At 68.1% G+C, this 55390-nt stretch carries 55 protein-coding genes, 1 tRNA gene, 1 pseudogene and 1 riboswitch (1 of these 58 cut by a window edge); of the genes and pseudogenes, 33 read left to right on the forward strand and 24 right to left on the reverse strand.

What is annotated here, in order from left to right; translation table 11 throughout:
• Positions 1 to 679: ankyrin repeat domain-containing protein (locus E1J61_RS01315; RefSeq protein ID WP_207951164.1), on the forward strand; the 679-nt coding region annotated here is incomplete at its 5' end.
• A gap of 65 nt (positions 680 to 744) precedes the next feature.
• Here E1J61_RS01315 and E1J61_RS01320 read toward each other — a convergent pair.
• Complete coding sequence (locus E1J61_RS01320; protein WP_133092391.1) at positions 745 to 2460, reverse strand: long-chain fatty acid--CoA ligase; 1716 nt, start codon at positions 2458 to 2460, stop codon at positions 745 to 747.
• Positions 2461 to 2659: 199 nt separating this feature from the next.
• Here E1J61_RS01320 and trxA point away from each other — a divergent pair, with 199 nt between their 5' ends.
• Positions 2660 to 3505 (forward strand): thioredoxin, encoded by an 846-nt coding sequence (trxA, locus tag E1J61_RS01325; protein WP_133092392.1) that lies wholly within the window; start codon positions 2660 to 2662, stop codon positions 3503 to 3505.
• Between the two features lie 16 nt (positions 3506 to 3521).
• Positions 3522 to 3899 carry a cupin domain-containing protein gene (locus tag E1J61_RS01330; protein ID WP_133092393.1) on the forward strand — a complete coding sequence of 126 codons (378 nt, stop codon included), beginning with the start codon at positions 3522 to 3524 and terminating at the stop codon, positions 3897 to 3899.
• Positions 3900 to 3925: 26 nt separating this feature from the next.
• On the opposite strand, the gene E1J61_RS01335 is transcribed toward E1J61_RS01330, so the two are convergent.
• Positions 3926 to 4366: a bacteriohemerythrin gene (locus E1J61_RS01335; protein ID WP_133092394.1), complete on the reverse strand. Its 441-nt coding sequence runs from the start codon at positions 4364 to 4366 to the stop codon at positions 3926 to 3928.
• A 136-nt stretch (positions 4367 to 4502) separates the two neighbouring features.
• Here E1J61_RS01335 and E1J61_RS01340 point away from each other — a divergent pair, with 136 nt between their 5' ends.
• Positions 4503 to 5081, forward strand: coding sequence for an ATP-binding protein (locus E1J61_RS01340; protein ID WP_133092395.1), 579 nt, complete (start codon positions 4503 to 4505; stop codon positions 5079 to 5081).
• Between the two features lie 30 nt (positions 5082 to 5111).
• On the opposite strand, the gene tcdA is transcribed toward E1J61_RS01340, so the two are convergent.
• Entirely contained in the window at positions 5112 to 6017 is a 906-nt protein-coding gene (tcdA, locus tag E1J61_RS01345) for a tRNA cyclic N6-threonylcarbamoyladenosine(37) synthase TcdA (protein ID WP_243736723.1), read from the reverse strand.
• Between the two features lie 236 nt (positions 6018 to 6253).
• Here tcdA and E1J61_RS01350 point away from each other — a divergent pair, with 236 nt between their 5' ends.
• From E1J61_RS01350 to E1J61_RS01370, 5 genes are all read left to right on the forward strand, one after another.
• Entirely contained in the window at positions 6254 to 8611 is a 2358-nt protein-coding gene (locus E1J61_RS01350) for an AsmA family protein (RefSeq protein WP_133092396.1), read from the forward strand.
• Between the two features lie 337 nt (positions 8612 to 8948).
• On the forward strand, positions 8949 to 10139 hold the full coding sequence (locus tag E1J61_RS01355) for an MFS transporter (protein WP_133092397.1): 1191 nt from the start codon (positions 8949 to 8951) through the stop codon (positions 10137 to 10139).
• A gap of 157 nt (positions 10140 to 10296) precedes the next feature.
• Positions 10297 to 10935, forward strand: a complete 639-nt coding sequence (pdxH, locus tag E1J61_RS01360; RefSeq protein WP_133092398.1) for a pyridoxamine 5'-phosphate oxidase — start codon at positions 10297 to 10299, stop codon at positions 10933 to 10935.
• A gap of 212 nt (positions 10936 to 11147) precedes the next feature.
• On the forward strand, positions 11148 to 12389 hold the full coding sequence (locus E1J61_RS01365) for a cyclopropane-fatty-acyl-phospholipid synthase family protein (RefSeq protein WP_133092399.1): 1242 nt from the start codon (positions 11148 to 11150) through the stop codon (positions 12387 to 12389).
• 27 nt (positions 12390 to 12416) lie between these two features.
• On the forward strand, positions 12417 to 13451 hold the full coding sequence (locus E1J61_RS01370) for a DUF72 domain-containing protein (protein WP_133092400.1): 1035 nt from the start codon (positions 12417 to 12419) through the stop codon (positions 13449 to 13451).
• A 7-nt stretch (positions 13452 to 13458) separates the two neighbouring features.
• Here E1J61_RS01370 and msrA read toward each other — a convergent pair whose 3' ends face one another.
• The 5 genes from msrA to E1J61_RS01395 all read right to left on the reverse strand — a co-directional run bounded on the left by msrA (position 13459) and on the right by E1J61_RS01395 (position 18892).
• Positions 13459 to 14001, reverse strand: coding sequence for a peptide-methionine (S)-S-oxide reductase MsrA (gene msrA, locus E1J61_RS01375; protein WP_133092401.1), 543 nt, complete (start codon positions 13999 to 14001; stop codon positions 13459 to 13461).
• A gap of 109 nt (positions 14002 to 14110) precedes the next feature.
• Positions 14111 to 15676, reverse strand: coding sequence for a class I adenylate-forming enzyme family protein (locus tag E1J61_RS01380; protein WP_133092402.1), 1566 nt, complete (start codon positions 15674 to 15676; stop codon positions 14111 to 14113).
• Positions 15673 to 16926, reverse strand: a complete 1254-nt coding sequence (locus E1J61_RS01385; RefSeq protein ID WP_133092403.1) for an acyl-CoA dehydrogenase family protein — start codon at positions 16924 to 16926, stop codon at positions 15673 to 15675. The genes E1J61_RS01380 and E1J61_RS01385 overlap by 4 nt, the downstream gene beginning before the upstream one ends.
• Positions 16927 to 17006: 80 nt before the next feature.
• Positions 17007 to 17825, reverse strand: a complete 819-nt coding sequence (locus E1J61_RS01390; RefSeq protein WP_133092404.1) for an alpha/beta fold hydrolase — start codon at positions 17823 to 17825, stop codon at positions 17007 to 17009.
• Positions 17822 to 18892 carry a peptidase M29 gene (locus E1J61_RS01395; RefSeq protein ID WP_133092405.1) on the reverse strand — a complete coding sequence of 357 codons (1071 nt, stop codon included), beginning with the start codon at positions 18890 to 18892 and terminating at the stop codon, positions 17822 to 17824. Before E1J61_RS01395 ends, E1J61_RS01390 begins: the two co-directional genes overlap by 4 nt.
• Positions 18893 to 19046: 154 nt before the next feature.
• Between E1J61_RS01395 and E1J61_RS01400 the strand changes: the two genes are divergently transcribed.
• Both E1J61_RS01400 and E1J61_RS01405 read left to right on the forward strand, forming a co-directional pair.
• Complete coding sequence (locus E1J61_RS01400; protein WP_133092406.1) at positions 19047 to 19607, forward strand: flavin reductase family protein; 561 nt, start codon at positions 19047 to 19049, stop codon at positions 19605 to 19607.
• Positions 19608 to 19624: 17 nt separating this feature from the next.
• Positions 19625 to 20062 carry a MarR family winged helix-turn-helix transcriptional regulator gene (locus E1J61_RS01405; protein WP_133092407.1) on the forward strand — a complete coding sequence of 146 codons (438 nt, stop codon included), beginning with the start codon at positions 19625 to 19627 and terminating at the stop codon, positions 20060 to 20062.
• Here the strand turns inward: E1J61_RS01405 and E1J61_RS01410 are convergent.
• Complete coding sequence (locus tag E1J61_RS01410; protein WP_133092408.1) at positions 20059 to 20544, reverse strand: Lrp/AsnC family transcriptional regulator; 486 nt, start codon at positions 20542 to 20544, stop codon at positions 20059 to 20061. The two genes, E1J61_RS01405 and E1J61_RS01410, sit on opposite strands and share 4 nt — an antisense overlap.
• A gap of 147 nt (positions 20545 to 20691) precedes the next feature.
• Between E1J61_RS01410 and kynB the strand changes: the two genes are divergently transcribed.
• Genes kynB through kynA form a run of 3 tightly spaced genes read left to right on the forward strand, consistent with a single transcriptional unit; the run spans position 20692 to position 23534 of the window.
• Positions 20692 to 21342, forward strand: coding sequence for an arylformamidase (gene kynB, locus E1J61_RS01415; RefSeq protein WP_133092409.1), 651 nt, complete (start codon positions 20692 to 20694; stop codon positions 21340 to 21342).
• A 36-nt stretch (positions 21343 to 21378) separates the two neighbouring features.
• Positions 21379 to 22635 (forward strand): kynureninase, encoded by a 1257-nt coding sequence (kynU, locus tag E1J61_RS01420; RefSeq protein WP_133092410.1) that lies wholly within the window; start codon positions 21379 to 21381, stop codon positions 22633 to 22635.
• A 14-nt stretch (positions 22636 to 22649) separates the two neighbouring features.
• On the forward strand, positions 22650 to 23534 hold the full coding sequence (kynA, locus tag E1J61_RS01425; protein ID WP_133092411.1) for a tryptophan 2,3-dioxygenase: 885 nt from the start codon (positions 22650 to 22652) through the stop codon (positions 23532 to 23534).
• An 85-nt stretch (positions 23535 to 23619) separates the two neighbouring features.
• Here kynA and E1J61_RS01430 read toward each other — a convergent pair whose 3' ends face one another.
• Positions 23620 to 24432, reverse strand: a complete 813-nt coding sequence (locus E1J61_RS01430; protein WP_133092412.1) for an IclR family transcriptional regulator — start codon at positions 24430 to 24432, stop codon at positions 23620 to 23622.
• 222 nt (positions 24433 to 24654) lie between these two features.
• Between E1J61_RS01430 and E1J61_RS01435 the strand changes: the two genes are divergently transcribed.
• Positions 24655 to 25848, forward strand: a complete 1194-nt coding sequence (locus tag E1J61_RS01435) for an acyl-CoA dehydrogenase (RefSeq protein WP_063240480.1) — start codon at positions 24655 to 24657, stop codon at positions 25846 to 25848.
• A gap of 163 nt (positions 25849 to 26011) precedes the next feature.
• On the opposite strand, the gene E1J61_RS01440 is transcribed toward E1J61_RS01435, so the two are convergent.
• Positions 26012 to 26653, reverse strand: coding sequence for a peroxiredoxin (locus tag E1J61_RS01440; RefSeq protein ID WP_133092413.1), 642 nt, complete (start codon positions 26651 to 26653; stop codon positions 26012 to 26014).
• A 251-nt stretch (positions 26654 to 26904) separates the two neighbouring features.
• On the opposite strand from E1J61_RS01440, the gene E1J61_RS01445 reads away from it, so the two are divergent.
• The 3 genes from E1J61_RS01445 to E1J61_RS01455 all read left to right on the forward strand — a co-directional run bounded on the left by E1J61_RS01445 (position 26905) and on the right by E1J61_RS01455 (position 28317).
• A complete protein-coding gene (locus E1J61_RS01445; RefSeq protein ID WP_010813729.1) occupies positions 26905 to 27231 on the forward strand; it encodes a YqjD family protein in 327 nt (108 codons plus the stop codon).
• Positions 27232 to 27403: 172 nt separating this feature from the next.
• On the forward strand, positions 27404 to 27784 hold the full coding sequence (locus E1J61_RS01450) for a phage holin family protein (protein ID WP_133092414.1): 381 nt from the start codon (positions 27404 to 27406) through the stop codon (positions 27782 to 27784).
• Positions 27781 to 28317: a DUF3318 domain-containing protein gene (locus tag E1J61_RS01455; protein ID WP_133092415.1), complete on the forward strand. Its 537-nt coding sequence runs from the start codon at positions 27781 to 27783 to the stop codon at positions 28315 to 28317. Before E1J61_RS01450 ends, E1J61_RS01455 begins: the two co-directional genes overlap by 4 nt.
• A gap of 15 nt (positions 28318 to 28332) precedes the next feature.
• Here the strand turns inward: E1J61_RS01455 and E1J61_RS01460 are convergent.
• The 11 genes and pseudogenes from E1J61_RS01460 to ybgC form a co-directional block, all read right to left on the reverse strand.
• Positions 28333 to 29455, reverse strand: a pseudogene (locus E1J61_RS01460) (EAL domain-containing protein); the annotation flags it as partial.
• Between the two features lie 243 nt (positions 29456 to 29698).
• Positions 29699 to 29774, reverse strand: a tRNA-Lys gene (locus tag E1J61_RS01465).
• A 58-nt stretch (positions 29775 to 29832) separates the two neighbouring features.
• Entirely contained in the window at positions 29833 to 30948 is a 1116-nt protein-coding gene (locus E1J61_RS01470) for a YeeE/YedE family protein (RefSeq protein WP_133092416.1), read from the reverse strand.
• A 45-nt stretch (positions 30949 to 30993) separates the two neighbouring features.
• Complete coding sequence (gene queC, locus E1J61_RS01475) at positions 30994 to 31677, reverse strand: 7-cyano-7-deazaguanine synthase QueC (RefSeq protein WP_133092417.1); 684 nt, start codon at positions 31675 to 31677, stop codon at positions 30994 to 30996.
• A 136-nt stretch (positions 31678 to 31813) separates the two neighbouring features.
• Entirely contained in the window at positions 31814 to 32572 is a 759-nt protein-coding gene (gene ybgF, locus E1J61_RS01480) for a tol-pal system protein YbgF (protein ID WP_133092418.1), read from the reverse strand.
• Positions 32573 to 32590: 18 nt separating this feature from the next.
• Positions 32591 to 33097, reverse strand: coding sequence for a peptidoglycan-associated lipoprotein Pal (gene pal, locus E1J61_RS01485; RefSeq protein ID WP_133092419.1), 507 nt, complete (start codon positions 33095 to 33097; stop codon positions 32591 to 32593).
• A 15-nt stretch (positions 33098 to 33112) separates the two neighbouring features.
• Positions 33113 to 34465 (reverse strand): Tol-Pal system beta propeller repeat protein TolB, encoded by a 1353-nt coding sequence (tolB, locus tag E1J61_RS01490; protein WP_133092420.1) that lies wholly within the window; start codon positions 34463 to 34465, stop codon positions 33113 to 33115.
• A gap of 206 nt (positions 34466 to 34671) precedes the next feature.
• Entirely contained in the window at positions 34672 to 35745 is a 1074-nt protein-coding gene (gene tolA, locus E1J61_RS01495) for a cell envelope integrity protein TolA (protein ID WP_133092421.1), read from the reverse strand.
• A gap of 81 nt (positions 35746 to 35826) precedes the next feature.
• Entirely contained in the window at positions 35827 to 36270 is a 444-nt protein-coding gene (gene tolR, locus E1J61_RS01500; protein WP_029045462.1) for a protein TolR, read from the reverse strand.
• 64 nt (positions 36271 to 36334) lie between these two features.
• The gene (gene tolQ, locus E1J61_RS01505) at positions 36335 to 37018 is read right to left on the reverse strand and encodes a protein TolQ (protein ID WP_195427295.1); all 684 of its coding nucleotides are present in this window, start codon (positions 37016 to 37018) and stop codon (positions 36335 to 36337) included.
• On the reverse strand, positions 37015 to 37419 hold the full coding sequence (ybgC, locus tag E1J61_RS01510; protein ID WP_029045460.1) for a tol-pal system-associated acyl-CoA thioesterase: 405 nt from the start codon (positions 37417 to 37419) through the stop codon (positions 37015 to 37017). The genes tolQ and ybgC overlap by 4 nt, the downstream gene beginning before the upstream one ends.
• A gap of 154 nt (positions 37420 to 37573) precedes the next feature.
• Positions 37574 to 37675, forward strand: a riboswitch (ZMP/ZTP riboswitch).
• 133 nt (positions 37676 to 37808) lie between these two features.
• Here ybgC and glyA point away from each other — a divergent pair.
• Both glyA and nrdR read left to right on the forward strand, forming a co-directional pair.
• Positions 37809 to 39056 (forward strand): serine hydroxymethyltransferase, encoded by a 1248-nt coding sequence (gene glyA / locus E1J61_RS01515; protein WP_133092422.1) that lies wholly within the window; start codon positions 37809 to 37811, stop codon positions 39054 to 39056.
• A gap of 153 nt (positions 39057 to 39209) precedes the next feature.
• Positions 39210 to 39674, forward strand: a complete 465-nt coding sequence (gene nrdR, locus E1J61_RS01520; protein WP_133092423.1) for a transcriptional regulator NrdR — start codon at positions 39210 to 39212, stop codon at positions 39672 to 39674.
• Between the two features lie 43 nt (positions 39675 to 39717).
• On the opposite strand, the gene E1J61_RS01525 is transcribed toward nrdR, so the two are convergent.
• The gene (locus E1J61_RS01525; RefSeq protein ID WP_165971401.1) at positions 39718 to 40011 is read right to left on the reverse strand and encodes a type IV pilin protein; all 294 of its coding nucleotides are present in this window, start codon (positions 40009 to 40011) and stop codon (positions 39718 to 39720) included.
• Positions 40012 to 40535: 524 nt separating this feature from the next.
• Here E1J61_RS01525 and E1J61_RS01530 point away from each other — a divergent pair.
• The 11 genes from E1J61_RS01530 to E1J61_RS01580 all read left to right on the forward strand — a co-directional run bounded on the left by E1J61_RS01530 (position 40536) and on the right by E1J61_RS01580 (position 50366).
• Positions 40536 to 41423 (forward strand): PilW family protein, encoded by an 888-nt coding sequence (locus tag E1J61_RS01530; RefSeq protein WP_133092425.1) that lies wholly within the window; start codon positions 40536 to 40538, stop codon positions 41421 to 41423.
• 11 nt (positions 41424 to 41434) lie between these two features.
• Complete coding sequence (locus E1J61_RS01535) at positions 41435 to 41977, forward strand: pilus assembly protein (RefSeq protein WP_133092426.1); 543 nt, start codon at positions 41435 to 41437, stop codon at positions 41975 to 41977.
• Positions 41974 to 43779, forward strand: a complete 1806-nt coding sequence (locus tag E1J61_RS01540) for a PilC/PilY family type IV pilus protein (protein WP_133092427.1) — start codon at positions 41974 to 41976, stop codon at positions 43777 to 43779. The genes E1J61_RS01535 and E1J61_RS01540 overlap by 4 nt, the downstream gene beginning before the upstream one ends.
• Positions 43776 to 44210, forward strand: coding sequence for a type IV pilin protein (locus E1J61_RS01545; RefSeq protein ID WP_133092428.1), 435 nt, complete (start codon positions 43776 to 43778; stop codon positions 44208 to 44210). The genes E1J61_RS01540 and E1J61_RS01545 overlap by 4 nt, the downstream gene beginning before the upstream one ends.
• Before the next feature lies 1 nt (position 44211).
• A complete protein-coding gene (locus tag E1J61_RS01550) occupies positions 44212 to 44748 on the forward strand; it encodes a GspH/FimT family pseudopilin (RefSeq protein ID WP_133092429.1) in 537 nt (178 codons plus the stop codon).
• Positions 44749 to 44811: 63 nt separating this feature from the next.
• Positions 44812 to 45927, forward strand: a complete 1116-nt coding sequence (gene ribD / locus E1J61_RS01555; protein WP_133092430.1) for a bifunctional diaminohydroxyphosphoribosylaminopyrimidine deaminase/5-amino-6-(5-phosphoribosylamino)uracil reductase RibD — start codon at positions 44812 to 44814, stop codon at positions 45925 to 45927.
• 61 nt (positions 45928 to 45988) lie between these two features.
• Positions 45989 to 46609 carry a riboflavin synthase gene (locus E1J61_RS01560; RefSeq protein ID WP_133092431.1) on the forward strand — a complete coding sequence of 207 codons (621 nt, stop codon included), beginning with the start codon at positions 45989 to 45991 and terminating at the stop codon, positions 46607 to 46609.
• Between the two features lie 222 nt (positions 46610 to 46831).
• Positions 46832 to 47941: a bifunctional 3,4-dihydroxy-2-butanone-4-phosphate synthase/GTP cyclohydrolase II gene (gene ribBA / locus E1J61_RS01565; RefSeq protein ID WP_133092432.1), complete on the forward strand. Its 1110-nt coding sequence runs from the start codon at positions 46832 to 46834 to the stop codon at positions 47939 to 47941.
• Positions 47942 to 48039: 98 nt separating this feature from the next.
• On the forward strand, positions 48040 to 48537 hold the full coding sequence (gene ribH, locus E1J61_RS01570) for a 6,7-dimethyl-8-ribityllumazine synthase (protein ID WP_029045447.1): 498 nt from the start codon (positions 48040 to 48042) through the stop codon (positions 48535 to 48537).
• A complete protein-coding gene (nusB, locus tag E1J61_RS01575) occupies positions 48530 to 49057 on the forward strand; it encodes a transcription antitermination factor NusB (protein ID WP_133092509.1) in 528 nt (175 codons plus the stop codon). The genes ribH and nusB overlap by 8 nt, the downstream gene beginning before the upstream one ends.
• Before the next feature lie 124 nt (positions 49058 to 49181).
• Positions 49182 to 50366, forward strand: a complete 1185-nt coding sequence (locus E1J61_RS01580) for a pyridoxal phosphate-dependent aminotransferase (RefSeq protein ID WP_133092433.1) — start codon at positions 49182 to 49184, stop codon at positions 50364 to 50366.
• A gap of 85 nt (positions 50367 to 50451) precedes the next feature.
• Here E1J61_RS01580 and E1J61_RS01585 read toward each other — a convergent pair whose 3' ends face one another.
• Entirely contained in the window at positions 50452 to 51522 is a 1071-nt protein-coding gene (locus E1J61_RS01585; RefSeq protein WP_133092434.1) for a lytic transglycosylase domain-containing protein, read from the reverse strand.
• 671 nt (positions 51523 to 52193) lie between these two features.
• Between E1J61_RS01585 and ubiD the strand changes: the two genes are divergently transcribed.
• A complete protein-coding gene (ubiD, locus tag E1J61_RS01590) occupies positions 52194 to 53723 on the forward strand; it encodes a 4-hydroxy-3-polyprenylbenzoate decarboxylase (protein WP_133092435.1) in 1530 nt (509 codons plus the stop codon).
• 121 nt (positions 53724 to 53844) lie between these two features.
• On the forward strand, positions 53845 to 55390 hold the 5' portion of the coding sequence (locus tag E1J61_RS01595; protein ID WP_133092436.1) for an acetoacetate--CoA ligase. 479 nt of this gene lie beyond the right edge of the window; only the first 1546 of its 2025 coding nucleotides appear in the window; it begins with the start codon at positions 53845 to 53847; the stop codon falls past the right edge of the window.

Here is a 55390-nt window from a genome sequence, read left to right on the forward strand (position 1 = left end):
GCCCGGGGCCGGCGGCGCCAGCCAGCCCGGCGCCGCGCAGCCGCGCGGCACGGCGCGCGCACCGCTGCGCAGCGACGGCCTGAGCGCACTCGACCGCAATTTGATCACCGCCGCCAGCATCGGCGACCAGGACATGGTGGCGCGCCTGCTGGCCGCGGGCGCCACCGCGCGCGCAGCCGACGAACGCGGGCGCAGCGCGCTGCTGGCCGCCGTGCAGAGCCGCCACGTCGAAGTCGCGCGGATGCTGATGCTGGCCGGCGCGGACGTGAACCACAAGGACGCCGACGCCAACAGCCCGTTCCTGCTGGCCGCCACCAGTGGCCAGGCCGAGATCGTCCGGCTGGCGCTGGCGCATGGCGCGGACCTGGCCAGCACCGACCGCTACGACGGCACCGCGCTGATCGGCGCGAGCCAGCAGGGCCATGTGGAAGTGGTCAAGCTGCTGCTGAAAGCGGGCATTGCCGTCGACCACGTCAACAACCTGGGCTGGACGGCTCTGCTTGAAGCGGTGGTGCTGGGCGATGGCAGCACGCGCTACGAGGAAACGGTGCAGCTGCTGCTGGATGCCGGCGCCGATGCCAACCTGGCCGACCGCGAAGGCGTGACGCCGACCCGCCATGCCCGCGAGCGGGGATACAAGACGATGGTGAAGATGCTGATGCGAGTGCGGGGGCATTGAGCCTCGCCCCGGGGCGGTTCGCCAGCAATGGGAACCCGCCCCCGGGCATAGGCTGGCGGCGCAGATCAGGCCGCCGCGGGCTTCTGCTCTGCCACGGCTCGCGCGTTCTCGCTCTCCTGCAGTTGCCGCCACATCACCTTGCCGGTCCCCGACTTGGGCAGCGCGTCCACGAACTCCACCACCCGCGGATACTTGTACGCGGCCATGTTCTCCTTGGCCCAATCGATGATCTCGTCCGGCGTGGTCTTGCCCTTGGCATGGGCGCGCAGCACCACCACCGCCTTGACGGTCTCGCCGCGGTACGGGTCGCGGGTGCCGATGATGCAGGCCTCCTGCACGTCGGGATGCTTGTACAGCAGGTTCTCCACCTCGGCCGGCCATACCTTGAAGCCCGACGCGTTGATCATGCGCTTGAGGCGGTCGGTGATGAAGTAGTAGCCCTCCTCGTCCATGCGCCCGAGGTCGCCGGTGCGGAAGAAGGTCTTGCCCTCGAACTCGATGAAGGACTCGCGCGTGGCGTCTTCCTTGCCCCAGTAGCCCTTGAACACCTGCGGGCCGCTGACGATGATCTCGCCGATCTCGTTGGGCGGCAGTTCCCTGAGCGTGACCGGGTCGATCACGCGGGCGTCGGTGTTGAAGGTCGGCACGCCCAGGCACTGCAGCTTGGGCCGGTCCGACGGGTTGCTGTGCGTCGGCGCCATGGTCTCGGACAGGCCGTAGCCTTCCAGGTAGTGCAGCCCGAACTGCTCGCGCAGGCGCTCGGCCACGGCCTGCGGCATGGCCGCGCCGCCGCCGCCGATATAGCGCAGGCTCGACAGGTCGAACTGCGCCAGGTTGGGGCTGGCCAGGAAGTCGATCACCATGGTCGGGATATTGGTCCAGTGCGTGACCTGGTAGCGCGAGATCAGGCGGCCGGCCACCTCGCGGTCCCAGCGCGGCAGCATCACCACGGTGGCGCCGCTGTAGATCGGGCCGTTCATGCCGTACTGCATGCCGGTGACGTGGAACAGCGGCAGCACCGACAGGATCACCGACTCGGCGCCCGAACCCGACCAGGTCGCGCCGCCGACAATGTTGTGCATGACCGAGCGGTGCGTATGGATGCAGCCCTTGGGAAAGCCGGTGGTGCCGGAGGTGTACGGCATCACCGCCATGTCGTCGGGCCCGGCGGTATGCGGCCCCGGCTGCAGGCCTGCGGCCAGCGCCTCGGCCCATGCGGTCGCGCCGGCGGGCAGCGGGTGCGGCGTGGTCAGCCACGCGGGCGGCGCGTCTTCGGGGTGCTCGTGCGTGGGCGGCAGCGCGTCGGCGTACTGCGTCACCAGCAGGTGCTGCAGGCGCTCGGCCGGCGCCAGTTCCGCCACGGCCTGGTCCACGCCTGCGGCCAGGTCGGCCGTGCAGATCGCCACGCGCGCCTGCGCATCGGTAACGTAATGCTTGAACTCCTCGGCCCGGTTCATCGGGTTGACCGGCACCACCACCGCGTCGGCGCGCAGGATCGCGTAGTAGCTGATGATGAACTGCGGGCAGTTCTGCATGTACAGCAGCACCCGCTCGCCCTTCTTCACGCCCGCCTTCTGCTGCAGCCATCCGGCCAGCGCGGTGGCCTGCGCTTCCAGTTCGCGGAAGGTGATGGCGTTGCCGAAATAGCGGATCGCCGCCTTGTCGGCATAGCGCAGCGCGGACACTTCCAGGTTGTACCAGAGCGACGTCTCGGGCAGCACGATGGCGGTCGGCAGGCGCCTTGGCCAGAACTGGAAATGCGGGCGAGCTGGGTTCTGCATGAAACGTCTCCTGTGCGTCGGTCTTCGGACCGGGTCTGTCGGTATGGTCAAGGACTATAACTGAACGATCGTTCTATTTTCAACCGGTGACTTTCCCGGACGCCGGCGAGCGGCTACGGCCGAACACAACGGGCAGCCGTTGTATTTGGCGCCTTCGCCCTCACAATAGAGGGATCTCCGCCTCTTTCCAGGATTGTTCATGAGCGACGTCAACCTGCAGAATTTCGAGACCGAAGTGATCGACGCCTCGCACCAGGCGCCGGTGCTGGTCGATTTCTGGGCGCCCTGGTGCGGCCCCTGCCGCACGCTGGGCCCGATGCTGGAACGGCTGGAGGCAGAAGCCGAAGGCAGCTGGAAACTGGTCAAGGTCAATGTCGACGAGAACCAGGAGCTGGCCGCGCATTTCGGCGTGCGCAGCATCCCCCATGTGGTGGCGATCGCCGACGGCCAGGCCGTGGACCAGTTCACCGGCGTGCTGCCGGAATCGGGGCTGCGCGAGTTCCTGGGCCGGCTGGCGCCGGGCCAGGCCAGGTCGCCGCTGGCCGAGGCGCAGGAACTGGCCGCCGCCGGCAACCGCGACGGCGCCGAGACCCTGTTCGCCGACGCGATTGCCGCGGACCCGGAATCCGACGCCCCGCGGCTGGCCTATATTGGCTTCCTGCTGGACGGCAACGCCGTCGACCGGGCCAGGGCGGAATTCGCGGCGCTCTCGCCGCGCGCCGAGCATGAAGATGGCTACGGCGCCCTGCGCACGCGCATCGAAGCCATGGAAAACGCCGCCGGCCTGCCCGATGAGGCCACCCTCACCGGCCGCATCGCCGCCGATCCGCGCGACCTGGCGGCCCGGCTGGACCTGGCGCGGCTGATGATCGCGCGCCAGCAATACGAGCCGGCGCTGGAGCAGCTGCTGGCGATCGTGCGCACCGACCGCGGCTTCGAGGACGATATCGGCCGCAAGACCATGCTGTCGGTATTCGAGATGCTGGCCGACCGGCCCGAAGTGGTGTCGCGCTGGCGCCGCCAGCTGAGCACGTCGCTGAACTGAGCGGGAGCCAAGCGCCATGTCCACGCCCCGGCTGATCGATTTCAGGACCGAACCCGCCCCGACCCACGACCGCCCGCGGCCCGACCGCCTGGTGTCGGGCAACCCCGACCGCACCACCTGGACGCACTACAGCGCCGAACACGGCGATTTCGATTGCGGTATCTGGGCCTGCGAGCCCGGCGCGTGGCGCATCGCCTTCCCGGCGGGCAAGGAAGAGTTCTTCCATGTGATCAGCGGCCGCATCCGCATCAGCGACGAGTCCGGCCAGGCCAGCGAGTTCGGCCCGGGCGACGCCTGTGTGATCCCGGCGGGCTTCACCGGCCTGTTCCAGGTGCTGGAGCCGGTGCGCAAGTATTTCGTGGTGATCGACCGCGACGCGGCGCGGCCTGCCTGACCTGGCTTCGGCCGGCTTCGGGGGATTCAGGCCGCCTCAGCCGGCCCTTCCACCAGCGTGAAGCCGTTCTCGCGCATATGCTCGACCATCATCGTGTCCATCGACTTGACGTGATGGTCGAACCAGCCTGACAGCTCGGACACCAGCCGGCGGCCCAGCCCGAATTCGCCGTCGGTCCGGACCTTGTCGCGCACGGCGACGGCCACGGCCAGCACCTGCTTGTGCTCGCCCGCGTGGCAATGGCGCGGGCCGAAACCCATCGCCTCCATCCACTGTTCTTCCTGCGCGAAATGGTGGCGCGTATGGTCGATCCACTCGTCCATCGCGGCCAGGAAGCCGGCATCGTCGGCACTGGCCACCGCGGCCAGCAATTGCACGAACTCGGCGTGGGTGGCATCGGTGACCGGTTCGCCGAGATGGAGGTCTTCGGGCAGGCCGGCGGAGGAAAGCTGGTCTTTGGCGTCCATGGGGAGCGGCGGCAATCGTGGGGAAATCGTGTGGGAAACGGCAAGGATACCGAATCGCCGCGGCCCGCATCTGATCTTGCGCAAGCCGGGCGGGTATGCTGTGGGGTATGCGCCCCGCCCGCCACCTTTATCGCACATGCCACGACTGATCTTCTTCTGCGGCCATGCCGGCACCGGCAAGACCAGCCTTGCCCACCGCCTGATCGGCCCGCTGATGCAGGCCACCGGCGAGCCCTTCTGCCTGCTCGACAAGGACACGCTGTACGGCCGCTACAGCGCCGCTGCCATGGCCGCGATCACCGGCGACCCCAACGACCGCGACAGCCCGGCCTACCTCGACAACCTGCGCGACCCCGAATACCAGGGCCTGCTCGATACCGCGCGGGAAAACCTGGCGCTGGGCATCAGCGTACTGGTGATCGGCCCGCTGTCGCGCGAGATTCGCGCCCACCTGCTGAACGATCCGGAATGGCTGCAGGTGCCGCAAGGAACCACCGTCCGCATCGTCTGGGTGCACCTGCCGGAAGACGAAGCGCACGCGCGCATCATCCGGCGCGGCAACCCTAACGATGCCTACAAGCTGGAGCACTGGGACGCGTACCGCACGCGGCGCTTCATGCCCACCGCGGACGAATATCCCGAACTGATCTTCTTCGACAACCTGGCGCCGGGCGAGGCCGAGGTCGACGGCCTGCTGCGCGCGTTGAGCGCCTGAACGTTGTGCGGCGGCTGACGCTGTGCGGCCTTAGCCGCGCACGATCGCGCCGATCGCCGCCGACGCCGCCACGAAGCCGAACACGGCCGTCACCGCCACCGAGGAGCCGAAGCCCGCGCAGGCCAGCCCCTGCGGCCCGCTCGCAACCGGATGGCCGGCGTGCCCATCGTGCGGCGGCGCCTCGTCGATCTCGCAGGCCTGCTGCTCAGGCTCCGGATACTGCAGCGGCTCGTCGGAATAGACCGCGGCAATGCCGAACTTCTTCTTGGGGTCGCGCGTGAAACCCCACTGCTTGCGCAGCCCCGCGCGCACCTTGGACAGCAGCGGGTCCTGGATCGTGCGCGCCAGGTCGTCGATGCGCACGCGCGTGGGATCGAGCTGGCCGCCGGCACCGCCGCAGGTGATCACCGGCACGCCCTGGCGCCGCGCCCAGCCGAGCATTTCAGTCTTGACGCGCACGGCGTCGATGGCGTCGATCACGTAGTCATAGCCGGCGCCGAGCAGCGCGGGCACGTTGTCGGTGGTGACGAAGTCGTCGACCTGCGTCACCCGGCAGCGCGGATTGATGGCGACGATGCGCTCGGCCATGGCCTCGACCTTGGCGCGCCCGTAGGCATCGCCCAGCGCGTGGACCTGCCGGTTGGTGTTGGACAGCGCGATATGGTCGAGGTCGATCAGCGTGATGCGGCCGACCGCGTTGCGCGCCAGCGCCTCGGCGGCCCAGCTGCCCACGCCGCCGATGCCGACCACGCACACATGGGCCGCCTCAAGCCGTGCCAGCCCGGCAGCGCCATACAGCCGCGCGACGCCGCCGAAGCGGCGGTGGTAGTCGTCGTCGGCCGGGCTTTCGTGGGTCAGCGGCTCGGGCAGGCCAGGCAGATGACCGGGGAGGTCTCCGGGAAGCTCGCCAGGCAAGGGGTGTGCGGCATCGTTCATGCTGAGGGCTCGGAGTGGGGACCAGGCGGCCGCGGCCGGGGCCGCGCCGGCAGAAAAAACCGGCATTATCCGGCGGCGATGTCAGCCAATCCCCGACAAAGACGGGAAGCGCGCAACTATACAATAGACCTGCAGTGGTCCGTTCGCCGCCCCACGCAAGGCCCGGCAAGCCCCCACCAGGCCTTTCGGGCCGGCCGGTACCAGCGGACCTGCCCCGCCATAGAGGAGCCCCCCTCATGCCCGTGCGCCGCAAGGTCGTCCTGTGGAGTGTGCTGACACCGATCGCGCTGATCGCGCTGCTGGTCATCCTGTTCCTGACCTTCGACTGGAACCGCGTCAAACCCTGGCTCAACGACAAGGTTTCCGAGGCCATCGGCCGTCCCTTTGCCATCAACGGCGACCTTACCGTGACCTGGCGCCGCGGCGAGGGCGAGACCGGCTGGCATACGCTGGTGCCGTGGCCGCGGTTGTCGGCTCGAGACATCACCATCGCCAATACCGACTGGGCCAGCCAGCCCCACCTCGCCACCGTGCGCGAACTGATCTTCGTACTGCGCCCGATCCCGCTGCTGGCGCACCAGATCGCCGTGCCCACCATCGTCGTCGACAGCCCCGCGGTCTGGCTGGAGCGGCTGGCCGATTCGCGCAACAACTGGACGCTCGAGTTCGGCCCCAAGAAAGGCCCGTCAAAATGGGAGCTGGATATTGGCGAAGTAGTGCTGGCGCGCGGCAACCTGGCGCTGGCCGACCAGTTCAAGAAGATCGAGTTGCAGGCCCAGCTCGACACCATCGGCGACAACCCGCTCTATGACAAGGCGCGCGACGGCGCGCTGGTCGGGCCGCAGGCTTCCGCCGTGCCGCCCGGGCCGCCCGCCAGCGGTGCGGCGGCATCCGCGCCGTCGGCAACGTCCCCGCCGTCCGCCTCGGCGCCGTCTGCATCGGGTCCGCCCGCCTCGGCCACCGCCGGCAACGACCGCTACGGCTTGCGCTGGAAAGCCACCGGCCGCTACAACGATGCCACCATCAATGCCAGCGGCAAGGCAGGCACCGTGCTGAGCCTGCGCAATACCGATGTGCCGTTCCCGTTCCTGGCCGATGTGCGCGTGGGCACCACGCGCGCGCTCATCGAAGGCACCGTGACCAATCCCGCCCACCTGGCCGCGGTCGACGTCCACCTGACGCTGGCCGGCGACAGCATGGCCAAGCTATATGCGCTCACCGGCGTGGTGCTGCCGTCGACCCCACCCTATGAAACGCGCGGCCGGCTGATGGCCACGCTGCGCAAGGAAGGCTCGATCTACGAGTACCAGAAGTTCACCGGCCGTGTCGGCGGCAGCGACCTGTCCGGCACGCTGACCTTCACCAAGCGCGAGCCGCGCCCGCTGCTGGCCGGCACCCTGCAGTCGAACCAGCTGCGCTTCGTCGACCTGGCGCCGCTGATCGGCGCCGACGCCAAGCCCGGGCAACCGGCCAAGGACAGCCCGGTGCGGCAGCCGCCCGACAAGGCCCTGCCGGTGGCGCCGTTCCGTACCGAGCGCTGGGACAAGATCGATGCCGACGTGCACTTCACTGGCAAGCGCATCATCCGCGACGCGGACCTGCCCATCACCAACCTGGTCACTCACCTGAAGCTGCAGGATGGCGTGCTGCTGCTCGATCCGCTCAACTTCGGCGTGGCCGGCGGCAACCTCGTGTCGAACGTGCGCCTGGACGGCAAGCGCGAGCCAATGGGCGCGATGGTCGACATGACCGCGCGCCACATGAAGCTCAAGCAGCTGTTTCCCACCATCGACCTGATGCGCGCCAGCATCGGCGAACTCAATGGCAGCGCCAGGCTGTCCGCCACCGGCAATTCGGTCGGGACACTGCTGGGAACATCCAACGGCGAGGCCAAGCTGCTGGTAGAGAACGGCACCGTCAGCAAGTTCATCCTGGAAGCGATCGGCCTGAACGTGGGCAGCCTGGTGATCAACAAGCTGTTCGGCGACCGGCCGGTGCAGATCAACTGCGGCGTCAGTGACTTTGCCTTTACCAATGGCATCGCACGCGCGCGCACCTTCGTGCTCGATACCGACGATGCCGTCATCGTGACCACCGGCGGCATCGACCTGCGCAGCGAGCGGCTGGCGCTGACGATCCATCCGGACTCCAAGGGCCTGCGCATCTTTTCCCTGCGCTCGCCGCTGTACGTGGGCGGAACCATGAAGAAGCCGACCGTCAGCCCCGACATCGGCGTGCTGGCGCTGCGCGCCGGCGGGGCGCTGTCGCTCGCCCTGGTGGCGCCGGTCGCCACCGCGGTACTGCCGCTGGTGGACCTGTCGCCCGGCGGCGACAGCAGCAAGTGCGCCACACTGCTGGCCGACCTGCGCAAGCGCCCGCTCGCGCCGCCTCCCGGCAAGACCTATAAGGATCCAAAGGCCGGCGGTACCGCGGGCATGACCGCAGGCAAGCCGATCCCGCCGGAAACGCCCGGCACCGCCGCACAGGCCGAGGCGCAGGCCGGCCGCCCTGCACACCCGTCGCCCCCGCCAGAGCGCGAAGCGCGCAAGCCATTGCGCCCGGACAACGACGCGGCGCTATACAAGGGCGGCTGAGCCAATGGACACCCCGGCGCCTTGCCGGGAATGTCGCCGCGTGGCGACATGTCTGCAGTTGTCTGAAGCGAAACAGCAACACTTCCGCCGGCTGCGACATCCCGTCGCAGATTGCCGTTGTAACTCGCCCACATGCGGCGCATAATTAAACGGCCATTTACAAGAAGTTTAAGCATGGCAAGCATCGGATGCGAGGCGGGTTCGCCCGTTCGCATTCTTCGGAAGGCGCGGCTGCGGCCGCCCTTTGTTTCCGGTTGTTTTCGTTTTTTGTTGTCCGCCTCGGCACGGCCGCCGGCCGCCCACGAGCGCGGCCCCACGACGCCACTCGCCCGCCCCCATGTCGCTGCCGCACACCGCCGTCCCGCCGATCACCTGGCTGATCGCGCTGACGGTGTGCAACCACGTGGCATTCAACGCCAGCCGCGTGGTGGTGTCGCTGTTCGCGATTTCCCTCAAGGCTTCCACAGTCACGCTCGGCGTGCTGATGTCGCTGTATGCGCTGCTGCCGATGCTGCTCGCGATCCGCGCCGGCAAGCGCATCGACGAGATCGGTCCGCGCAAGCCGATGACCGCCGGCTCGCTGATGGTGGTGGCCGGCACGCTGCTGCCGGCGCTGTGGCATGAACTGGATGCGCTGTACCTGTCGTGCGCGCTGATCGGCGTGGGCTTCATGCTGGTCCAGGTGGCAATGCAGCTGCTGATCGGCCAGGTCTCGACCAACGAGACGCGGCTGCGCAATTACACCTGGCACGCGCTCGGGCTGTCGGTGTCGGGCACGCTGGGGCCGGTGGCGATGGGCTACGTCATCGAGCATGCCGGATTCCGCCCCGCTTTTGCCGTGCTGGTCGGGGTGGCGCTGGTCGGCCAGGCCGGCCTGCAGTGGGTGCGCCCGCGGCTGCCGGCGCAGGGCGGCAATGCCGGCCGCATCGCCATCGAGGACGGCAGCCGCCGCTCCACGCTGGACCTGCTGCAGTATCCCGAGCTGCGCGCCGTCTTTGTCGCCAGCGCGGTGCTGTCGGCGGCCTGGGACCTGCATGCCTTCCTGATCCCGATCCAGGGCTCGCGCATCGGGCTGTCGCCGTCGTCGATCGGCTGGGTGCTGGGCGCCTTCGCCATTGCCACGCTGATTATCCGCGTGGCGATGCCGGTGGTGTCGCGCCGCCTGTCGGAGTGGAAGATCATCCGCACCGCGCTGCTGGTGGGCGCCCTGGCCTACCTGGCCTACCCCTTCGTCACGCATTTCTGGCTGATGTGCGGGCTGGCCTTCGTGCTCGGGCTGGCGCTGGGCAGCGCGCAGCCCAATGTCATGAACATCCTGCACACGGTGTCGCCGCACGGACGCGCGGGCGAGGCGCTGGGCCTGCGCTCCGCGGTGCTCAATACCAGCCAGGTGGTGTGGCCGCTGACCTTCGGCGTGGTCGGCACGGCGCTTGGCATGCTGCCAATCTTCCTGTCGATGGCCGGAGCCATGGGCGCGGCCGGTTACTACTCGCGGCGCCAGGGACGCCGGGCGCTGCCGCCGGCTTGAGCCCCGGCGCGCGCCCTGTCCGCTGTGACGCCGCCCGCACGCCTTGCCGGCGCGCAAATGCGGCCCGCGAAGCATTCGCTATACTCGAATCAGCCGGACCTGCGCCCTCGCCCCCGGGCCCGCCGCGCATCCCGACCGATTCTCCGATGATTGTGACATGACTCAACTCGCCGACCTCCGCCGTACCTATGTCCTGGGCTCGCTGTCCGAAACCGACGTGGCCCCCGACCCGATGAGCCAGTTCAAGCGCTGGTTCGACGAGGCGGTCACGGCCAAGCTGCCCGAACCCAATGCCATGACGCTGGCCACTGTCGGCGCCGATGGCCAGCCTTCCGCGCGCATCGTGCTGCTCAAGGGCATCGACGACCGCGGCTTCACCTTCTTCACCAACTACGAGAGCCGCAAGGGGCTGGACCTGGCGGCAAACCCGCGCGCCGCGCTGCTGTTCCACTGGGTACAGCTGGAGCGCCAGGTGCGCGTGGAAGGCATCGTCGAAAAAGTTGCCGACGACGAGAGCGACGCCTATTTCGCCTCGCGCCCCCTCGGCTCGCGCGTGGGCGCGTGGGCTTCCGAACAAAGCCGCGAAGTGCCCGGCCGCGACGTGCTGGAGCAGCGCGAGCTGGAATACCGCAGCAAGTTCGGCGACAACCCGCCGCGCCCGCCGCACTGGGGCGGCTACAGGCTGGTGCCGACCGCGATGGAATTCTGGCAGGGGCGCCCTTCGCGCCTGCATGACCGCATCGCCTATCGCGTCCAGCCGGGCGGTGCCTGGCAGATCGTGCGCCTTTCGCCCTGACGCGCTGGCCACGGAGGTCCGGACGGGTCTTTCCCGGGGGCTTCCCGAGGGTGCGCTGCACTGCCCGCGGAATTCGACTAAAGTGGGACTGGCGTCGCTTGGTGATTTTTACGCAAGCGCTCGCGACGGACTCGGGTCAAGGCTCGGGGCAGTACCTGCCTTGTCCGGAGGACCGGTCGAGCGCGTGCCGCAACCATCGGGAGGTAAAGCGCATGTTTTTCAAGCAAGCCCTGGAAAAGCAACTCGACAACTGGATCGCCGACCTGCGTGACAATGCCAACCTGCCGGTCTGCTTGCGCCTGTGGAATGGCACCGAATATGCCCTGGGCCATTTCGACAAGCCGCAGGTCACGCTGACCGTGCGCGAGGCCGCGGCACTGCCGCTGCTGCTGACGCCAAGCCTGGACAACCTGGGCGAGGCCTACGTGCAGGGCAAGATCGACTTTGACGGCCGGCTGGCCGACATCATCAAGGTCGGCTACGGCCTGTCGGCGGCCGCCACGCGGCGCGCCGGCGGCGCGCTGGCCAGGGTGGCGCAGCATTTCTCGCACACCAGGCAGAAAGACCGGGAATCGATCCAGTACCACTACGACGTTTCCAACGACTTCTACAAGCTCTGGCTCGATCCCAACATGGTGTATTCGTGCGCCTATTTCGAGAACGGCGACGAGGACCTGGCCACCGCGCAGCTGAAGAAGATCGACCATATCCTGACCAAGATCCGGCTGCAGCCCGGGCAGACGCTGCTGGACATCGGCTGCGGCTGGGGTGCGCTGGTGCTGCGCGCCGCGCAGAAGTACGGGGCGCGCTGCGTGGGCATCACGCTGTCGCAGAACCAGTTTGACCTGGCCGCCGAGCGCGTCAGGGCGGCAGGACTGTCCGACCGCATCGAGATCCGGCTGCAGGATTACCGCGACACCACCGGCACCTTCGACCGAATCACCAGCGTCGGCATGTTCGAGCACGTGGGCAAGGACAACCTGCCTGGATATTTCCGCCGCATGCGCGAACTGCTGGCCGATGACGGCTACGCGATGAACCACGGCATCACCTCGCCCGATCCCGACAACGGCCAGACGCCGATGGACGGCGCCGAGTTCATGGACCGCTACGTGTTCCCGCAAGGAGAACTGCCGCACATCGGGCTGGTGCTGAAGACGCTGGAGCAAGGCGGCCTGGAGGCGATCGACGTGGAACTGCTGCGCCGCCACTACGCGCAGACTTTGCGCCACTGGGCCGATAATTTCGAGGCGAAGGGCGAAACCATCCGCGATATGGTCGGCGAGAAGAAGTACCGCATCTGGCGCGTGTACCTGGCCGGCTGCTCGCATGCCTTCGAGACCGACAAGATGTCGATCTACCAGGTGGTCTGCCACAAGGCCGGGATGTCGTCGGGCACGGTGCCTTGGTCGCGCCGCTATATTTATGAGCAGCCCATCGGGCGCAACGACTGAACGATACCGAACCCGAAACCGAAGCGATTGACTGAAGACCTCTTTGGCGGGCTGCCCGTGCCCGCCCCGCAACAAGCTCCCGCCCCTCCCGCAAAGTCCGTCCGTGCCCAGGGCGTGCAACCCGCGCCGATGGACGAGGCACTGCGCGCGCTGTCGGCGCGCCTGCCCGCCAGCCTTTACTTCGGCACCTCGTCGTGGGCATACTCCGGCTGGAACCAGCTGGTCTACGACGGCGAGTACGGCGACAGCATGCTGTCGCGCAAGGGACTGGCCGCGTACTCGCGCCATCCGCTGCTGCGCGCGGCGGGGATCGATCGCGGCTTCTACGGGCCGATCCCGCTGGCCGACTACCTTTCCTACGCGGCGCAAGTGCCGGACGGCTTCCGCTTCGTGGTCAAGGCGCCAGCCAGCGTCTGCGACGCCTGGCTGCGCGGCTCGGACGGCGCCGGCCGGCTCGCCAACGCGGCGTTCCTGGACGCGGAGATCGCGGTGCGCGACTTCATCGCCCCGGCGAGCGCCGGCCTCGGCGGCAAATGCGGGCCGCTGCTGTTCCAGCTGTCGCCGATGGGCAGCCTGGCGGACAGCGGCGTATTCCTTGAGCGGCTCGACGCGTTCCTGGGCACGCTGCCGCCGCTGGACCCGTCCATCACGCCGCATGCCTGCTATGCCGTCGAGCTGCGCGACCCGGCGCTGCTGACGCCGCGCTATATCAAGCTGCTGCGCCGCCACGGCGCGCGCTTCTGCCTGTCGGCGCGCGACCGCCTGCCGGCGGTGCCGCGCCAGGCCGCAGCGCAGGCCTTGATGGATGAAGCCGGCCCCGGGCCGCTGCTGCTGCGCTGGATGCTGCATGCGGGCAGGCCCTACGCGTATGCCGAGAAGCTGTACGCGCCCTTCGACCGCATCGTCGACGACGATCCCGGCACGCGCGATGCCATCGCCGACGTCGTGGCGGGCACCCTGCGCGCCGGCCAGCCCGCCATCGTCATCGTCAGCAACAATGCCGAAGGCTGCGCGCCGCTGAGCATCGTGCGGCTGGCCGAGGCCATCGCCGCACGGCTGTAAGCGTCCGCTACACCCGCAGCTTGGCGGCGAACTGCTTGCGGAACTTGGCCAGCTTGGGCGAGATCACGAAGGCGCAGTAGCCCTGGCTCGGGTGGTCCTGGAAGTAGTTCTGGTGGCCCTCTTCCGCGCGCCAGTACGGCTGCTCGGGCTCGACCTGGGTGACGATCGGGGCATCGAAGACCTTGGCCGTGGCCAGTTCGCGCATTACGTACTCGGCGACGGCGCGCTGCGCTTCCGAGTGCGTGAAAATGACCGAGCGGTATTGCGGCCCGACGTCGTTGCCCTGCCGGTCCGGCGTGGTCGGGTCGTGGATGGCAAAGAAGATCTCGACGATCTCGCGGAAAGTGATCACGGACGGGTCGAAAGTGACGCGCACCACTTCGGCGTGGCCGGTATCGCCCTCGCACACCTGCTGGTAGGTCGGATGATCCACATGGCCGCCGGTATAGCCCGACTCCACCGCGACTACCCCCTTGACCTGCTGGTAGACCGCCTCCAGGCACCAGAAGCACCCGCCCCCCAGCGTGGCCGTATCAAATCGTTGTTCCATGTGCGCCGCTCCCTTGGCTGGTCTATGTCTATGGTTGTCCGGTTTCACGGACCTCAAGCATAAGCGCAGACGGGCGTGCGCGCATCGGCCATGCGGCTGGACTGCCGTGTCAGCCGGCGTGGTCGCCTTGGCGTTGCGATTCCAGCAGCGCCCGCAGCTGGGGCTTCATCACCTTGCCCAGCGCGCTGCGCGGCAGGTCGTCTAGCAGCACCACCTCGCGCGGCAGCTTGAAGCGGGCGATACGGGCGGCCAGCGCCTCGCGCACCGGCGCCGGGGCCAGCGGCGCGCGGTCGGCGCCCGGCGCCGGCACGATCACCGCCACCGGCACCTCGCCCCAGCGCGCGTCGGCCACCCCCACCACTGCGCACTCCTGCACGCCGGGCAGGCCGAGCAGCACATTCTCGATCTCGGCCGGATAGATGTTCTCGCCGCCGGAAATGATCATGTCCTTGCTGCGGCCGACCACCTCGATGCAGCCGTCGGCATCGCGGTGGGCCAGGTCGCCGGAGCGGAACCAGCCGCCGGGCAGGCCATCGGCGGGCTGGTTCCAATATCCGGCCATGACGTTGGCGCCGCGCACCCACAATTCGCCGACTTCGCCCTGCGCTACCTCGGCGCCGCAGGGACCATCCGCGCCAGCCAGCCGCACCGTCACCTCCGGCACCGGCCAGCCGGCATAGCCGGGTCGCGCCATCGCGTCTTCCAGCTTCAGCACCACCGACACCGGTCCGGTCTCGGTCGCGCCATAGACCTGGCCGAGCGGCACGCCGCGCGCGTGGAACGCGTCGATATACGACCGGGGGATGGTCGAGGAGCCGGCCATCACGCCGCGCAGCGGCGACAGGTCGGCGCGGTCCCAGCCGGGATGCTCCAGCACCGCGCGCAGCGTGGCCGGCACCATCAGCGCAAGGCTCGGGCGCGCTTGCGCGACCGACGCCAGCCACGCGCCGGGCGCGAAACGGTCATGCAGCGTCACCTGCGCACCGGCCAGCAGCGCCGGCAGCGTCTGGATGCACAGGCCGCCGACATGGAAGGTCGGCAGCACCGACAGCACGTGATCGTCCGGCGTCATGCCGTGCGCCCACCAGCTGGCGCGCGCATTGGCCAGCAGCCCGGCCTGCGTATGCACCGCGCCCTTGGGCTTGCCGGTAGTGCCCGAGGTGTAGGCCAGCAGCAGCGGCGCGTCGCCGGCAACGTGCGGGAAGCTGGCGACGGCCGGCGCCGGGTGATCGATGATGCGTTCCAGATGCGCCAGCCGGCACTGGCTGGCGCCGGCCTCCGGCGCCAGCGCGGCATGCGCGTCATCGTGGAACAGCAGCGCCAGCTGCGCATGGCCGGCGATGGCATGCAGCTCGGCCGCGGCGAGCCGGTAGTTCAGCGGCACGAACATCGCCCCGACCCGCGCGCAGGCGAACAGCAGCACCAGCTGCAATTCATGGTTCAGGCACAGCGTGCCGACCCGGTCGCCGGGGCGGATGGCCCATGTCGCCGCCAGGTGGGCGCTGGCGCGCTCCACGCGGCGCCACAGCTCGCCGTAGCTGAAGGTGCGGCCGAGGTAATGCAGTGCGGGCCGCTGCGGCGCCGCCTCGGCATGCGCCCACAGCATGGCCGGCAGCGCGCCGAGTCCGGCGGCACCGGGACGGGAGGGGCCAGGGCCAGGGCGGGCGCCGCTCATTCGTCGCGCTCGCCGGATTCGTACAGCGTTTCGCGGCCCATGCGGTCCAGGATCAGTTCGGCGGTCCAGGGCAGCATCAGCGCGCCGCAGCGCGAATCGCGGTACAGGCGCTCCAGCGGCAGGTCCTTGAGCATCGACTGCCCGCCGCAGGTTCGGATCGCCAGCCGTGCGATATCGTTGGCGCCTTCCATCACGGTGTAGTGCGCGGCGTAGAGGCGCAGGCGCTCGTCCTTGGAAGGGTTCGGCTTCGCTTCATGGATCACGCGCCAGAAGATCGAGCGCATGCTCTCCAGCTGGATGCGCATCTGCGCCACCGCGATCTGCTTGGTCGGGTACATGCGGCGCTTGACCGGCGGCTGGCCCGGCACCTCGCCACGCAGGTACTGCACGGTGAAGTCGTAGGCGGCCTGCGCCACGCCGAGGTAGGTCGGCGACAGCGTGAAGAACATGGCCGGCCAGGTCTGCGCGGCGCGGTAGTAGACTCCGCGCGGCATCAGCTGCTCCTGGTCTGGCACGAACACGTCCTTGAGCAGCAGCGTGCGCGAGACCGTGCCGCGCATGCCCATCGGATCCCATTCGCCGGTGACGGTGAGGCCGTCGGCCTTGCCCGGCACGGCGATATAGAGGGTATCGCGCATGTCGGGATGCTGGTCGCCGCGGTCCTCGGTGCAGAGAATGCCGTAGTAGTCGGCCGCGCCCGACAGCGAGGCGAAGATCTTGCGGCCATTCAGCACCCAGCCGCCTTCGACCTTGCGCGCGGTGGTGCCGAACGGCGCCTTGCCGGCGGCCGCCGCCGAGCCTTCGGAGAACGGCTGCGCGTAGACCGCGCCGTCGCGCACCACGCGTGCGAAATGCAGCGCGCGGCGGGCCTCGTGCTCGGCGCGCTGTCCGGGCGTCATCTCGATGCCATCGGACAGCGTGCCGGTCCACATGGTCGAGCAGATATGCATGTTGTACGTCAGCGCCGTGGCGCCGCAGAAGCGGCCGATCTCGGCGCCCACCATGCAATAGGTGGCAAAGTCCGCGCCCTCGCCGCCGAAGGCTTCCGGCACGCACAGCGCCAGCAGGCCGGCCTCGCGCAGGTCGTCGTAGTTGGCGAACGGAAAGCTGGCCTCGCGGTCCCAGGTGGCAGCGCGCGCGGCAAAGCGTTCGCGGCCCAGGCGGTTGGCCAGCGCCAGCAGGCGCGCCTGGCGCGGGGTGAAATCCGCCGTACCAACGGCAGGAATGAAGTCGAGCTGGCCGGAAGGCATGTCGCGGTCTCCTTGGCGCGGGCCGATATGGACCTGCGCCGTTGATCTGGTTTTCAGGGACTTCGGGACCGGCGCGCGTTTCAGCGCACCGGGAAATGCCGCTGGAGGAAAGCGAGTACGGGCGCGTTGAAGGCCGCCGGCCGCTCCATGCAGGCCAGGTGGCCGACATCGGGCAGGCAGAGGTACTCGGCACCGGGGATGCGCTGCGCCATGCGCTGCATCACCTCGGGCGAGGCATTGGTGTCGTGCTGGCCGGCCAGCGCCAGCACCGGCACGGCGATGTGCGGCAGCGCGTCGCGCTGGTTGAAGCGCACCAGCGCGCCCAGCGCGGCGCGGTAGGCGGGCGCGGGCACGGCGGCCATCACGCTCGTGGCGAAGGCCACCGCGGGCGCGTCGGCGTCCGGCGCCACCATCGTGCGCACCAGCCCCGCCGCCATCTCGGCCATGCTCTTGCCGGCGTCCAGCGGCGCGGTGCGCGCGGCGATGAACTCGCGCTGCCACGGCCCGTCGCCCTTGCCGAATGCGGGCGAGGTGCCGGACAGCACCATGCCGTCGACCAGCGCCGGCGTGGCGGCATACGCCTGCTGCGCCACCATGCCGCCCATGCTGTGGCCGAGCAGCACCACGCGCCGGCCGGCATCGCGCTCGCTCTGCAGCAGCGGCGCCAGCGCGCGGGCCAGGCCGTCGAAATCGTAGGGGTCAATCATGGCGCTGTCGCCATAGCCGGGCATGTCCCACGCCAGCGCGCGGTAGCCCGCCTGCGCCAGCGCCTCGCCTTGTGCCGGCCACGCGGCCTTGCCGCCGCCGATGCCATGCAGCATCACCACCGCCACCGGGCCGACGCCCCACTCCAGCGTGGCGATGCCGTTGGGATGTTTATGGAGGGTGGGCGCGCTCATGCCTGCATCTCCACGAGCTGGCCTGCCTCCACCTCATTGCGGCCGTCGAGCGAGACCGTGCAGTTGCGCAGCGGCAGGTCGAAATGGCCCAGCGTATGGCGGCCCGCCACCTCGTTGGCGCCCGTGGAGAACAGGAAGTTGCCGCCGAACGCGCGCAGTTCGGTGCCGTTACAGTCGCGCTTGTCGTAGAAGGCCAGCGCATCCCAGCGCGCCATCCGGTTCAGGCCCCAGCCGACGTGCGAGACCGCGTACGCGTCACGCGTGCCTTCGCGGTCGGCCCATGCCTGGTAATAGCCGCGCATCATGTCGGCGTCGACGCCCTGCCCTTCGACGGCGGCGATGTAGTCGTCCTCGATATGGCAGACCACGGCGTCGCGCAGGTAGGTCTTGAAGGTCAGGTTGACATCGCCCGGCGCCAGCACCAGCGTGCCGTTGACCTGGCGGCTGGCCGGAAACGCCAGGCACAGGCCGCCCGGCCAGTGCGAGACCTGCCCCGGCTTGTTGCAAAAGCCCCAGACGCCGCCCACGCGAGCGTCGGCCAGGCCGATGCGCAGCTCGGTGCCGGCGGCCGAATGCACGCGCATTTCTTTCGCGCCGCGCAGGCGCTTCATCGCGGCGCGCACCGTGCCTTCCAGCGCCGGGGCAGGCTGGCAGCGCTCCAGGATCTCGGGATGTTCGTTGCTGACCATCAGCATGCGCGGCACCACGCCGTCGGCGCCGCGCAGGATCAGCGGCAACTCGGGGGCATGCAACAGGCCTTCGACGGTGCAGTCGAGCACCAGGTGGCAGCGGGACAGTGCGGCCACGACCGGGGCGAGGTGTTGCAGGGCATCGCTGGCGCCGGTCGAGCGTACCGGCGCCGGCGCACTGAGCGCCGGTGTCGGCACCTGGATCCGGACGGGCGTGGCGCCCAGCGACTGCACCGCGAGCTCGGCCAAGGCCACGTTGACAGGGCGGGATTGCGACTCCGTTACAATTCCAACAACTTCCGCGCCCTGCAGGGCACAGAGTTCCAGGGTGCGCCGGAATGCCGCCAGCCAGCGGTGTTCGATCTGCTCGATGAGCATGTCTTGTCTCCTGCGTGTTTTCTTGGCGGCATGCGCCGCGCTGTTTTTTGTATCCTGGCCGGCACCCGCTGCAGGGCGGCGTGTCGGCGGACTTGGTTGAAGTCCCTGGCGCGAATAATATATATGAAATTTCATGAACTCCAGTGGAGCCCCAATGGGCATGCCTGAGGCCCAGCCACGGATCGCCAACGTCGCCGCCGCACCGGACTTCGATGCGCAGCATTTCCGCCGCACGCTGTCGCAGTTCGCGACCGGCGTGACGGTGATCACCACCCGCGCCAGCGCCGAATCGGTCGCGGCCGGCGCGCCGCCGTTCATCGGCATCACCGCCAGTTCGTTCAACTCGGTGTCGCTGGATCCGCCGCTGGTGCTGTGGAGCATGGCCACGCGCGCCAACAGCCTGCCGATGTTCCGCGACGGCACCCACTACATCATCAATGTGCTGTCAGCGTCGCAACTGGACTTGTGCCAGCGCTTCGCCACGCTGAAGGGCGACCGTTTCGCGGGCGTCGACTACCGGCTGTCGGCCACCGGCCTGCCGATCCTGGCCAATGCGCTGGCGTGGTTCGAATGCCATAACCGCAGCCGCTACGACGAGGGCGACCATGTGATCTTCGTCGGCGAGGTCGAGCGCTGCGGCGTGCTCGAAGGCCCCGATGGCCCGCTGGTGTTCCAGGGCGGCCAGTTCTCCACCACCAGTCCGCTCGAACCCTGAGCGCCTGCGGCTCCATCATGGCGGACCAGCCTTTCGTCGACGGCTACCTGGCCTACCTGCTGGCCCGCGCCAGCCATCTGATTTCCGGCGAATTCCACCGCGAGGTCGAAGCCCGCGGCCTGTCTGTGCCGGAATGGCGCGTGCTGGCGACGCTGGCCGACCGCGCCGACTGCACCATCGGCGCGCTGGCCGAAATCACGCTGACCAAGCAGCCCACGCTGACCAAGCTGGTCGACCGCATGGCCGCCGAGGGGCTGGTCAAGCGCACCGCCGGCACCACCGACCGCCGCCATGCGCTGATCTCGATCACGCCGCGCGGGCTGGCGCTGGCCAGGCCGCTGCTGGAACGCGCCGCCCAGCATGAGCACGCGGTGCTGAACGATTTCGGCCCCGAGCAAGGGGCGCAGCTCAAGGAAACGCTGCGCCAGCTGATCGCGCTGCACACGCAGCGCTAGGCGTCTTCCCCTGCCGCCTTCAGGATCGCCAGCGGCGAGCTGTCGGTCTTGATCCGCTGCAGCACGATGTTCGAGCGGATATCCATCACGCCCTTGGTGCGGTACAGCCGGTTCACGATGAAATCCGAGTAGTGCTTCAGGTTGCGCGCCTGCACGCGCAGGATGTAGTTGCTGTCGCCGGTGATGATGTACGCCGACAGCACTTCGGGCCAGGACTGGACCGCGGCGATAAAGGTGTCGTGCCAGCCCTCCACGTCATGGCGCATCGACACCTGCACGATGGCCTCCAGCTCCAGCCCGAGCTGCTCGGCATCGAACCAGGCGCGGTAGCCGCCGATCACTCCTGACTCTTCCAGCAACCGTACGCGGCGCAGGCATGCCGAAGGCGACAGCGCCACCCGGTCGGCCAGGTCCTGGTTGCTGATGCGGCCGTTCTCCTGCAGGCACGCGAGAATGCGCAGATCGATGGGATCGAGGGTCATTCGAATTTCCTGCGATGAATATGTAGATATTCGAATTTTATGCGAAAGATTACGTGCCGGACCGCTCATTTCGCAAGCCTCTTCCCGGGGAATTTGTCTAATATGCCGACATCGAGGCAGACAAAGACGGCATCGCCGCCCCATTTCATGACCGCCCCCAGACAAGACCCACGCCGGCTGTGGGACATCAGCCCGCCGCTGTCCCCGGCCACCCCGGTGTGGCCCGGCGACACACCGTTCCAGCAAGCGCCCGCGTGGCAGATGGACGAACACTGCCCGGTGAATGTCGGCCGCATCACGCTGTCGCCACACACCGGGGCCCACGCCGACGCGCCGCTGCACTATGCGGCCGATGGCGCGCCGATCGGCGACGTGCCGCTGACGCCGTACCTCGGCACCTGCCGGGTGATCCACTGCATCGGCGCAGCGCCGGTGGTGGAACCGCGCCATGTCGAGCACGCGCTGCGGGACCTGCCGCCGCGCGTGCTGCTGCGCACCTACCGGCAGGCGCCACTGGCGCAATGGGACCCCGCTTTCTGCGCTGTCGCCGCCGAGACCATCGCGCTGCTCGCATCGCATGGCGTGCAGCTGGTCGGCATCGACACGCCTTCGCTCGACCCGCAGGAATCCAAGACCATGGACGCGCACAACGCCGTGCGCCGGCATGGACTGGCAATCCTGGAAGGCATCGTGCTGGATGACGTCGACGAAGGCGACTACGAACTGATCGCGCTGCCGCTGCGCTTTGCCGGGCTCGATGCCAGCCCGGTGCGCGCCGTGCTGCGCAGCCTGGATTGAACACATCAAAACTTCACGCATACCCACCATCAAGACATGACGACCATTGACCGCGAGCACTGTCTACGGCTCGACCAGCAAGACCCGCTGCGCCCCTTGCGCGACCAGTTCGCCCTGCCCGAGGGCGTGATCTACCTCGACGGCAACTCGCTCGGTGCCCGCCCGCGCGCCGCCGCCGCGCGCGCCGCCCAGGTGGTGGCCGAGGAATGGGGCGATGGCCTGATCCGCAGCTGGAACACCGCCGGCTGGTTCGAACTGCCGCAGCGGCTGGGCAACAAGCTCGCCCCGCTGGTCGGCGCCGGCGAGAACGAAGTGGTGGTCACCGACACTACCTCGATCAACCTGTTCAAGGTGCTGGCCGCCGCGCTGCGCGTGCAGCAGACGCGCGATCCGGCGCGCAAGGTGATCGTCTCGGAATCCAGCAACTTCCCGACCGACCTCTATATCGCCCAGGGCCTGGCCGACCTGCTGCAGCAGGGCTACTCGCTGCGCCTGGTCGACTCGCCGGCCGAGATCGACGCCGCCGTCGGCGCCGACACCGCGGTACTGATGCTGACGCACGTCAACTACAAGAGCGGCGAGATGCTCGACATGGCCGCGCTGACCGAACTGGCGCATGCCCGCGGCGCGCTGACCGTCTGGGACCTGTGCCACTCCGCCGGCGCCGTGCCGGTCAACCTGAAGGCGTCCGGCGCCGACTACGCCATCGGCTGCACCTACAAGTACCTGAACGGCGGCCCGGGCTCGCCCGCGTTCGTGTGGGTCGCGCCGGCGCTGCGCGATGCGTTCTGGCAGCCGCTGTCGGGCTGGTGGGGCCATGCCGCGCCGTTCGCGATGGAACCGCAATATCGCCCGGTGGACGGCGTGCGCCGCTTCCTGTGCGGCACGCAGCCGGTCACGTCCCTGGCGATGGTCGAGTGCGGGCTGGACATCTATGCCCAGACCAGCATGCAAGTGCTGCGCGCCAAGTCGCTGCTCCTGACCGATCTCTTTATCGAGCTCGTGGAAGCACGCTGCGGCCAGCATCCGCTGACGCTGGTCACGCCGCGCGAGCATGCGCGCCGGGGCAGCCAGGTGAGCTGGGAACATCCGGAAGGCTATGCCGTGGTCCAGGCGCTCATCGAGCGCGGCGTCATCGGCGACTACCGCGAGCCGCGCATCGCCCGCTTCGGCTTTACGCCGCTGTACACCAGCTTCACCGAAGTCTGGGATGCAGTGGAAATCCTGCGCGATGTGCTGGATAGCGGCACGTATCGCGATGCGCGCTTCCAGGTGCGCGGCCAGGTGACCTGATCGGGAGTTACATCATGAGTGAAATCAAGGGATGCCCGTTCTCGGGCGCGGCGAGTGCATCGCAAACGGCATCGCAGCGCGACGGCTGGCATGGCGCGCAGATGGATTTCGCCAAGGACATGAGCTATGGCGATTATCTGGGCCTGGACCAGATCCTGAGCGCGCAGCACCCGCTGTCGCCGGACCACAACGAAATGCTGTTTATCGTGCAGCACCAGACCACCGAGCTGTGGATGAAGCTGATGCTGCATGAGCTGCGCGCGGCGCGGGAATCGGTCAAGGCCGACAGCCTGCCGCCGGCATTCAAGATGCTGACGCGCGTGTCGCGGATCATGGACCAGCTGGTGCAGGCTTGGAACGTGCTGGCGACGATGACGCCGCCGGAGTATTCGGCGATGCGGCCTTACCTGGGGATGTCCTCCGGATTCCAGTCGTACCAGTATCGGGAAATCGAATTCATCCTCGGCAACAAGAATGCGGCCATGCTGAAGCCGCATGCGCATCGGGCCGAGCATCTGGCGCTGGTTGAGGCCGCGTTGAAGACGCCCTCTCTTTATGACGAAGCCATCCGCCTGATGGCGCGGCGCGGGTTTGCGATCGATGCGGAATGCGTCGAGCGCGACTGGACGCAGCCCGCTGGCTACAACGCTTCGGTCGAGGCGGCCTGGCTGGAGGTTTATCGCAATCCCTCCGCGCATTGGGAGCTATACGAACTTGGCGAGAAGTTCGTCGACCTCGAGGATTCGTTCCGCCAATGGCGCTTCCGCCATGTGACCACGGTCGAACGCGTGATCGGGTTCAAGCGTGGCACCGGTGGCACCGAGGGGGTCAGCTATCTGCGGAAGATGCTGGATGTGGTGTTGTTCCCGGAGCTCTGGAAACTGAGGACGGATCTTTGATTCCTGCTGCCACATTCCGGCATTGGCGGCTGCGCCTGGCATCTACCAGATGCCAGGCGGGCAAGCCAGATACACCAGGCGGGAGCTAACTAGCCCCATCCGACAACCTGCCAGCCAGCGCCACCAGCGCCGGCGCCAGCGTCCGGTGGAAAACCTCCTCCTCCACCGCCCCATAAGAAGCACTGCAACTCAGCATATGCAGATCCTTCTCCCCGACGGGCCGGAACGCCACCGCGCAAGCATGAATGGCCGGGTGCCAATCCCGGAATGAGGACGCGTACCCCCGCTGCTGCGCATCGGCCAGCGCCACCCGCGTCGGCCCTTCCTGCTGCTTCCACTGCTCCGGAAACGCCTGGCTGAATTCAGCCAGCACCCGATCCCGCCGCGCCGCCGGCAGCGCCGCCAGGTACGCCCGTCCCATCGAACTGGACACCAGCGACAGCCGCGACCCTACCCCCAACCCCAGCATCACGCCAGCGTCATTGCGGATCGATTCGAGGTAAATCACCTCCATCCGCTCGCGCTTTCCAAGCGACACCGACACGCCATACGACTGCGCGAACGCCAGCATATGCGGCCGCGCCAGCGCCACCACGTCTGATGCCGACAAGTACGCGTACCCCAGCGCCAGCACCCCGGCATCGAGCGCGTACTTGCCCAGGCTGTCGTCATAGCGCAGGTAACCCAACTGCACCAGGGTGCCGGCCAGGCGGCTGACCGTGGCCTTGGGAAACCCGGTGCGGCGTACGAAATCCTGGTTGCCAAGCATCGCTTCGCCAGTACGGAAGCAGCGCAGCAGCTCCAGCCCGCGGGCCAACGCGGTGACGAAATTGGGATCGCTCTCACGCACCGGCGTGTCCGGCGTCGGTGCGTCGTTCGAAAGTGACGGACTGTTCAAGATGTGCTCCTCTCTGTTCGGCGGTTGTCCGCTCATCGCACAAGGCATTAGTGGCTTGGGGTTTTGCCTGTTGCACGGCAAACCCATTGCGATATACTAATTCAACGGAACACAGTTCCGCAATGCGGAACCAAAAATCCTCCGCACGAACCACCGAACCCGATACTCCGGAAGCACCGCGCCAGTCGCCCCGCTTCCACCGCGCCACCGAAGGAGACCTGCATGGCTGCCAACGCCGAATTCCACTGGGCCGATCCCCTGCTGCTCGACCAGCAACTGACCGCCGACGAACGCGCCGTGCGTGACGCCTCCGCGGCGTACTGCCAGGACAAGCTGATGCCGCGCGTGCTGCAGTCGTTCCGCAACGAGAAGACCGACGTCGAGATCTTCCGCGAGATGGGCGAACTGGGCCTGCTCGGCCCGACCATCCCCGAGCAATACGGTGGCCCCGGCCTGAACTACGTCAGCTACGGCCTGATCGCCCGTGAAGTCGAGCGCGTCGATTCGGGCTACCGCTCGATGATGAGCGTGCAGTCGTCGCTGGTGATGGTGCCGATCTATGAATTCGGCACCGAAGCGCAGAAGCAGAAGTACCTGCCCAAGCTGGCCACCGGCGAGTGGATCGGCTGCTTTGGCCTGACCGAGCCGAACCACGGCTCCGACCCGGGCTCGATGGTCACCCGCGCCAAGAAGGTCGACGGCGGCTATGAGCTGACCGGCGCCAAGATGTGGATCACCAACTCGCCGATCGCCGACGTATTTGTGGTCTGGGCCAAGCTGCAAGGCGAAGACGGCAAGGAAGACATCCGCGGCTTTATCCTGGAGAAGGGCTGGAAGGGCCTGTCGGCACCGGCTATCCATGGCAAGGTCGGCCTGCGCACCTCGATCACCGGCGAAATCGTGCTGGACCAGGTGTTCGTGCCGGAAGAGAACATCATGCCGGGCGTAAAGGGCCTGAAGGGTCCGTTCACCTGCCTGAACTCGGCCCGCTACGGCATCGCCTGGGGCGCGCTGGGCGCCGCCGAATTCTGCTGGCATACCGCCCGCCAGTACACGCTGGACCGCAAGCAGTTCGGCCGTCCGCTGGCCCAGACGCAACTGGTCCAGAAGAAGCTGGCCGACATGCAGACCGAGATCACGCTGGGCCTGCAAGGCTGCCTGCGCCTGGGCCGCATGAAGGACGAAGGCACCGCCGCGGTGGAAATCACCTCGATCATGAAGCGCAACTCGTGCGGCAAGTCGCTGGACATCGCCCGCGTGGCGCGCGACATGCTGGGCGGCAACGGCATCTCGGACGAGTTCGGCGTGATCCGCCACGTGGTGAACCTGGAAGTGGTCAACACCTACGAAGGCACGCACGACATCCACGCGCTGATCCTGGGCCGCGCCCAGACCGGCCTCCAGGCATTCTTCTGAAGCCGGAACCAGGCCCTTACGGACAGGACTCCCGGAATGAAAAAGGCCCGGCTGCAAAACCGGGCCAAGCACACTACCAAGGAGACGACGAGGCTGCCCCGTCGATAAAACACCTGTTCTGGACGCCGGCCCCGCAACTTGCGGGGCCGCGTTCATTGGATCGTCATGCCTTGCCGGGTTGCGGCGTCAGCCGCAGGTATGGCCGCACGGCCGTATAGCCCTTCGGGAATTTCTCGCGGAGCACGGCCTCGTCCTTCAGCGAGGGCACGATCACCACGTCGTCGCCATCCTGCCAGTTGCCGGGCGTGGCCACGCTATGGTTGTCGGTCAGTTGCAGCGAATCGATGACGCGCAGGATCTCGTTGAAGTTGCGCCCCGTGCTGGCCGGGTAGGTGATGATCAGGCGCACCTTTTTCTTCGGATCGATGATGAACAGCGAACGCACCGTCAGGGTCTCGTTGGCGTTCGGATGGATCATGTCGTACAGCTGCGAAACCTTGCGGTCGCCGTCGGCCAGGATCGGGAAATTGACCGTGGTCGACTGGGTCTCGTTGATGTCGCGGATCCAGCCGTGGTGCGATTCCACGCCATCGACCGACAGCGCGATCGCCTTGACGCCGCGGCGCGCGAATTCGTCCTTCAGCTTTGCCGTCAGGCCCAGTTCGGTGGTGCACACCGGCGTGTAGTCGGCCGGGTGCGAGAACAGCACGCCCCAGCCGTCGCCGAGCCACTCATGGAAGCGGATGCGGCCTTCGCTCGAATCCTGCTCGAAGTCCGGGGCGATATCGCCGAGACGCAATGCCATGTTCAGATCTCCTGATTTCGAAGTGGAACCAGAGTATCCCGATTGATATCCAACCCAAACGAATATAAAGTCACTACAAAATCACTCGTAGTCATATAGACATTTTCTGACAGTCTTTTCGCGCGCTTTCGGGCATGCTGGCAATGGCCCCGCCGATACCGGCGTCGAGGCACGTGGCCTTGAAACCACCGCCGCCCGCCACATATGCTAAGTATCAGACAGACAATGCCGTTAGCCTCGGAGCGTAGAAAATGTCAGAATCCGCACAAACCGAACCAACCGCCCGCAAACAGGAGAAACTGATGAGCGATGTCAAGACCGTACTGTCCGACGCCGAGGAGCTGCTGAAGCAAGCCGCTTCGACCACCGGTGAAAAAGCCGCCGAACTGCGCGAGCGCGGCATGGGTCTGCTCAAGCAAGCCAAAGAAAAGGCCCAGGACCTGCAGGATGCCGTCGTGACCAAGAGCAAGGCAGCCGCTCGCGCCACCGACGACTACGTGCACGACCACCCGTGGCGCGCCGTGGGCGTGGCGGCCGGCGTGGGCCTGCTGATCGGTCTGCTGCTGAACCGCAAGTAAGCGGCTGAAGTCCCGGTGCGGCCCCAGGCGCCGCACCAGAGCGGCAACCTGCGCGAGGCACGGGTTGCCAGTGGCCCGGGGGCCCGCACAGCGGCGCCCGGCCCCGTCCGCAGAAAGGCACGCCCGGCCAGGCCGGCGTGCCGCTTTCACGCCGGAGCCGCCGAGCGAATCCATGAGCGAACCCACCCCCTCTCCCAAACTGCTGGAATCCGTGCGCAATCTCCTCAACTCGGTGGTTGCGATGGTCCAGACCCGCCTGGAGCTTGCCAGCGTCGAATTCGCCGAGGAACGCACGCGCCTGATGAAGGTCGCACTGCTGGCCTGCTTCGGGCTGGTGTTCTTCGGCATCGCGCTGGTCACCTTTACCGCGCTCGTCGCCATCCTGTTCTGGAACAGCTACGGCTGGCAGGCGCTGGGCGTGCTGGTGGTCGTCTACCTGCTGCTGTGCGCCGGCTGCCTGGCGTACGCGCGCAACCTGGTGCGCAACGCCCCGCCGATGTTCGAGGCCACGCTCGCCGAAATCGACAAAGACCGGGAGATCCTGCGCCGATGACCACCCTGGAACCCGACGAAGGCGCGACCGAGCGCAACCGCCGCGAGCACGCGCGGCCCGTCCGCTTCACGCAGGAAGTCCGTTTACCGCTCGACGTGCGCAAGGAGTTGCTGCTCACGCGCGCGGCGCTGGAACGCCACGACTGCTTGCAGGCACTGCACCAGGTACGCGGCGGCGCGCGCCGGCTGGGCAGCATTGCCAGCTGGCTGCCGCGTATCGCGCGGCCCGGCTCGTGGATGAAGGTGGCGGGCATCACCAAGGAATATCCGCTGCTGAGCACCGCCGTCACGCTGGCGCTGCCGCTGCTGCGGCGCACGCCGGTGCTGCGCTGGACCTGGAAGCTGTCCAAGGTCGGCCTGGCGGCCGGCGCGGCGTACTGGGCCTACAACACCTGGCGTGAGGCCAAGCAGCAGGCCATCCCTCCTGCCACCGCACCTACCCCCGCACCTGCCTCCGTGCCGGACACCGGCGCGGCCGCCACGCCGGGCGCGCCTCCCACCGACACCGGCTTCCGCGACCCGCTCGTTCCCTGAGCCTCGCGTTTGCGCTCAGGCCGTCCGCGCCGCCGCGGACGGCACCATCGCGGCCAGGCCGGATGGGGCGAACCGCTGCGGCGGGCCGATATGGAATCCCTGCACCAGGTCGACGCCGAGCTCGCGCAACCGCCCCAGCATGGCCTCGCTCTCGACGAATTCGGCGATGGTCTTCTTGCCCATGGCATGGCCGATGCGCTGGATCACCTCCACCATCACCAGGTTGACCGGGTCGGCCAGCATCTCGCGCACGAAGCTGCCGTCGATCTTCAGGTACGCCGCCGGCAAGTGTTTGAGGTACGCGAACGACGACATGCCTGCGCCGAAATCGTCCAATGCGAAACTGCAGCCGAGCTGCTGCAATTGCTGGATGAATGATCCCGCCTGCGCGAGGTTGGCGATCGCCGCCGTTTCCGTGATCTCGAAGCAGATGGCCAGCGTATCGCTGCGGCGCAGCTGGCTGCCCATGACCTCGGCCATCTGGCGGATCAGCTCGTCGCCGGCCGCGTGGCCGCAGGTGTCGTTGCCACCTTGAACTGGTCGAGGTCCAGGTACATCAGCGTATGGGAGACGCCTTGCGCATGCGCCCGCGTGATCGCGGCGTCGACGCGGCGCTCGAACTCGGCGCGGTTGACCAGCCCGGTCAGGCTGTCGTGGCGGGCCTCGTACGCCAGCCGCGCGGCATGCGCGCGCTCCTGGCTGATATCGTGCAGCACCACCACCACGCCAATGGCGTGCGCGGCGCGGTCGCGGATCAGCGCCACCGAGGGCTTGCCGCCAGCGCCGGTCCGGAATGCCCCAATGCGGCGCGCTGCACCAGCTGTGCCGCCTGGTTGCACCAGCGCTGCCTGAGCGCGAGCGTGACGAGATCGGGCAGCGGCGCCAGGCTGTCTTCCTCGCGCAGCACGCACACCTTGCCCAGCGGCTGCCCGAGGGCCTCGGCCTCGTGCCAGCCGGTCAGCGCCTCGGCGGCGGGATTGAGCGACTGCACGCGGCCCCATACGTCGGTGGTCACCACCGCGTCGCCGATTGCCTGCAGCGTGACCTGGGCCCGCTCCTTTTCCGCAAACAACTGCGCCTCGTAGCAGATGATGCGCAGCACGTGTGCGCTGGCCGGTAACGACTCACCCGCTTGCCGCATATGGAATCCTGCCGGGTGCTGGCCCGGCTTGGTTCATCCTGTGTCCCCGCCGCTCATTGTCGTGTGGATAAGACAACAAGTCTCTAACTCGATCTGGTTAAACCAATGGTGTCGCCGGGTTTTTGCGCTGGACTCTGCGCACCGACGGCTGCGGCGGCATGGCGAGCTGGAGGATGCGTTTTGCGCCCCGAAAACGACAAAGGCCTACGCAATGCGCAGGCCTTTGTGGTCATCGAATGCTGGTGGGTCGTGCGTGACTCGAACACGCGACCAACGGATTAAAAGTCCGCTGCTCTACCGACTGAGCTAACGACCCGAAAAAACAGAACCGCGATTATAGTGAGGCAGATTACAAACTGTCAAGCGTTCGCGATTCAAACCATGCGTTCCAGCCGCCACATCTGGTAGCGGAACGCCAGCACCGCACCCAGAAGGATCCCGGCCAGCGCGATAAAAGACCCGATTGCCAGCGTCGACACCCCCGACAGCCCCTGCCCCACCGTGCAGCCCAGCGCAGTCACGCCGCCCGCGCCCATCAGAATGCCGCCGACCATATGGTTGGCCACGTCTTCGGCATTGCCGAAGCCTTCCCAGCGGAACGTGCGCGTGGCCAGTGCATAGACCGCCGCGCCGGCGATCACGCCGAACACGCTGACGATGCCGATGGTCAGCACCTTGCTCTTGTCGCTGAACATCATCAGCCAGTCGAGCGTATAGGCGTAAGGCGCGACGAAGCTCAGGCTTTCCATGCGGCCAGAGTTGGTCGACACAAACAGTTCTTCGAGCGTATTCGGATCCTCGGCGACGTAGCCCAGTTGGCCGGACACGTACCACATTGCCACGATGATCAGGCCGACGCCGATGCCGCCGAGCAGGTTGTCAAACGAGCGGAAGCCGCGGCCCGCCAGCGCCCACACCACCAGCACGCCGCCCAGCAGCAGCCCGAGCCCAAGCTGCAGCGCGCCGCGCGCCACGCCTGTGCCCTGCGCCAGCACCGACGGCAGGTCCTGCGTGGTCGGCAGCGTGAGCGCCACCGCGTCGACGGTATTGACGCGCACCACGCCGAACAGGCCGCGCAGCGTCATGTACGCCGACAGCCCAAGGAACACGAACACCACCAGCGACTTGAGGTTGCCCGCGCCGATGCGCACCAGCGTTTTGCTGCCGCAGCCCGATGCCAGCACCATGCCGAAGCCGAACATCAGCCCGCCCGCCAGCGCCGACAGCCAGCCCAGCTTGCTGGCGGCATAGATGGTCTTGGTCGGATCAACCGCGCCGGTCCAGGCCAGCACGCCGGTGCCGATCATGGCCACGCCGATCGCCAGGCCCCACATGCGCGCGCGGGTCCAGTCGCCCATGTTGACCACGTCGGAGACCGCGCCCATGGTGCAGAAGTGCGTGCGCTGCAGCACCGCGCCGAACAGGAAGGTCAGGACGAACGTGCTCAGCAGCACGGTGCGCGAGAGCGCGGCAAGGTCGATTTCAGGCATGTCGTTGGGAGGGGACGGCTTCTGGCGGCGTTCGGGTCGGAATGTTCAGGTGGCGCCCTGGTAGCGGGTCGGGTCGGGCACGCCGGCGGCCTCGAAGCCGGCGCGGCGAATGCGGCACGAGTCGCACACGCCGCAGGCGCGGCCGTCGTCGTCGGCCTGGTAGCACGACACCGTCAGGCTGTAGTCGACGCCCAGGCCGATGCCGGCGCGGATGATCTCGGCCTTGGTCATGTCGATGATGGGTGCGTGCACGCGGAAGCGGTCGCCCTCGACGCCCGCCTTGGTGGCAAGGTTGGCCAGGGTTTCGTAGGCGGCGACGTACTCGGGCCGGCAATCGGGATAGCCGGAGTAGTCCACCGCATTGGCGCCGAAGAACAGGTCGCGCCCGCCCACGGCCTCGGCCCAGCCGAGCGCCAGCGACAGCATGATGGTATTGCGCGCCGGCACATAGGTGACGGGGATGCCGCCGGTGGCGCCGTCGGTCGGCACTTCCAGCGCGTCGTCGGTCAGCGCCGAACCGCCGAAGCGGCGCAGGTCGAGGTCGACGATTTCGTGGCGGGTAGCGCCCAGCGCCGCGGCCACGCGCTTCGCGGCCTCCAGCTCGGAAGAATGGCGCTGGCCATAGCGCATCGACAGCGCATAGGTCTCGAAACCCTGGGCGCGGGCCATGGCAAGTACGGTGGCGGAGTCGAGTCCGCCGGAAAGCAGGACGATGGCGCGTTTGGTCATGGTGCGGGGGCGCACCGGGGGCGGCGCGCAAGAACATTCAGGCGAATCGCATATTCTAGCGCGACAAACGAAAAAGGCCCGCCAGAGCGAACCTTGGCGAGCCTTGCAGCAGCGGTCGGCGCGCCGCCGACGACGCTTACTTGAGCGTCTTCAGCCGGTTGTTCGCCGCCTGCGCGCCTTCGGTGCCCGGGTACTTTGCCACCACCTGCTCCAGCGTCTTGCGCGCGGCCGCCTTCTGGCCGGACTCGAGCTGGTTGTTGGCAATGGCGATCATCGCGTCCGGCACCTTGGGGTGCGTCGGGTTGGCGTTGACCATGTTCTGCAGCACGAAGGTGGACCCCTTGTAGTCGCGCTGCGCATACAGCGAGTTACCGAGCCAGTACTGCGCCAGCGGCAGGTACGGGCTCTGCGGGTACTTCTTCACGAACGCCGAGAACGAATTCCCGGCGCTCTTGAAGTCGCCCGCCTGGAACTGCTTGAGCGCGGCATCGTATTCGGGCTTTTCGCCCGGCTGCGACACGCCTTCGCGGCCCTCGACCGTGACCTGTTGCGGCTCGAATTTCTTCAGGCGCGCATCGAGGTCGGCGTAGTAGTCCTTCTGCTGCTTCTGCAGCGTGTCCACCGTGTTCTGCAGCACTTCATTCTGGCCGCGCAGCCGCGCCACTTCCTGGCGCATGCCCTCGAGCTGGTTCTGCATCTCGAGCGTGGTGCGGCTGTTCTGCTCGATGCGCTGCGTGGCGGTCGCCTGGAAACCGTTGAACTGGTCGCGCAGGCCGATGACCGCCTTGCGTGCCTCGTCATCGTCGAACACACCGGCATGCGCCTGCGCGAGCGGGAGCATGCCGCCGCCGGCGACGGCGGCAAGCCACAACAGGGTGGAAACGCGTGCTTTCATGGAGGGTCAGTCCGCAGATCAGTAGTTGATGTCCGCGCGGCGGTTTTCCGCCCACGAGGCTTCATCGTGGCCGCTGGCCTTGGGCTTTTCCTTGCCCAGGCTCACGGCTTCCATCTGGCCGTCGGGTACGCCCATCGAGGCCAGCGAACGGCGCACGGCTTCCGCGCGCTTCTGGCCCAGCGCCAGGTTGTACTCGCTGGTGCCACGCTCGTCGGTGTTGCCCTGGATCAGGATCTTGCGGCCCTTGTTGCTGCCCAGGTACTTGGCGTGCTCGGTCAGCATGCCCTGGTAGTCGGACTTGACCGTGTAGCTGTCGAAGTCGAAGTACACGCTGCGCTTGGCCAGCGGGCTGTTCGGGTCGTTCAGCGGATCGGCGGCGGTCACCGGCGTGACGGCGCGCGGGTCCGCCCCCGTGCCGGCCTTGCCGGCGCCGTTGGCGGTGTCGTCCAGCTTGACGCCGGAGCTGCAGGCGCCCAGGGCCAGCAGTGCAGCGACGGCAAGGGTTTTGGTCATCAGTTGAGGCATGGTGAATGACTCCTGTTATTGCATGAAAGGACCCCAGGACGGCTCGCGAACATCGCCGGACTGGAGGGACAGAACCTGCCGGGTACGCCCGTCAGTGGACACCGCCGCCAGCACCGCGCGACCGCCCACACGGGTGGCATAGAGAATGTACTTGCCGTTGGCGGCGAAGCTCGGGGCCTCATCGTTGGCCGTATCCGTCAGCGACGTCACGTCGCCGTTGCTCAGGTCCTGCAGTTGCAGCTTGAAGCCGCCCGCGCGCGAGATGTACGCCAGGTACTTGCCGTCCGGCGAGATGCGCGGGCTTACGTTGTAGCTGCCCTTGAAGGTGACACGCTGCGCCGCGCCGGCCTCTTCGCCGCCCGCGGGCATGCGATAGACCTGCGGCGCACCGCCGCGGTCGCTGGTGAAGTAGATGCTGCGGCCGTCGGGCGAGTACTGCGGCTCGGTGTCGATGGCGCTGCTGCGCGACAGGCGGCGGATGCCTGAACCGTCGGCGTTCACCTGGTAGATCTGGGTATTGCCGTCGCGCGACAGCGCCAGTGCCAGGCGCTGGCCGTCAGGCGACCACGACGGCGCGCTGTTGTTGCCCTTCTGGTTCGATACCAGCGTGCGCTTGCCGCTGGCCAGGTCGTGCACGTACACCACCGGCTTCTTGGCTTCGAACGAGACATAGGCCACGCGGCGGCCGTCCGGCGACCACGACGGCGAGATGATCGGCTCGTTGCTGGTCAGCGCCACCTGCGAGTTCTGGCCGTCCGAGTCCGAGATCAGCAGCTGGTACTTGCCGCCCACCTTGGACACGTACGACAGGCGCGTGGCAAACACGCCGCGCTCGCCCAGCAGCTTCTCGTAGATGTAGTCGGCGATCTTGTGCGCGGTCACGCGCAGCTGGCCCTGGTTGACCGTGAAGGCCAGCCCGCCCAGGCTCTGGCCCTTGACCGTGTCGTACAGGCGGAAACGCACCTCGTACTGGCCACCCGCGGCGGGGGTCACGCTGCCGGCCACGAAGGCGTCGGCGCCGCGCGACTTCCAGCTGCCCAGGTCGACATTGGCGGATTCCGCGACCGTGGCGCCGCCGGGGTCGACATTGCGCAGGCGGCCGCTGCGCGCCAGGTCGGCGCGGATGATCGCGGTCAGGTTCTGCGGGGCCTGGGCCTCGCCCTGGAAATTGGCGGTGGCAACCGGGATCTGGCTCGAGCCAACCCCGGAGATCTCAACGTTAAGCTGCGCGTGCGCGGCGCCGGCCGCCACGGTCAGTGCCGCGGCCAGCCACGCCATCAGCGCGCGGCGTCCCGCCCGGCGGGCGGCTCGTTGGTTTGCATGGTGCCGCCTCTCGGACAGCCAGTTGGGGGCCCAAAGCTTTCGCATGCTGCTCCTCAGTCGATTTCAAGATTCGTCGGGCACGGCAGGAATCAGGCAGACGGCAACACGGGCAGGACCGCGCATGGCGCATCCCCGTTGTGCGTGCGGTCTGCACACTGCCGGCTGCGTCAGGCAACCTGCCATCGTAGCGATGGGACTGAAAGCCGGCGATGAAGTTTGCATTATGTTGCAAATCATGGCGCACCGGTCACTCAGTCCTTCGGCCGGAAGGTGATGGTAAAGCTGGACGGCGCCTTGCCGTCCTCGTCGCGCGGCAGCGGATCGGAACGTTCGACCGCGCGCAGCACGGCATTGTCCCATGACGAATTGCCGCTGGACTTGGACAGCCGCGCCGACATCAGCGAGCCATCCGGCGCCAGCCGCACCGATACCACCGCGCTGGGGTTGCCTGGTACGTCTTCGGTGAACACGATGTTGGGCTTCACCCGGCGGCGCACGCGGTCGGCATAGCCCGGCGAGGCCTTGCCGCCGCCGCCGGCGCCCGCGCCGGTCGTGCTGCCAACGCCACCACCGCCGGCGCCGCCGCCGGCCAGCGCCTGCAGGCGCGCCAGTTCGCTCTTGCGCTGTGCATTGGCGGCCGCCTCGGACTGTGCCTTGGCCTTGGCATCGGCCTGTGCCTTGGCCTTCGCCTCGGCCTGGGCTTTCGCCTTGGCGTCCGCCTGGGCCCTGGCCTTGGCGTCGGCGGCTTCCTTGCGCTCGCGCTCGGCCTGTTCCTTGCGATCCTGCTCCTGCTGCGCGGCCTTTTTCTTCGCGTCTTCCTTGCGCTGCGCTTCCTTGCGCTCAGCCTCCTTGCGCTCGGCTTCCTTGCGCGCCGCGTCCTTGCGAGCTTCTTCCTTCCGCGCTTCTTCCTTCCGGGCTTCTTCCTTGCGCGCCGCTTCCTTGCGTTCGGCCTCCTTGCGGGCCGTTTCCTTGCGCTCGGCTTCCTCGCGCGCTGCGGCCTCGGCCTGCCGCTTCTTCTTCTCGAGCGCGATGTCGGCGTCTTCCTCGACCTTGCTCTTCACCTGCGGCGCCGGCGGTGCCGGCACCGGGCGCGGCTGCACCACCGGCTCGGGCTCAGGTTCGCGCGGCGGCGGTGGCGGCGCGGTGGCGGCGGGAACCTCTTCCCACAGCTCGGCCTCGGCGCCGACCGGCGTGCTGCTCTGCCAGTGCACGCCGTAATACAGCACGATGCCCAGCAGCAGGTGCATGACGAGCGCGAGCACGAAGGAACGCATGGTTCCCCGCTCTTTCACCGGCTGGTAGGGATAGGCGGCGACGGTATTCATCGGGCGCAACGGCAATCGCAATGGCTGTCAGTCGGGCGCATCAATGCGGCTTCAATACGGGTTCAACGCGGGTTCAACGCGTCAGGAAGTCTTGGACTTGACCATCAGGCCCACGCGCTTGATGCCGTCGGCCTTCAGGACCGACATGACATCGAGCACGGCTTCGTACTTCACCGAACGGTCGGCGGCGATCACCACCGGCTGGTCCGGGTTCTCGTTCTGGCGCTGGTGCACGAAATCGAGCAGGCCCTGCTTGTCGAGCTTGCGCTCGAAGGCATTGCCGGCGTTGTCCTTGCCGCGCGCGGTCAGGTCGCCGTTCTCGTGCACGGTGACGACGATCGGCGGCGCCTTCTGCTGCGGCGTGGCGTTGGCCACGGTGGGCAGGTCCACGGTGGCGGGGCTCACGATCGGCGCTGCCACCATGAAGATGACCAGCAGCACGAGCATGACGTCGATATAGGGCACGACGTTGATGTCGGCGCTTGCCCGGCGGCGCGAACCGCCGCGGCGCTGAATGGCTGCCATTGCAGGACTCCTTGAAACGACGGGAGCCCGGGCCGCTCACCCGGACTCCCCGTCTTGGATTCGGTTAGCGCGCCTGCCGTTGCAGGATGTTCAGGAACTCTTCCATGAAGCTTTCGAAACGGATCGCCAGGCGGTCGATTTCGGTGGCATAGCGGTTATACGCGATCACCGCCGGGATCGCCGCGAACAGGCCGATCGCGGTGGCCACCAGCGCTTCGGCAATGCCGGGGGCCACCGATGCCAGCGTGGCCTGCTGCACATTCGACAGGCCGCGGAATGCGTTCATGATCCCCCACACGGTGCCGAACAGGCCGATATACGGGCTGACCGAGCCCACCGAGGCCAGGAACGGCAGGTGCGACTCGAGCACGTCCATCTCGCGCTGGTAGGCGGCACGCATGGCGCGGCGGGCCGCGTCGAGCAGCGCGCCGGAATCGTTGCCGCGCTCGCGCGCCTTCAGGAACTCGCCCATGCCGGATTCAAAGATCCGCTCGAGCGCGCCGGTGTTGTGGCGGTTATTGACGGCACTGTTATAGAGCGCCTGCAGGTCGCCGCCGGCCCAGAAGTCGCGCTCGAACCCTTCGGTCTGGGTGCGCGCCGAGCGCAACGCCAGGTGCTTGCGGAAGATATAGGTCCACGAAAACAGCGACATGACGAGCAACAGCGCCATGACGGCCTGTGCCAGCAGGCTGGCGTGGAGCACCAGCGTTACGATCGACATGTCTTGCGTGACGGTCACGGGATTCATCGGGCGGACTTGATGGTAGCTAGGACGGGGGCGGGAATCGGGGCGGGACGAAAAGTGCTTCGATCAACACATCCGACGCGGATGGCGCCGGATGCAAGCATCAGCTCGTCACGCCAGGCTTCCTGCGTGAACTGGACCGAGGCCGGGCCGACCCGGTCGATGCGCGTGCGGATCTCGAGCTGGTCATCGAGGCGGGCGGGCGCATTGTAGTCCACCGCCGTGCTACGGACGATGAAGACCACGCCGGCCTCATCGGCCAGCGCCTGCTGCTCGATACCGAGCGAACGCAGCCACTCGGTGCGGGCCCGTTCGAAGAACTTGAGGTAGTTGGCGTAGAACACTACGCCGCCCGCGTCGGTGTCTTCCCAGTACACCCGCAGGGTCCAGACAAAGTTTGTCATGGCCGCGATTGTAACGGAGAGCGAACGCGGTTTCGTGTAAACCCGCAGTACGAGTTTGCAACAGCAAGTTGCTGGCCAGCCCTTGACCAGCCTTGGCTGGCGGGTTGACGGCTTGCGGCGGGCGCACTCTACGCGCTACACTGCGCGCAACCATTCCATCTTGCGCGACTGGCGAAGTCAGTGGGCACTACCACGAGGAAGCGCAAGTTCTCTGGCGTGTTGTTTCACACGCCTGCCGCTCGCCTGGGCAGCGAATGGGAAGCAGGGTGCGCCCTGCGCCGACGGCTGCAAAGTGCCGCCGGCGCCGGTCGCCGCTAGCCTTCCCCGCGCGCCCTAACCGATGCCCCCGATGCTTGAATCGGATTCCCTTTTTTCAGACGAGTCTCGCCATGTTCGAACGCAGCCGTTTCACGATCGACCAGATCGACCCTGAGGTCTTTGCCGCCATCCAGAAGGAAAACCAGCGCCAGGAAGACCACATCGAGCTGATCGCCTCCGAAAACTACACCTCGCCGGCCGTGATGGCCGCGCAGGGTTCGCAACTGACCAACAAGTATGCCGAGGGCTATCCCGGCAAGCGCTACTACGGTGGCTGCGAGTTTGTCGACATGGTCGAGCAGCTGGCCATCGACCGCGTCAAGCAGCTGTTCGGCGCCGAGGCCGCCAACGTGCAGCCCAACTCGGGCTCGCAGGCCAACCAGGGCGTGTACTTCGCCATGCTCAAGCCGGGCGACACCATCATGGGCATGAGCCTGGCCGAAGGCGGCCACCTTACCCACGGCATGGCGCTCAACATGAGCGGCAAGTGGTTCAACGTGGTCAGCTACGGCCTGAACGCCCAGGAAGACATCGACTACGACGCGCTGGAAAAGCTCGCGCAAGAGAAGAAGCCCAAGCTGATCATCGCCGGCGCCTCGGCCTTCGCGCTGCGCATCGACTTCGAGCGCATCAGCAAGGTCGCCAAGTCGATCGGTGCCTACTTCATGGTCGACATGGCCCACTACGCTGGCCTGATCGCCGCAGGCGTCTACCCGAACCCGGTGCCGCACGCCGACTTCGTCACCACCACCACGCACAAGAGCCTGCGCGGCCCGCGCGGCGGCGTGATCCTGATGAAGGCCGAGCATGAGAAGGCCATCAACTCGGCGATCTTCCCCGGCATCCAGGGCGGCCCGCTGATGCACGTGATCGCCGGCAAGGCGGTGGCGTTCAAGGAAGCACTGACCCCCGAGTTCAAGGAATACCAGCAGCAAGTGGTGAAGAACGCCGCCGTGCTGGCCGAGACCCTGATCGCGCGCGGCCTGCGAATTGTCTCCGGCCGCACCGAAAGCCACGTGATGCTGGTCGACCTGCGCGCCAAGCACATCACCGGCAAGGACGCCGAACGCATCCTGGGCGAGGCGCACATCACCGTCAACAAGAACGCCATCCCGAACGATCCGGAAAAGCCGTTCGTGACCTCAGGCGTGCGCCTGGGCTCGCCGGCCATGACCACGCGCGGCTTCAAGGAAGAAGAAGCCCGCATCGTCGGCAACCTGATCGCCGACGTGCTGGAGAACCCGCACGACGCCGCCAACATCGCCAGCGTGCGCGAGCAGGTGGCTGCCCTGACCAAGCGTTTCCCGGTCTACGGCTGATGCTTCCAGGCCACCCGCGAGGGTGGCCGGCAGCCCCGCAAGCCGCGCCCTGCCACACGCAGGCGGTCCGGCTTGCGGGCCTCGCCAACCCGCCCGCCTGCGCAGGACATCCATGCGGAACAGGCGACGGAATTCAACTGAAGGTGGTCCGGCATGAAATGCCCCTTTTGCGGTCATTCCAATACCCAGGTGCTCGACACGCGCATGTCGGAAGACGGCGATGCCGTGCGCCGGCGCCGGCGCTGCGAGTCCTGCGACCGCCGCTTCACCACCTATGAGCGGATCGAGCTGTTCTTTCCCGCCATCGTCAAGAAAAACGGTTCGCGCGTCGACTACGCGCGCGCCAAGCTGAAGGATTCGATGCGCCTGGCGCTGCGCAAGCGCCCGGTCTCGGCCGAGGCCATCGATGAAGCCATCACCCGCATCGAGGAAAGACTGCTGTCGCTGGGCGAGAAGGAAATCCCCAGCAGCCAGGTCGGCGAGCTGGTGATGCGCGAGCTGCGCAAGCTCGACAAGATCGCGTATATCCGGTTTGCGTCGGTGTACCGGAGTTTCGAGGATGTTTCCGAATTCTCCGATGTGCTCGCCGAAGTGACCGCGGGCAACAGCAAGCGCTGAGCGCCCTGCCCCATCGTCAACGTTCCCAGCAGTCTTGCAGCACTTAGCCGTTCGCCGTCAGCGAACTGGCCACCAGCGAGATGTTGTAGCGCACCCGGTTGCCGTCGCGCGGCGAGGTGCGCAACGCTGCCGGCAAGGCAAACGCCGCCCCGGCCGTATCCTGGTCATCGCGCCCGTTGACCGAGCGGAAGCGCTCCAGCTGCTGCGCCGCCTCGGTCATCATGCCGCGCGCATCGGTGCGGTAGCCGCGCCGCACATGCTCGGTGCAGTTGGGGATGGCGATCGCGGCGAGGATGCCGAGGATCGATACCGCGACCATCAGCCCGATCAGCGTCATGCCGCCCATGGTCCGCACGCGGCGGCTACGGAACCCAGATATTGCCCTTTTCCATCACGCTGATGACATCGCCCGTGGTCGCGCTGGCGACCGGTTCATCGCGGTCTTACCAAATTTTGCGCATTCATATCAGGCGTCTACAAAGCGCACGGCAGCGGCGGGATACGGTAGAGGTCCCGAAATGCCCTGACGCCGCGCGCCATGCACCATCTCTTCGCCCTGCCCTGCCGCCTGCTTCGTTGCCTGCTTCGTTGTCTTCCTCGTTGCCTGCCTCCACGTGGCGCCATCCGCGGATACATCCTGTTCGAATCGCTCTGCGGGCTGGCGATCTTCACCGCCGGCCTGGCATCGCTCGCAATCCTGGGGCCGACGGGACTCGGCTGGCAGCGAGCGCTGGATCAGGCTAGCCATGACACGCGCAGGACGGCAGAGTCGGCCGAACTGGCGCCATGGCCGGCCGGACTGCCTCTGAACCGTGCCGGCGCGGGGCTGCCATGAGAGCGCTTCCGATACGAGCGCTTCCGATGCGCCGCCATGGCCAGGGCTTTTCGCTGACCGAAGCCATGGTCGGCCTGGCGCTCGGGCTCATTGTCGCCGCCGTCGCCACGGCGGCGTGGCAGGTGGCACTGTCCGCCTACCGCAGCGCGGCGGAGCGCGTACTGCTGGAAGAACGCGGCCAGCGCGCGCTCGCCATCCTGAGCGCGCTGCTGCGCCAGGCCGGCTGGCATGCCGGCACACTCGACGCGTCGGCGCCGCCCGCCGTCAGCGGTGCCGACGACTGCGGGCAGCCGGGCATCGCCGAAGTGCCGACGTGCACCCGCCACGGCGTCGCGAACAGCGATGTGCTGCTGGTGCGGTTCAGCGGCCAGGGCCAGCCCGGCGATCCGAGCCAGCCTGACGAGACGATGATCGATTGCAGCGGGTATCCGCTGGCGGCACGGATGGCGGGGGCCGAAGGCGCCACGGGTTTTGTCGCGGCGAACATGCTCTATATAGCCGCCGCCACGGACGGCGAGCCGCAACTGCTGTGCCGCTATCCGTCCCGCCGCAATGGCCAGGTCGACGGACAGGGCTGGACTTCGGGGGCACTGGTCCGTGGCGTCGCCTCGCTGCAACTGCGCTTCGGGGTGGACATGGATGGCGACCGTCAGCCAGATGCGTTCCTGCCAGCGGCACGGGTCCAGGCCATGGGGGCGCACGCATGGCAGCGCGTACTGGCGGTGCAGATCGCGCTTGCGCTGCAGGGCGAGCAGCGCGGCGCTGCCCGTGACGCTGCCGTGAGCGCGCGCGCTGACGATGCCCTGGCCGACCTGCAGGCAGCGCCGGTCGACACGCACCGCGCCAACCGGCGCGTGTTCGCCACGACGGTCCGCCTGCGCAACGCCCTGCGCTGCGAGGAGACACTATGCTGAGGCCGCACGCGATGACGCAGGCCGGCGGCATCACGCTGCTGTTCGCGGCGACGATGCTGCTGCTGGTCGCCGCCACCGCGGCGGCCATGCTGCAAATGCTTTTGGCAGGCCGGCAACTGGCGGCCGCCGGCCGCGATCGCGAGATCGCGTTCCGGGCAGCAGAAGCCGCCCTGCTCGAGGCGGAGGCGGAACTGCTCGCCGCCGCCGGTGGCAGTGACGACCGCTTCGGCCAGTGGCCCGCCGCGGGCGAATGCGGTCGCGGCGCGCAGGCGGCGCTGTGCAACACTGCGCACGCGCGCACGCCGGTATGGCAGCCGTGGCTGCATGGCCTGGCTACGGACCTTGCGATTGGCGTGCCGGCAAGCGGCGTTGCCATCGTGCCGGAAGCCTTTGCAGGTTCTTTTACGGCGCCGCGTTACGTTGCCGAGCTGCTCGACGACGGCCCCATGCCTGACGAAGGCCGGCCGGCCTTGCCGCGGCTGCGCATCACCGCCGTCGGCTTCGGCCGCTCGCCCGCGGTACGGGCCGTCGTGCAGAGCATCGTGCAGCCATGAACCTACGCGCCGCCCTTATGCTTGCCTGCGTGCTCGCGCTGCTGCCTGTCCTGGCGGTTGCGGCCGGCAACGACAGCACTGCCGGCCAGCTCCCGCTCGCTTACCAGATCGAACCCGGCGCAAAATCCTGGACTGGCCGGTTGCGCGCAGTCGGCTGGCAAGCGTCGCTCGTCGGCACCGACGATCGCCAGCCACTGTCGGGCCTGTGGGAAGCGGGTGCCTTGCTGGATGCCAGGCAACTCCCATCGCGCAGGATCTACACCTCGCTCCCGGCGTCCATGCTCCAGCCGGAGCGGCTGGTGGCGCTCCAATGGCCCGACCTGGACGATGCCACGCGCGAGCGACTCGACGTCCAGCAACTGGCCTGGCTGCGCGGCGACAATGCCAATCCCGCGCTGCGCCCGCGCGAGACGCGGCTGGCCAGCGCGCGCGGCGCGCGCGTGCTGGTGGTCGCGCCGCCGGCGTGGCAGCCGGGACAGCCTGGCCATGCTCCCTTCCGCGTGCGCCATGCACAGCGGCCGCACATGGCATGGCTCGGCACCGTCGATGGCCAGCTGCACGGCTTCGATGCCCTCACCGGCGAGGAGCGTGCCGTCTACCTGCCGCGCACGTTGCTGCCGCTTGCCGCCGCCATGGCCGAGTCCAGGGCCCCGGTCGCGCCCAATCCCTGCCCCCGCCCCGAAAGCACCGACGCCGTCGTCGGCGGTGCCTGGCGCACGCTGCTGCTGTGCGCGTTCCGCGGCGGGCCGGAGGACATTGCCGGGGTGTTTGCACTAGACATCACCGAACCAGACGCCGCGCTGCCATTGCGGTTGCTGTGGGAACAGGCGGCCACGCCGGCCTTGCCGCTTGCCGGCATCGGGCCGGTTCGCGTGGCCGCGCTAAGCGACAGCCAGGCGCCGCGCTGGCATGCCATCGCACTGCTGGCACCACCGGCGGAGCCCGGGCTTGCGCTGCTGCCGCTCGACACGCCAGCGGCGCCATGGCGCATGCTGCGCGTGGCCGGGCAAGGCTGCGACGGCAAGCCATCGGCGGCCGCGCTGCGCGCCGTGACCGTGGCAAAGGCGTTCGACGGCACTGCGCTGGCTGCGTACGCCACCGATGCCGACGGCCAGCTGTGGCGTTTTGCGCTGGGCGATGTCCTGCGGCAGCAGCCTGCGCCGCCGGCCACCTGCCTGTATCGCCTGCGCGGCGGGGTCGACCTTGCCGAGCCGGCCCCGCCGGTGGTGCTGGGCACGCCGGCGCAACCGCTGGTGGTCTATGCGGCCGGCAACGAACTGGCCGCCGTAGCCGATGGCACCCATGCCGCCAGCCAGCCCGCCAGCATCGAAGTGCGCGCACAAGGCGCCGGCTTTGTCCTCCAGGCCGCACCGGGCCAGAGGCCGTCGGCGCAAACGGTTGGCTGGCACCTCGTCCTGCCCGATGCCGACGAACAGATCGAGCGCGTCAGCCTGGCCTCGCCGGGCTACCTCGTCGTCGTGACACGGCTGCCGGACGGCAGGCAGCGGAGCTACCTCGTGCTGGGTGCCACTGGCGAGTCAGTCGGCCGCAAGACGGACGGCGCGCCGGTGCTTCCCTTTGTCACCGGGCAAGTCAGCGAAGGCCCGCCGATCTTCACCCGTGAAACCCTGCCGGGGATGACACCCCAGGCCGGCAGTGCCGGCCGCGAGGTCCACGCGCTGGCGCTATGGGCAGTGGAGAACGGTGTGGCAACGCGCCTTGCACACGTGGTGGCAAGCCGTCGCACCGGCCGGCTGGCATGGCGCGAACTGGCGGGTCCGGCCAAGGAGACGGCACCATGAGTCCGCGCGGCTTTTCCCTGATCGAGCTCATGGCCGTAGTGGTGATCGCCGCGCTGCTGGCTTCGCTTGCCGTGCCCGCCTGGCACGAGCATCTCCGGCGCGGCTGGCGCGCCCAGGCACGCGCCGAACTGGCCTCTGCCTTGCTGGAGCTGGAACGGCACGCCGCGGGAGCCATGAGCTTCGCCACGCAGCCCGGAGGCGACACCGTGGCCGGCGACTGGCCGCGCCCGGTGCCGGCAACCGGCCAGGCACGGCATGTCATTTCGGCAGCGCCCTGCCCGGCGGCGAGCCTGGACACCTGCGTCGAACTGCGCGCCACGCCGCGCCAGCCCGACCGGCAGTGCGGCGTCCTGATCCTGCGCAGCACCGGCCAGTGGCTGTCCTGGCCGGAGAACGCGGACCGGCCAGGCCCGTTGCCGGCAGAGTGCTGAGATGCCACGCGTTCCTCGCTGCGCCGGCGTGAGCCTGGCCGAGCTGCTGGCCTGCCTCGCCATCCTGGCGGTGCTGGCCGCCACGGCCTGGCCATCCTTCAGCGCACTGCTGGCGCGCCAGGCGGTGGACCAGGCCGCCGACCGGCTTGCCGCGTCGCTGGCGCTGGCGCGCTCCACTGCGATGGCGCGCCGCATCGAAGTGACGCTACAGCCTCTGGACGGACAGCCCGGCCTCGACCACGGCTGGCAACTGCTGGCCGGACCCGGCCCGGCTACGACGCCGCTGGCGGTGGTCGAGCCCGCCGCGTCCTGCCTGCGCGTGGCGCTGCGGCAGACCGGCCGCGACAGCCATACGGTGCGATTCACAGCTGTGGGATACTCTCGGTCTGAACAAGGCGGCTTCCAGGCCGCCACCTTCGCGCTCAGCTGCCGCGGCGCGCAGCGCCAGGTGCGCCTTGGCGCCCAGGGCCGCATCCGGCTCTGCACGCCGGGCCGCGACAACGATTGCGACGCAGCGGACGGGCCCGAGCCGCTGTAACCCTGGAACCCCGGACAGACTCTCCTCCCATCCACAGCAAACCGGCCACGAGCTACAGGCGCCATGTTTTCCGATACCGACCACGCCGCCATGCAACAGGCCCTCGCGCTCGCCGCGCGGGGCATGTTCACCACCACGCCCAATCCGCGCGTCGGCTGCGTGCTGGTCAAGGACGGCCAGGTCATCGGCCAGGGTTACACCCAGCCGGCCGGACAGGACCATGCCGAGATCCAGGCGATAAAAGACGCGCTGTCGCGCGGGCTGGATCCGGACGGCGCCACCGCCTACGTCACGCTCGAGCCGTGCAGCCACTTCGGCCGCACGCCGCCATGCGCCGATGCGCTGGTGCGCGCCGGCGTGGCGCGGGTGGTAGCGGCAATGGAAGACCCCAACCCCTCGGTCTCCGGACGCGGCCTGCAGCGCCTGCGCGATGCCGGCATCGACGTCCGCTGCGGCCTGCTGGAAAAGGAAGCGCGCGATCTCAACATCGGTTTCGTGTCGCGCATGACGCGCGGGCTGCCGTGGGTGCGGGTCAAGGTGGCGGCGTCGATGGACGGCGGCACCGCGCTGCATGACGGCACCAGCCAGTGGATCACCGGCCAGGCGGCCCGCGACGACGGCCATGCCTGGCGCGCGCGCGCCTGCGCGATCCTGACCGGCATCGGCACGGTCCGCGACGACGACCCGGCGCTGACCGTGCGCGCGCTCGCCACCCCACGCCAGCCGCAGCGGGTGTTGGTTGACTCGCGGCTGGAAGTGCCGCTCGACGCAAAGATCCTGGCGCCGGACGCCGGCGAGTTCGCCAAGCCGGTGCTGGTGTTCTGCGCGGTGGAAGACCGCGAACGCCAGCGGGCGCTGGAAGCACGCGGGGCCGAAGTGGTGGTCCTGCCCAACCCGCACGGAAAGGTCGAGCTGCCCCGGATGCTGCAGGAGCTGGGCCGGCGCGGCATCAATGAATTGCACGTCGAAGCGGGCTTCAAGCTCAATGGCTCGCTGGTGCGCGAACACTGCGCCGACGAGCTGCTGATCTACCTGGCGCCCAAGCTGCTTGGCGACGCGCAGGGCATGTTCAACCTGCCGCCGCTGGCGCGGCTGCAGGATGCCGCGCAGTTCCGCTGGCATGAAATCCGGCAGATCGGCGACGACCTGCGGCTGATCGCGCGCCGCAACGACGCCTGAGCATGATCGCCTAATCGCCTAATCGCCCAATCCCAGATTGACCAAGACAGAAGACACCACCATGTTCACAGGCATTGTCGCGGCCGTCGGCCGCATCGAAACCGTAACCCCGCTGGGTGCCGCCGATGCCGGCGTGCGCCTGCATGTCGCCGCCGGCGGCCTGGACCTGTCCGATGTGATCGTCGGCGACAGCATCGCGATCCAGGGCGCCTGCATGACGGTGATCGCCATGGGCGAGGACAGCTTCGACGTCGAGGTCTCGCGCGAGTCGCTCGACAAGACCGTCGGCCTGGAGAGCGCCGGCCGCGTCAACCTGGAGAAGGCGCTGCGGCTGGCCGATCGCCTCGGCGGCCACCTGGTCTCCGGGCACGTCGACGGACTGGGCGAAGTGTTGCATTTCGCGCCCGTCGGCGAATCGCATGAACTGCGCATCCGCGCGCCGCGCGAGCTGGCCCGCTACCTGGCCTACAAGGGCTCGGTGGTGGTCAACGGCGTCTCGCTGACGGTCAACCGCGTCAGCGACGAAGCCGACGGCTGCGTGTTCTCGATCAACCTGATCCCGCACACGGTCGAGGTGACCACGCTGCAGGAGCTCAAGCCCGGCGCCCGCGTGAACCTGGAAATCGACCTGATCGCGCGCTACGTGGAGCGGATGCTGTCGGCCGCTGACACCGGCAAGTAGGCCCGTGCCGCCGCCGCACTTTCCCGCGGCGCGGCCGCCCGCACCGCCTGCCTTGGCGTACAATACCCGGCTTGACTGGGCATCCTGCCGGGCGTATATGCCCTGGCGGGCCAGGCCCGACGCCCCGCCTCAGTCCGGCCGCCTCCCGACGCGGCCACCGTTCCCGTCCGCCTTATTCGCGGCATTTCGCTCGTTTCGCCTCAATTTGCCGTCCTGCACGCCATGACAATCGCCCGTACCGAAGACATCATTGCCGACATCCGTGCCGGCCGCATGGTCATCCTTGTTGACGAGGAAGACCGCGAGAATGAAGGCGACCTGGTGCTGGCTGCCGACTTCGTCACTCCCGAGGCGATCAACTTCATGGCCAAGCACGGCCGCGGCCTGATCTGCCTGACGCTGACCGCCGAGCGCTGCCGCCAGCTGGACCTGCACCCGATGGTCACCCGCAACGGCACCCAGCATGGCACCAACTTCACGGTGTCGATCGAGGCCGCCGAAGGCGTGACCACCGGCATCTCGGCCGCCGACCGTGCCCGCACCGTGCAGGCCGCGGTGGCCCGCGACGCCAGGCCGGCCGACCTGGTCCAGCCCGGCCATATCTTCCCGCTGACGGCCCAGCCCGGCGGCGTGCTGATCCGCGCCGGCCATACCGAGGCCGGTTGCGACCTGGGCGCCCTGGCCGGCCTGACGCCCGCCGCCGTGATCTGCGAGATCATGAAGGACGACGGCACCATGGCGCGCCTGCCCGACCTGATCGAATTCGCCCGGGAACACGACCTGAAGATCGGCACCATTGCCGACCTGATCCACTACCGCAGCCGCACCGAGAGCATCATCGAGCGCGTCGGCGAACGCGACATGCAGACGCCGTACGGCACCTTCCGCAGCATCGCCTACCGCGACAAGCCGACCGGCCAGGCCCACCTGGCACTGGTGCGCGGCGCGCCGACGCCGGACAAGGAAACGCTGGTGCGCGTGCACGAGCCCTTCTCCGTGCTGGACTTGCTGGAAGTGAAGTCGACCACGCATTCGTGGAGCATCCCGGCGGCGATGCAGGCCATCGACCAGGCCGACAGCGGCGTGATCGTGCTGCTGAACTGCGGCGACACCGTCGAGCAGCTGTTCACGCAGTTCACCGCACTCGACGCACCGCAGACCCGCCCCCGCCGCAAGCCGGACCTGCGCACCTACGGCATGGGCGCGCAGATCCTGAAGGATGTCGGCGTCGGCAAGATGCGCGTGCTGGCCGCCCGGCAGCGCATGCCCAGCATGACCGGCTTCGACCTGGAAGTGACCGGCTACCAGCCCATGAACGGCCAGGCCGACTGAGCCTTCCCGGACTAAGCTTCCCCTGAGCCTCCCCCAATACACCCCGGCCGCGGCGCCAAGCCGCCGCGGCCGCCCCGAAAAACTGGAGAACTTGAACAATGGATCACGGCTTCTACCCCAGCAACCTCGACGGTGAAGGCCTGCGTATCGGCATCGTGCAGGCGCGCTTCAACGAGCCGGTCTGCGCCGAGCTGCTCGAAGCCTGCGTGGCCGAGCTGGAAAAGCTCGGCGTCGAAGGCGAGGACACCCTGGTGGTGACCGTCCCCGGCGCGCTGGAAGTGCCGCTGGCACTGCAGAAGATGGCCGAGAGCGGCCAGTTCGACGCGCTGGTCGCGCTCGGCGCCGTGGTGCGCGGCGAGACCTACCACTTCGAGCTGGTCTCGAACGAATCCGGCGCCGGCATCACCCGCGTCGGCCTGGATTTCAACGTGCCGGTCGCCAACGGCATCCTGACCGTCGACACTGACGAGCAGGCCCATGCCCGCACCCGCGAAAAGGGCCGCGACTGCGCCCGCGCCGCGGTGGAGATGGCCAACCTGGTCGATGCGCTGGACTCGCTGCGCGGCCAGGAAGACGATGAGGACGATGATGAGTAATACGTCCAACGCCCCCGAGAACGCGGGCGGCAATGACGCCGGCAAGCCCGCCGGCAACAAGCCCGCGGCCCGCACCGAAGCCAAGGCACCGCCCAAGAGCGCGCGCCGCCGCTCGCGCGAGCTGGCGCTGCAGGGCCTGTACCAATGGCTGCTGAACCGCAACGACATCGGCGCGATCCAGGCCCACCTGCACGACGCCCAGGGCTTCAACAAGGCCGACCGCGAGCACTTCGACGCGCTGCTCAACGGCACCGTGCGTGAAGAGGCCCGCCTGACCGCCGCGTTCGAGCCGTTCCTGGACCGCACCGTGGACGAGCTGTCGCCGGTGGAGCGCGCCGCGCTGCTGGTCGGCAGCTACGAGCTGGTGCACTGCCTCGACATCCCATACAAGGTCGTGATCAACGAAGCGGTCGAGCTGACCAAGACCTTTGGCGGCGTCGAAGGCTACAAGTACGTCAACGGCGTGCTGGACAAGCTCGCCGCCCAGGTGCGCGCGGCCGAGGTCGCGGCGCGCCGTTGAGCGGTCATCCGGCTGGCGCTTGCGCCGGCACCAGGACCTGACGAAACACCCGCCGCGGCGGGTGTTTTCGTTTATACGTATTCTTTTTGCTGAACGGGCTCCGCCCGCCTCTCTCCCCATCGCCATGGACATGCAACGTCTTGCCACCGCCGCCCGCGTCGCCAACATCAATGCCTTCCACGTCATGGAACTGGCCAAGCAGGCGGCCGAGCTCGAGCGCGCCGGCCGCCATATCGTGCACATGGGCATCGGCGAGCCGGACTTCACCGCCGCCGAGCCGGTGGTGCGCGCGGCCGAGGCGGCGATGCGCCGCGGCGTCACGCAATACACCGGTGCGCTTGGCATCCATCCGCTGCGCGAGGCCATCGCCGGCTACTACAAGACGGCCTACGGCCTGGACATCCCGGCACGCCGCGTGATCGTCACGGCGGGCGCTTCCGGCGCGCTGCTGCTGGCGTGCGCGGTGCTGGTCGAGATTGGCGCCGAAGTGCTGATGCCCGATCCCAGCTACCCGTGCAACCGCCACTTCGTCGCCGCCTTCGACGGCGCGGCGCGCATGATCCCGAGCGGCCCGGCGGAGCGCTTCCAGCTCACCGCAGCACAGGTCGAGGCCAACTGGCGCGAGCAGACCCGCGGCGTGCTGCTGGCCACGCCGTCCAACCCGACCGGCACCTCGATCCTGCCTGGCGAGCTCGGCCGCATCCTGCAGGCGGTGCGCGCCCGCAATGGCTTCGCCATCGTCGACGAGATCTACCAGGGCCTGTCGTACGACGCGGCGCCGGTCTCGGCGCTGAGCCTGGACGACAACGTGGTCACGGTGAACAGCTTCTCCAAGTACTTCAACATGACCGGCTGGCGGCTGGGCTGGCTGGTGGTGCCGGATGCGCTGGTCGAGGCCTTCGAAAAGGTCGCCCAGAACCTCTTTATCTGCGCCTCCGCCGTGGCGCAGTATGCGGCGCTCGCCTGTTTCACCCCCGAGGCGCTGGCAATCTACGACGAGCGCAAGGCCGAGTTCCGCCGTCGCCGCGACCTGGTCGTGCCGGCGCTGGAGGCGCTGGGCCTGCACGTGCCGGTGCGCCCCGACGGCGCCTTCTACGTCTATGCCGACTGCCGCGGCGTCAACCACCCGGCCGCCGGCGACGCCGACCGGCTGACGCAGGCGATGCTGCGCGATGCGGGCGTGGTGATGGTGCCGGGGCAGGATTTCGGGCCGCATACCGCCAGCGACTACATCCGCATCTCGTATGCGACCTCGCGCGAGAACATCGAAGAGGCGATGGCACGGCTGGCGAAGCTGTTCCGCGGCTGAGCCGGCAGCACAGCGCAGCGGCCCCGGAAACAGAAAAAGCACCCCGCGGGGTGCTTTTTCTGTTAGGAAAGCCGGCGCAAAAGCCTCAGGCGTTGTTCGAGCCGTTGCTGGCTTCCAGCTTCTCGGTCGGCGCGGCATGCTCGGCTGGTGCCTTGCCGCCACCACCCGCCTTGCCGTTGTCAGCCGGCGCCGCGCGCACGCCGATCAGCTGGCGCAGGCGGGCACGCTCGGCCAGCACCTTGGCGCCGTAGCCGCCATCGGTCGCCGTGGTGGCGCCGACGTAGTACTTCAGGCCGCCTTCGATCGAGCCGGCGCGGGCGATGCAGTCCTTCAGCACCAGCGCACCGATCTTGATATTGGCGTACGGGTTCAGCGCCGCGGCGACGCCGCCCACGGCCTCGTACTTGTCCTGGTGGACCTTGGTCATGACCTGCATCAGGCCCTGCGCGCCCACGCCGCTCTCGGCGTACGGGTTGAAGCTGGACTCGATCGCGATCACGCCCAGGATCAGCAGCGGGTCGATGCCGACCTCGCGGCCGGTCAGGTAGGCTGCCTTGACCAGTTGCGCGGTGGCCTGCGCCGCCACGCGGTACTTGCGGGCGATGTAGTCGGCCACGGCCGCCTGCTCGCGCGCGGTGCCGAGCGTGGCGGTATTGCGGGCGTCCGCCGCCACGCGCGTGACCGGGATCCGCTCGGCCAGGTGCGCGACCGACGGCACCTTGGCGTTCGCCGCCAGGCCCCATTCGTCCACGCCCGAAACCGTCGGCAGGCCGCCCTTGCCGCGTGCCAGACGGGCGGCAGCGGCGTCGGCCGACAGGGCCGGCACGGCTGCGCTGCCCACGGCCGGCGCGGCTTCCGCCGTCGGCATGGCGGCGGCGACCAGCACCGCCGGTGCTTCGTCGCCAGCCAGCAGTGCCGCCAGCGTGGTGCGCCATTCCTGGCTCAGCCACAGCGACACGGCCGAGACGACCGCGACCACGCCAAGGCTGTTCAGCGCGTACTTCAGCGTTGTGCGGCCACCGCGCAAGGCGCGGCCCGCGACCGGATGCGCGAGACGGACCTGCAACGCCCGACTCACTCCGGGTACCGGCTGTCGGAGGCGAACCTGCAAGGCGCGTCCGATGCCGGGAAGATGAAGGGTTTTCCAACCGCTCATGCTTACCTCCATCCGTTGCCCGCTTCGCATGCCAGACTGCGGCATACGCCCGATCTCAACGTACTCAAGTAAGGATGCCGCGCCGTCTAGCAGTGACAGCCAAGCATCTGTTGGCAGGCGCTCCCCATGCGCCCAACTGGAAACAGGGTCGACTCTGGGGGAGCCCACCCTGCCACGACTTATCTCGACAACCGTAAAACGCTCCGGCTCCCTGCCGGAGGCAACCGCCTCGGCCCGCTATTGCATCGGGCCGGTAACCTCGGTCTGTTCGATCTGACTGGAGCGAATCGTGCGATCCCCCCGCACTTTTTCTATGTGCACCCCTTGACACAAGGGTGAAATTTATGTTGCAACGCAACACTCCATCAGCAAGACCGGATTGTAGGAACGGTGTTATACCTCGTCAAGAATAAGAATAACGATTCACACTACTTTTGGTTATTTGTAACAAGCCTTATCTTGTCGTGCCCGCATCACTCGGGGACCCGCAAACGTAGTCCTGGCCTAGCCTCGCAGACCTTGACGCCGCGCCTGCGACGACAAAAAACTTACAATTTCCCCCACCCCGATTTGCTGATTTTTTTGCCGGGGCGCCGGTGTATGTGTATCGTCACCGACTTGGATGCCGCCTTGCGCCGGCCGCACACGGCCCGCGCCAAACCGAATTCACTATGCAATACAAAGACTTGCGCGACTTTATCGGCCAACTCGAGCAGATGGGCGAACTTCGCCGCATCTCCCGCCCGGTCTCGCCCAACCTGGAAATGACCGAGGTCTGCGACCGGCTGCTGCGTGCCGGCGGCCCCGCCGTGCTGTTCGAACGGCCCGCCGGCGCGGCGGCCGGTGACAGTATCTATAGCGTCCCGGTACTGGCCAATCTGTTCGGTACGACACACAGGGTCGCGCTCGGCATGGGCGCCGAATCGATGGAAGACCTGCGCGACATCGGCCGCGTGCTGTCAGCCCTGAAGGAACCCGAGCCGCCGCGCGGACTGCGCGAAGCGGGCAAGCTGTTTACGCTCGCCAAATCTGTGTGGGATATGGCACCAAAGCGCGTCAGCAGCCCGGCCTGCCAGGAGGTGGTCTGGGAAGGCAATGACGTCGACCTGGCGCGCCTGCCGATCCAGACCTGCTGGCCCGGCGACGCCGCGCCGCTGATCACCTGGGGCCTGGTCGTCACCAAGGGACCGCACAAGAAGCGCCAGAACCTTGGCATCTACCGCCAGCAGGTGATCGGCCGCAACCAGGTCATCATGCGCTGGCTGGCGCATCGCGGCGGCGCGCTCGACTTCCGCGAGCATGCGTTGGCCAACCCCGGCAAGCCGTTCCCGATCGCGGTGGCGCTGGGCGCCGACCCCGCCACCATCCTCGGCGCGGTGACGCCGGTGCCCGATACGCTGTCCGAGTACCAGTTCGCCGGCCTGCTGCGCGGCAGCCGCACCGCGCTGGCCGGCTGCGTGACGCCGACCCTGTCCGAACTAAGCGTGCCGGCGTCGGCCGAGATCGTGCTGGAAGGCCATATCCAGCCGGACCCGAACCACCCGTCCGGCTACCAGCATGCGCTGGAAGGCCCGTTCGGCGACCACACCGGCTACTACAACGAGCAGGACTGGTTCCCGGTGTTCACCATCGACCGCATCACCATGCGGCGCGACCCGATCTACCACTCCACCTACACCGGCAAGCCGCCCGACGAGCCCGCCGTGCTGGGCGTGGCGCTGAACGAGGTGTTCGTGCCGCTGCTGCAAAAGCAGTTCCCGGAAATCACCGACTTCTACCTGCCGCCGGAAGGCTGCAGCTACCGCATGGCGCTGGTGCGCATGAAGAAGCAGTACGCCGGCCATGCCAAGCGCGTGATGTTCGGGGTATGGAGCTTCCTGCGCCAGTTCATGTATACGAAATTCATCGTCGTGGTCGACGACGATGTCGACGTGCGCGACTGGAAGGAAGTGATCTGGGCCATCACCACGCGCGTCGACCCCAGCCGCGACACGGTGCTGGTCGACAACACGCCGATCGACTACCTGGACTTCGCCTCCCCGGTGTCGGGCCTGGGTTCCAAGATGGGCATCGACGCCACCGACAAGTGGCCCGGCGAGACCACGCGCGAATGGGGTACGCCGATCTCCATGGACGCGGCGGTCAAGGCCAGGGTTGACACCATGTGGGAAAGCCTGTTCGACCGGCCGGCGGGCACCTGACCGGCAACCGTCCCCATCCCCGGCTATCATGTCACGCTGATGCCCGGGTGCCGCCACAGGCGCCCGGGATCCCCATCACCCACCATCCGATACCCGCGACAGACGGGCCCAAGGAGGAGACATGAGCAGCACTGCCCCTTTGACCGAAGGGAACCTGATGTGGACGCCGTCCGGGGCGTTCCGCGACAGCAGCCAGATCGCCGCCTTCATGCGCTGGCTGCGCGCCGAGCGCGGCCTCGCCTTTGACGACTACGACAGCCTGTGGCAGTGGTCCGTCACCGAGCTGGAAGCCTTCTGGGACGCGGTGCGCGCCTACTTCGACGTCCATTTCGACACGCCCGCGGCGCAGGTGCTGGACCGGCGCACCATGCCGGGCGCGCGCTGGTTCGAGGGCGCCACGCTGAATTACGTGCAGCAGGTGTTCCGCCACGCCAGCACGGGCGCGGCCCGCGAGCGCTCCGCCATCCGCTATGCCGGCGAAGCGCAGCCGCTGGCCGAACTCAGCTGGACCACGCTCGAAGCGCAGGTCGCCTCGCTGGCGTATGCGCTGCGCCAGATGGGCGTGCAGCGCGGCGATCGCGTCGCCGGCTACCTGCCCAATATCCCCGCCACCATCGTCGCCTTCCTGGCCACCGCCAGCCTGGGCGCGGTCTGGTCCGGCTGCGCGCCCGACATGGGCCAGGTGGCGGTGATCGACCGCTTCCGCCAGATCGGGCCGAAGGTGCTGATCGCCGTCGACGGCTACCGCTATGGCGGCAAGGTCTACGAGCGCGGGCCGGTGCTGGCGGACCTGGTAGCCGCCCTGCCCTCGCTGACCGACCTGGTGCTGGTGCCGCAAGTCGGCGCGAGCGTACCCGCGCCTTCCGGCATACGCACCCATGCATGGCCGGACGTGCTCGCGCACGACGTGCCGCTGGCCATCGAGCCGGTGCCATTCGACCATCCGCTGTGGATCGTCTACTCCTCCGGCACCACCGGCATGCCCAAGCCGATCGTGCATGGCCACGGCGGCATCGTCATCGAGCAGCTCAAGCTGATGGCGTTCCACAACAACCTCGGCCCGGACGACGTCTTCCACTGGTACAGCAGCAGCGGCTGGATCATGTGGAACGCGCAGGTCGCCGGCCTGCTGCTCGGCACCACCATCGCACTCTATGACGGCAACCCGGCCTGGCCCGACGCCGGCGTGCTGTGGCGCTTTGTCGACGATGCCGGCGTGACCATGTTCGGGGCCGGCGCGGCGTTCTTCACCAGCTGCATGAAGGCGGGCATCGAGCCGGCGCGCATCGCCGACCTGTCGCGGCTGCGCGGCCTGGGCTCGACCGGCTCGCCGCTGCCGGTCGAGGCCTACGACTGGATCTACCGCCACGTGCGCGAAGACATCTGGCTGGTGCCGATGTCGGGCGGCACCGACTTTGCCGGCTCGTTCGTGGCGGGCTGCCCGCTGCTGCCGGTCTATTCGGGCGAGATGCAGTGCCGCTGCCTGGGCGCCAAGGTGCAGGCGTTCGACGACAACGGGCAGGCGCTGACTAACCAGGTCGGCGAGCTGGTCTGCACCGAGCCGATGCCGTCGATGCCGCTCTTCCTGTGGGGCGATGCCGACGGCAAGCGCTACCGCGACAGCTATTTCGACACCTATCCCGGCGCCTGGCGGCATGGCGACTGGA

This window comes from Cupriavidus sp. L7L, assembly GCF_004353535.1.
GTDB lineage: Bacteria > Pseudomonadota > Gammaproteobacteria > Burkholderiales > Burkholderiaceae > Cupriavidus > Cupriavidus oxalaticus_A.

Bases quoted from the DNA above. Each gene is read 5' to 3' on its own strand.
- E1J61_RS01320 (WP_133092391.1), bottom strand. From the start codon at position 2,460: ATGCAGAACCCAGCTCGCCCGCATTTCCAGTTCTGGCCAAGGCGCCTG.
- trxA (WP_133092392.1), top strand. From the start codon at position 2,660: ATGAGCGACGTCAACCTGCAGAATTTCGAGACCGAAGTGATCGACGCC.
- E1J61_RS01330 (WP_133092393.1), top strand. From the start codon at position 3,522: ATGTCCACGCCCCGGCTGATCGATTTCAGGACCGAACCCGCCCCGACC.
- E1J61_RS01335 (WP_133092394.1), bottom strand. From the start codon at position 4,366: ATGGACGCCAAAGACCAGCTTTCCTCCGCCGGCCTGCCCGAAGACCTC.
- E1J61_RS01340 (WP_133092395.1), top strand. From the start codon at position 4,503: ATGCCACGACTGATCTTCTTCTGCGGCCATGCCGGCACCGGCAAGACC.
- tcdA (WP_243736723.1), bottom strand. From the start codon at position 6,017: ATGAACGATGCCGCACACCCCTTGCCTGGCGAGCTTCCCGGAGACCTC.
- E1J61_RS01350 (WP_133092396.1), top strand. From the start codon at position 6,254: ATGCCCGTGCGCCGCAAGGTCGTCCTGTGGAGTGTGCTGACACCGATC.
- E1J61_RS01355 (WP_133092397.1), top strand. From the start codon at position 8,949: ATGTCGCTGCCGCACACCGCCGTCCCGCCGATCACCTGGCTGATCGCG.
- pdxH (WP_133092398.1), top strand. From the start codon at position 10,297: ATGACTCAACTCGCCGACCTCCGCCGTACCTATGTCCTGGGCTCGCTG.
- E1J61_RS01365 (WP_133092399.1), top strand. From the start codon at position 11,148: ATGTTTTTCAAGCAAGCCCTGGAAAAGCAACTCGACAACTGGATCGCC.
- msrA (WP_133092401.1), bottom strand. From the start codon at position 14,001: ATGGAACAACGATTTGATACGGCCACGCTGGGGGGCGGGTGCTTCTGG.
- E1J61_RS01380 (WP_133092402.1), bottom strand. From the start codon at position 15,676: ATGAGCGGCGCCCGCCCTGGCCCTGGCCCCTCCCGTCCCGGTGCCGCC.
- E1J61_RS01385 (WP_133092403.1), bottom strand. From the start codon at position 16,926: ATGCCTTCCGGCCAGCTCGACTTCATTCCTGCCGTTGGTACGGCGGAT.
- E1J61_RS01390 (WP_133092404.1), bottom strand. From the start codon at position 17,825: ATGAGCGCGCCCACCCTCCATAAACATCCCAACGGCATCGCCACGCTG.
- E1J61_RS01395 (WP_133092405.1), bottom strand. From the start codon at position 18,892: ATGCTCATCGAGCAGATCGAACACCGCTGGCTGGCGGCATTCCGGCGC.
- E1J61_RS01400 (WP_133092406.1), top strand. From the start codon at position 19,047: ATGGGCATGCCTGAGGCCCAGCCACGGATCGCCAACGTCGCCGCCGCA.
- E1J61_RS01405 (WP_133092407.1), top strand. From the start codon at position 19,625: ATGGCGGACCAGCCTTTCGTCGACGGCTACCTGGCCTACCTGCTGGCC.
- E1J61_RS01410 (WP_133092408.1), bottom strand. From the start codon at position 20,544: ATGACCCTCGATCCCATCGATCTGCGCATTCTCGCGTGCCTGCAGGAG.
- kynB (WP_133092409.1), top strand. From the start codon at position 20,692: ATGACCGCCCCCAGACAAGACCCACGCCGGCTGTGGGACATCAGCCCG.
- kynU (WP_133092410.1), top strand. From the start codon at position 21,379: ATGACGACCATTGACCGCGAGCACTGTCTACGGCTCGACCAGCAAGAC.
- kynA (WP_133092411.1), top strand. From the start codon at position 22,650: ATGAGTGAAATCAAGGGATGCCCGTTCTCGGGCGCGGCGAGTGCATCG.
- E1J61_RS01435 (WP_063240480.1), top strand. From the start codon at position 24,655: ATGGCTGCCAACGCCGAATTCCACTGGGCCGATCCCCTGCTGCTCGAC.
- E1J61_RS01440 (WP_133092413.1), bottom strand. From the start codon at position 26,653: ATGGCATTGCGTCTCGGCGATATCGCCCCGGACTTCGAGCAGGATTCG.
- E1J61_RS01445 (WP_010813729.1), top strand. From the start codon at position 26,905: ATGTCAGAATCCGCACAAACCGAACCAACCGCCCGCAAACAGGAGAAA.
- E1J61_RS01450 (WP_133092414.1), top strand. From the start codon at position 27,404: ATGAGCGAACCCACCCCCTCTCCCAAACTGCTGGAATCCGTGCGCAAT.
- E1J61_RS01455 (WP_133092415.1), top strand. From the start codon at position 27,781: ATGACCACCCTGGAACCCGACGAAGGCGCGACCGAGCGCAACCGCCGC.
- E1J61_RS01470 (WP_133092416.1), bottom strand. From the start codon at position 30,948: ATGCCTGAAATCGACCTTGCCGCGCTCTCGCGCACCGTGCTGCTGAGC.
- queC (WP_133092417.1), bottom strand. From the start codon at position 31,677: ATGACCAAACGCGCCATCGTCCTGCTTTCCGGCGGACTCGACTCCGCC.
- ybgF (WP_133092418.1), bottom strand. From the start codon at position 32,572: ATGAAAGCACGCGTTTCCACCCTGTTGTGGCTTGCCGCCGTCGCCGGC.
- pal (WP_133092419.1), bottom strand. From the start codon at position 33,097: ATGCCTCAACTGATGACCAAAACCCTTGCCGTCGCTGCACTGCTGGCC.
- tolB (WP_133092420.1), bottom strand. From the start codon at position 34,465: ATGCGAAAGCTTTGGGCCCCCAACTGGCTGTCCGAGAGGCGGCACCAT.
- tolA (WP_133092421.1), bottom strand. From the start codon at position 35,745: ATGAATACCGTCGCCGCCTATCCCTACCAGCCGGTGAAAGAGCGGGGA.
- tolR (WP_029045462.1), bottom strand. From the start codon at position 36,270: ATGGCAGCCATTCAGCGCCGCGGCGGTTCGCGCCGCCGGGCAAGCGCC.
- tolQ (WP_195427295.1), bottom strand. From the start codon at position 37,018: ATGAATCCCGTGACCGTCACGCAAGACATGTCGATCGTAACGCTGGTG.
- ybgC (WP_029045460.1), bottom strand. From the start codon at position 37,419: ATGACAAACTTTGTCTGGACCCTGCGGGTGTACTGGGAAGACACCGAC.
- glyA (WP_133092422.1), top strand. From the start codon at position 37,809: ATGTTCGAACGCAGCCGTTTCACGATCGACCAGATCGACCCTGAGGTC.
- nrdR (WP_133092423.1), top strand. From the start codon at position 39,210: ATGAAATGCCCCTTTTGCGGTCATTCCAATACCCAGGTGCTCGACACG.
- E1J61_RS01525 (WP_165971401.1), bottom strand. From the start codon at position 40,011: ATGACGCTGATCGGGCTGATGGTCGCGGTATCGATCCTCGGCATCCTC.
- E1J61_RS01530 (WP_133092425.1), top strand. From the start codon at position 40,536: ATGCGCCGCCATGGCCAGGGCTTTTCGCTGACCGAAGCCATGGTCGGC.
- E1J61_RS01535 (WP_133092426.1), top strand. From the start codon at position 41,435: ATGACGCAGGCCGGCGGCATCACGCTGCTGTTCGCGGCGACGATGCTG.
- E1J61_RS01540 (WP_133092427.1), top strand. From the start codon at position 41,974: ATGAACCTACGCGCCGCCCTTATGCTTGCCTGCGTGCTCGCGCTGCTG.
- E1J61_RS01545 (WP_133092428.1), top strand. From the start codon at position 43,776: ATGAGTCCGCGCGGCTTTTCCCTGATCGAGCTCATGGCCGTAGTGGTG.
- E1J61_RS01550 (WP_133092429.1), top strand. From the start codon at position 44,212: ATGCCACGCGTTCCTCGCTGCGCCGGCGTGAGCCTGGCCGAGCTGCTG.
- ribD (WP_133092430.1), top strand. From the start codon at position 44,812: ATGTTTTCCGATACCGACCACGCCGCCATGCAACAGGCCCTCGCGCTC.
- E1J61_RS01560 (WP_133092431.1), top strand. From the start codon at position 45,989: ATGTTCACAGGCATTGTCGCGGCCGTCGGCCGCATCGAAACCGTAACC.
- ribBA (WP_133092432.1), top strand. From the start codon at position 46,832: ATGACAATCGCCCGTACCGAAGACATCATTGCCGACATCCGTGCCGGC.
- ribH (WP_029045447.1), top strand. From the start codon at position 48,040: ATGGATCACGGCTTCTACCCCAGCAACCTCGACGGTGAAGGCCTGCGT.
- nusB (WP_133092509.1), top strand. From the start codon at position 48,530: ATGAGTAATACGTCCAACGCCCCCGAGAACGCGGGCGGCAATGACGCC.
- E1J61_RS01580 (WP_133092433.1), top strand. From the start codon at position 49,182: ATGGACATGCAACGTCTTGCCACCGCCGCCCGCGTCGCCAACATCAAT.
- E1J61_RS01585 (WP_133092434.1), bottom strand. From the start codon at position 51,522: ATGAGCGGTTGGAAAACCCTTCATCTTCCCGGCATCGGACGCGCCTTG.
- ubiD (WP_133092435.1), top strand. From the start codon at position 52,194: ATGCAATACAAAGACTTGCGCGACTTTATCGGCCAACTCGAGCAGATG.